This window comes from Hasllibacter sp. MH4015, from assembly GCF_020177575.1.
Lineage (GTDB): Bacteria > Pseudomonadota > Alphaproteobacteria > Rhodobacterales > Rhodobacteraceae > Gymnodinialimonas.
Window position 1 is genome coordinate 328198 of sequence record NZ_JAHTBK010000001.1, and the last position, 55680, is coordinate 383877.

Annotated in this window: 57 protein-coding genes and 1 pseudogene (2 of these 58 cut by a window edge); 36 read left to right on the plus strand and 22 right to left on the minus strand. The window is 64.5% G+C overall.

The annotated features are described in order from the left end of the window. From KUW62_RS01835 to KUW62_RS01860, 6 genes are all read right to left on the minus strand, one after another. A protein-coding gene (locus KUW62_RS01835; protein ID WP_224813809.1) for a xanthine dehydrogenase molybdopterin binding subunit crosses the window boundary here: on the minus strand, nt 1–1154 show its start. It extends 1285 nt beyond the left edge of the window; the window shows 1154 of its 2439 coding nt (coding positions 1–1154); the start codon lies at nt 1152–1154; its stop codon lies beyond the left edge, outside the window. Continuing rightward, nucleotides 1151–2593 carry a xanthine dehydrogenase small subunit gene (xdhA, locus tag KUW62_RS01840; RefSeq protein WP_224817021.1) on the minus strand — a complete coding sequence of 481 codons (1443 nt, stop codon included), beginning with the start codon at nt 2591–2593 and terminating at the stop codon, nt 1151–1153. The genes KUW62_RS01835 and xdhA overlap by 4 nt, the downstream gene beginning before the upstream one ends. A gap of 132 nt (nt 2594–2725) precedes the next feature. After that, on the minus strand, nt 2726–3670 hold the full coding sequence (locus KUW62_RS01845; protein WP_224813810.1) for a glycoside hydrolase family 5 protein: 945 nt from the start codon (nt 3668–3670) through the stop codon (nt 2726–2728). A gap of 65 nt (nt 3671–3735) precedes the next feature. Beyond that, nucleotides 3736–4191, minus strand: a complete 456-nt coding sequence (locus KUW62_RS01850) for a hypothetical protein (protein WP_224813811.1) — start codon at nt 4189–4191, stop codon at nt 3736–3738. Then, the gene (locus KUW62_RS01855) at nt 4188–4514 is read right to left on the minus strand and encodes a helix-turn-helix transcriptional regulator (protein WP_224813812.1); all 327 of its coding nucleotides are present in this window, start codon (nt 4512–4514) and stop codon (nt 4188–4190) included. The genes KUW62_RS01850 and KUW62_RS01855 overlap by 4 nt, the downstream gene beginning before the upstream one ends. A 106-nt stretch (nt 4515–4620) precedes the next feature. Beyond that, nucleotides 4621–5118, minus strand: a complete 498-nt coding sequence (locus KUW62_RS01860) for a J domain-containing protein (RefSeq protein WP_224813813.1) — start codon at nt 5116–5118, stop codon at nt 4621–4623. A 189-nt stretch (nt 5119–5307) separates the two neighbouring features. Between KUW62_RS01860 and dnaE the strand changes: the two genes are divergently transcribed. Next, nucleotides 5308–8865, plus strand: coding sequence for a DNA polymerase III subunit alpha (dnaE, locus tag KUW62_RS01865; RefSeq protein ID WP_224813814.1), 3558 nt, complete (start codon nt 5308–5310; stop codon nt 8863–8865). A gap of 107 nt (nt 8866–8972) precedes the next feature. On the opposite strand, the gene KUW62_RS01870 is transcribed toward dnaE, so the two are convergent. Continuing rightward, nucleotides 8973–9401 (minus strand): hypothetical protein, encoded by a 429-nt coding sequence (locus KUW62_RS01870; protein ID WP_224813815.1) that lies wholly within the window; start codon nt 9399–9401, stop codon nt 8973–8975. 127 nt (nt 9402–9528) lie between these two features. Here KUW62_RS01870 and KUW62_RS01875 point away from each other — a divergent pair, with 127 nt between their 5' ends. Then, nucleotides 9529–10761, plus strand: a complete 1233-nt coding sequence (locus tag KUW62_RS01875) for an MFS transporter (RefSeq protein ID WP_224813816.1) — start codon at nt 9529–9531, stop codon at nt 10759–10761. A gap of 10 nt (nt 10762–10771) precedes the next feature. Here the strand turns inward: KUW62_RS01875 and KUW62_RS01880 are convergent, their stop codons facing one another. Beyond that, on the minus strand, nt 10772–10972 hold the full coding sequence (locus KUW62_RS01880; protein ID WP_224813817.1) for a SlyX family protein: 201 nt from the start codon (nt 10970–10972) through the stop codon (nt 10772–10774). Nucleotides 10973–11045: 73 nt separating this feature from the next. Between KUW62_RS01880 and hisS the strand changes: the two genes are divergently transcribed. The 4 genes from hisS to KUW62_RS01900 all read left to right on the plus strand — a co-directional run bounded on the left by hisS (nt 11046) and on the right by KUW62_RS01900 (nt 15568). Continuing rightward, nucleotides 11046–12614 (plus strand): histidine--tRNA ligase, encoded by a 1569-nt coding sequence (hisS, locus tag KUW62_RS01885; protein ID WP_224813818.1) that lies wholly within the window; start codon nt 11046–11048, stop codon nt 12612–12614. Then, nucleotides 12611–13711: an ATP phosphoribosyltransferase regulatory subunit gene (locus KUW62_RS01890; protein WP_224813819.1), complete on the plus strand. Its 1101-nt coding sequence runs from the start codon at nt 12611–12613 to the stop codon at nt 13709–13711. Before hisS ends, KUW62_RS01890 begins: the two co-directional genes overlap by 4 nt. Then, a complete protein-coding gene (gene hisG / locus KUW62_RS01895; protein WP_224813820.1) occupies nt 13708–14406 on the plus strand; it encodes an ATP phosphoribosyltransferase in 699 nt (232 codons plus the stop codon). The genes KUW62_RS01890 and hisG overlap by 4 nt, the downstream gene beginning before the upstream one ends. A gap of 187 nt (nt 14407–14593) precedes the next feature. Next, the gene (locus KUW62_RS01900) at nt 14594–15568 is read left to right on the plus strand and encodes a porin (protein ID WP_224813821.1); all 975 of its coding nucleotides are present in this window, start codon (nt 14594–14596) and stop codon (nt 15566–15568) included. A gap of 62 nt (nt 15569–15630) precedes the next feature. Here the strand turns inward: KUW62_RS01900 and KUW62_RS01905 are convergent, their stop codons facing one another. Together KUW62_RS01905 and KUW62_RS01910 are read right to left on the minus strand one after the other, a co-directional pair. Beyond that, nucleotides 15631–16062 carry a DUF1489 domain-containing protein gene (locus KUW62_RS01905; RefSeq protein ID WP_224813822.1) on the minus strand — a complete coding sequence of 144 codons (432 nt, stop codon included), beginning with the start codon at nt 16060–16062 and terminating at the stop codon, nt 15631–15633. A gap of 60 nt (nt 16063–16122) precedes the next feature. Continuing rightward, nucleotides 16123–16815, minus strand: coding sequence for a phytanoyl-CoA dioxygenase family protein (locus tag KUW62_RS01910; RefSeq protein ID WP_224813823.1), 693 nt, complete (start codon nt 16813–16815; stop codon nt 16123–16125). Between the two features lie 127 nt (nt 16816–16942). Between KUW62_RS01910 and KUW62_RS01915 the strand changes: the two genes are divergently transcribed. The 5 genes from KUW62_RS01915 to rpsD all read left to right on the plus strand — a co-directional run bounded on the left by KUW62_RS01915 (nt 16943) and on the right by rpsD (nt 22494). Further along, the gene (locus KUW62_RS01915; protein WP_224813824.1) at nt 16943–19216 is read left to right on the plus strand and encodes an adenosylcobalamin-dependent ribonucleoside-diphosphate reductase; all 2274 of its coding nucleotides are present in this window, start codon (nt 16943–16945) and stop codon (nt 19214–19216) included. 4 nt (nt 19217–19220) lie between these two features. Beyond that, nucleotides 19221–19376 carry a hypothetical protein gene (locus KUW62_RS01920; protein ID WP_224813825.1) on the plus strand — a complete coding sequence of 52 codons (156 nt, stop codon included), beginning with the start codon at nt 19221–19223 and terminating at the stop codon, nt 19374–19376. A gap of 150 nt (nt 19377–19526) precedes the next feature. Then, entirely contained in the window at nt 19527–20456 is a 930-nt protein-coding gene (locus KUW62_RS01925) for a lipid A-modifier LpxR family protein (protein ID WP_224813826.1), read from the plus strand. A 224-nt stretch (nt 20457–20680) separates the two neighbouring features. Beyond that, entirely contained in the window at nt 20681–21667 is a 987-nt protein-coding gene (locus KUW62_RS01930; protein ID WP_224813827.1) for a Hint domain-containing protein, read from the plus strand. Nucleotides 21668–21873: 206 nt separating this feature from the next. Continuing rightward, a complete protein-coding gene (gene rpsD, locus KUW62_RS01935; protein WP_224813828.1) occupies nt 21874–22494 on the plus strand; it encodes a 30S ribosomal protein S4 in 621 nt (206 codons plus the stop codon). A 62-nt stretch (nt 22495–22556) separates the two neighbouring features. Here rpsD and KUW62_RS01940 read toward each other — a convergent pair whose 3' ends face one another. The 3 genes and pseudogenes from KUW62_RS01940 to KUW62_RS01950 all read right to left on the minus strand — a co-directional run bounded on the left by KUW62_RS01940 (nt 22557) and on the right by KUW62_RS01950 (nt 25364). Beyond that, a complete protein-coding gene (locus KUW62_RS01940; RefSeq protein ID WP_224813829.1) occupies nt 22557–23732 on the minus strand; it encodes a lipopolysaccharide assembly protein LapB in 1176 nt (391 codons plus the stop codon). Nucleotides 23733–23858: 126 nt separating this feature from the next. Then, a pseudogene (locus tag KUW62_RS01945) lies at nt 23859–24839 on the minus strand (sterol desaturase family protein). A gap of 84 nt (nt 24840–24923) precedes the next feature. Further along, complete coding sequence (locus tag KUW62_RS01950) at nt 24924–25364, minus strand: DUF4399 domain-containing protein (RefSeq protein ID WP_224813830.1); 441 nt, start codon at nt 25362–25364, stop codon at nt 24924–24926. A 180-nt stretch (nt 25365–25544) separates the two neighbouring features. Here KUW62_RS01950 and KUW62_RS01955 point away from each other — a divergent pair, with 180 nt between their 5' ends. Further along, nucleotides 25545–26966 carry a homospermidine synthase gene (locus KUW62_RS01955; RefSeq protein WP_224813831.1) on the plus strand — a complete coding sequence of 474 codons (1422 nt, stop codon included), beginning with the start codon at nt 25545–25547 and terminating at the stop codon, nt 26964–26966. Nucleotides 26967–27063: 97 nt separating this feature from the next. Here KUW62_RS01955 and KUW62_RS01960 read toward each other — a convergent pair whose 3' ends face one another. Next, the gene (locus KUW62_RS01960; protein WP_224813832.1) at nt 27064–27684 is read right to left on the minus strand and encodes a class I SAM-dependent methyltransferase; all 621 of its coding nucleotides are present in this window, start codon (nt 27682–27684) and stop codon (nt 27064–27066) included. 337 nt (nt 27685–28021) lie between these two features. Here KUW62_RS01960 and KUW62_RS01965 point away from each other — a divergent pair, with 337 nt between their 5' ends. Both KUW62_RS01965 and KUW62_RS01970 read left to right on the plus strand, forming a co-directional pair. Further along, complete coding sequence (locus tag KUW62_RS01965) at nt 28022–28435, plus strand: hypothetical protein (RefSeq protein ID WP_224813833.1); 414 nt, start codon at nt 28022–28024, stop codon at nt 28433–28435. 226 nt (nt 28436–28661) lie between these two features. Further along, nucleotides 28662–29909 (plus strand): MFS transporter, encoded by a 1248-nt coding sequence (locus tag KUW62_RS01970; protein WP_224813834.1) that lies wholly within the window; start codon nt 28662–28664, stop codon nt 29907–29909. A 12-nt stretch (nt 29910–29921) separates the two neighbouring features. Here the strand turns inward: KUW62_RS01970 and KUW62_RS01975 are convergent, their stop codons facing one another. Beyond that, entirely contained in the window at nt 29922–30341 is a 420-nt protein-coding gene (locus KUW62_RS01975) for a hypothetical protein (RefSeq protein ID WP_224813835.1), read from the minus strand. An 18-nt stretch (nt 30342–30359) separates the two neighbouring features. Further along, nucleotides 30360–30779, minus strand: coding sequence for a hypothetical protein (locus tag KUW62_RS01980; protein WP_224813836.1), 420 nt, complete (start codon nt 30777–30779; stop codon nt 30360–30362). Between the two features lie 151 nt (nt 30780–30930). Between KUW62_RS01980 and KUW62_RS01985 the strand changes: the two genes are divergently transcribed. Then, the gene (locus tag KUW62_RS01985) at nt 30931–31803 is read left to right on the plus strand and encodes a 50S ribosomal protein L11 methyltransferase (RefSeq protein ID WP_224813837.1); all 873 of its coding nucleotides are present in this window, start codon (nt 30931–30933) and stop codon (nt 31801–31803) included. 105 nt (nt 31804–31908) lie between these two features. Next, entirely contained in the window at nt 31909–32298 is a 390-nt protein-coding gene (locus KUW62_RS01990; RefSeq protein ID WP_224813838.1) for a hypothetical protein, read from the plus strand. Between the two features lie 132 nt (nt 32299–32430). On the opposite strand, the gene KUW62_RS01995 is transcribed toward KUW62_RS01990, so the two are convergent. Further along, on the minus strand, nt 32431–32634 hold the full coding sequence (locus KUW62_RS01995; RefSeq protein WP_224813839.1) for a DUF1127 domain-containing protein: 204 nt from the start codon (nt 32632–32634) through the stop codon (nt 32431–32433). 346 nt (nt 32635–32980) lie between these two features. Between KUW62_RS01995 and ruvC the strand changes: the two genes are divergently transcribed. From ruvC to ftsH, 16 genes are all read left to right on the plus strand, one after another. Further along, nucleotides 32981–33484: a crossover junction endodeoxyribonuclease RuvC gene (gene ruvC / locus KUW62_RS02000; RefSeq protein WP_224813840.1), complete on the plus strand. Its 504-nt coding sequence runs from the start codon at nt 32981–32983 to the stop codon at nt 33482–33484. Continuing rightward, a complete protein-coding gene (gene ruvA, locus KUW62_RS02005) occupies nt 33481–34131 on the plus strand; it encodes a Holliday junction branch migration protein RuvA (RefSeq protein WP_224813841.1) in 651 nt (216 codons plus the stop codon). Before ruvC ends, ruvA begins: the two co-directional genes overlap by 4 nt. 60 nt (nt 34132–34191) lie before the next feature. Further along, complete coding sequence (gene ruvB / locus KUW62_RS02010; protein WP_224813842.1) at nt 34192–35202, plus strand: Holliday junction branch migration DNA helicase RuvB; 1011 nt, start codon at nt 34192–34194, stop codon at nt 35200–35202. 58 nt (nt 35203–35260) lie between these two features. After that, nucleotides 35261–36088, plus strand: coding sequence for a hypothetical protein (locus KUW62_RS02015; protein ID WP_224813843.1), 828 nt, complete (start codon nt 35261–35263; stop codon nt 36086–36088). Further along, entirely contained in the window at nt 36085–36720 is a 636-nt protein-coding gene (locus KUW62_RS02020) for a hypothetical protein (RefSeq protein ID WP_224813844.1), read from the plus strand. The genes KUW62_RS02015 and KUW62_RS02020 overlap by 4 nt, the downstream gene beginning before the upstream one ends. 228 nt (nt 36721–36948) lie before the next feature. Further along, the gene (gene ybgC, locus KUW62_RS02025) at nt 36949–37359 is read left to right on the plus strand and encodes a tol-pal system-associated acyl-CoA thioesterase (protein ID WP_224813845.1); all 411 of its coding nucleotides are present in this window, start codon (nt 36949–36951) and stop codon (nt 37357–37359) included. A 122-nt stretch (nt 37360–37481) separates the two neighbouring features. Next, the gene (gene tolQ, locus KUW62_RS02030) at nt 37482–38174 is read left to right on the plus strand and encodes a protein TolQ (protein WP_224813846.1); all 693 of its coding nucleotides are present in this window, start codon (nt 37482–37484) and stop codon (nt 38172–38174) included. Continuing rightward, on the plus strand, nt 38174–38650 hold the full coding sequence (tolR, locus tag KUW62_RS02035; protein ID WP_224813847.1) for a protein TolR: 477 nt from the start codon (nt 38174–38176) through the stop codon (nt 38648–38650). Before tolQ ends, tolR begins: the two co-directional genes overlap by 1 nt. Nucleotides 38651–38657: 7 nt before the next feature. Then, nucleotides 38658–39809: a hypothetical protein gene (locus KUW62_RS02040; RefSeq protein WP_224813848.1), complete on the plus strand. Its 1152-nt coding sequence runs from the start codon at nt 38658–38660 to the stop codon at nt 39807–39809. Next, nucleotides 39806–41329 carry a hypothetical protein gene (locus KUW62_RS02045; protein ID WP_224813849.1) on the plus strand — a complete coding sequence of 508 codons (1524 nt, stop codon included), beginning with the start codon at nt 39806–39808 and terminating at the stop codon, nt 41327–41329. The genes KUW62_RS02040 and KUW62_RS02045 overlap by 4 nt, the downstream gene beginning before the upstream one ends. After that, the gene (locus KUW62_RS02050) at nt 41326–41820 is read left to right on the plus strand and encodes a hypothetical protein (RefSeq protein ID WP_224813850.1); all 495 of its coding nucleotides are present in this window, start codon (nt 41326–41328) and stop codon (nt 41818–41820) included. The genes KUW62_RS02045 and KUW62_RS02050 overlap by 4 nt, the downstream gene beginning before the upstream one ends. A gap of 85 nt (nt 41821–41905) precedes the next feature. After that, entirely contained in the window at nt 41906–43210 is a 1305-nt protein-coding gene (gene tolB, locus KUW62_RS02055) for a Tol-Pal system beta propeller repeat protein TolB (protein WP_224813851.1), read from the plus strand. 61 nt (nt 43211–43271) lie between these two features. Beyond that, on the plus strand, nt 43272–43796 hold the full coding sequence (gene pal / locus KUW62_RS02060) for a peptidoglycan-associated lipoprotein Pal (RefSeq protein WP_224813852.1): 525 nt from the start codon (nt 43272–43274) through the stop codon (nt 43794–43796). 1 nt (nt 43797) lies between these two features. Then, nucleotides 43798–44643, plus strand: a complete 846-nt coding sequence (gene ybgF / locus KUW62_RS02065; RefSeq protein WP_224813853.1) for a tol-pal system protein YbgF — start codon at nt 43798–43800, stop codon at nt 44641–44643. Between the two features lie 32 nt (nt 44644–44675). Further along, complete coding sequence (gene tilS, locus KUW62_RS02070) at nt 44676–45914, plus strand: tRNA lysidine(34) synthetase TilS (protein ID WP_224813854.1); 1239 nt, start codon at nt 44676–44678, stop codon at nt 45912–45914. 73 nt (nt 45915–45987) lie between these two features. Beyond that, nucleotides 45988–47898 carry an ATP-dependent zinc metalloprotease FtsH gene (gene ftsH / locus KUW62_RS02075; RefSeq protein ID WP_224813855.1) on the plus strand — a complete coding sequence of 637 codons (1911 nt, stop codon included), beginning with the start codon at nt 45988–45990 and terminating at the stop codon, nt 47896–47898. A 69-nt stretch (nt 47899–47967) separates the two neighbouring features. Here the strand turns inward: ftsH and KUW62_RS02080 are convergent, their stop codons facing one another. Both KUW62_RS02080 and KUW62_RS02085 read right to left on the minus strand, forming a co-directional pair. Then, nucleotides 47968–48522 carry a class I SAM-dependent methyltransferase gene (locus KUW62_RS02080; protein ID WP_224813856.1) on the minus strand — a complete coding sequence of 185 codons (555 nt, stop codon included), beginning with the start codon at nt 48520–48522 and terminating at the stop codon, nt 47968–47970. 90 nt (nt 48523–48612) lie between these two features. Beyond that, the gene (locus KUW62_RS02085) at nt 48613–48903 is read right to left on the minus strand and encodes a hypothetical protein (protein WP_224813857.1); all 291 of its coding nucleotides are present in this window, start codon (nt 48901–48903) and stop codon (nt 48613–48615) included. A 123-nt stretch (nt 48904–49026) separates the two neighbouring features. On the opposite strand from KUW62_RS02085, the gene KUW62_RS02090 reads away from it, so the two are divergent. From KUW62_RS02090 to folD, 3 genes are all read left to right on the plus strand, one after another. Further along, complete coding sequence (locus KUW62_RS02090; protein ID WP_224813858.1) at nt 49027–49626, plus strand: MOSC domain-containing protein; 600 nt, start codon at nt 49027–49029, stop codon at nt 49624–49626. Between the two features lie 312 nt (nt 49627–49938). Then, nucleotides 49939–51615 (plus strand): formate--tetrahydrofolate ligase, encoded by a 1677-nt coding sequence (locus tag KUW62_RS02095; RefSeq protein WP_224813859.1) that lies wholly within the window; start codon nt 49939–49941, stop codon nt 51613–51615. After that, the gene (gene folD / locus KUW62_RS02100; protein ID WP_224813860.1) at nt 51615–52514 is read left to right on the plus strand and encodes a bifunctional methylenetetrahydrofolate dehydrogenase/methenyltetrahydrofolate cyclohydrolase FolD; all 900 of its coding nucleotides are present in this window, start codon (nt 51615–51617) and stop codon (nt 52512–52514) included. The genes KUW62_RS02095 and folD overlap by 1 nt, the downstream gene beginning before the upstream one ends. Here the strand turns inward: folD and KUW62_RS02105 are convergent. Next, complete coding sequence (locus KUW62_RS02105) at nt 52511–52924, minus strand: PaaI family thioesterase (protein ID WP_224813861.1); 414 nt, start codon at nt 52922–52924, stop codon at nt 52511–52513. The two genes, folD and KUW62_RS02105, sit on opposite strands and share 4 nt — an antisense overlap. Nucleotides 52925–53027: 103 nt before the next feature. Here KUW62_RS02105 and KUW62_RS02110 point away from each other — a divergent pair, with 103 nt between their 5' ends. Then, a complete protein-coding gene (locus tag KUW62_RS02110) occupies nt 53028–53810 on the plus strand; it encodes a LytTR family DNA-binding domain-containing protein (protein ID WP_224813862.1) in 783 nt (260 codons plus the stop codon). On the opposite strand, the gene pdeM is transcribed toward KUW62_RS02110, so the two are convergent. Then, nucleotides 53807–54472 (minus strand): ligase-associated DNA damage response endonuclease PdeM, encoded by a 666-nt coding sequence (pdeM, locus tag KUW62_RS02115; protein ID WP_224813863.1) that lies wholly within the window; start codon nt 54470–54472, stop codon nt 53807–53809. The two genes, KUW62_RS02110 and pdeM, sit on opposite strands and share 4 nt — an antisense overlap. Nucleotides 54473–54512: 40 nt before the next feature. Next, nucleotides 54513–55680: the 3' end of a ligase-associated DNA damage response DEXH box helicase gene (locus KUW62_RS02120; protein WP_224813864.1), read on the minus strand. The gene runs 1271 nt beyond the window's last position; only the last 1168 of its 2439 coding nucleotides appear in the window; its start codon lies off the right edge, out of view — the gene reads right to left on this strand; its stop codon occupies nt 54513–54515.

Sequence of the window (55680 nt, forward strand, 5' to 3'; positions counted from 1 at the left end):
GTATCCCGCGCCGCCGCGCGGTAATAATTCCGGCGGCGAAGCTCCAGAGGATCGAGGCCCATCTGGTGGGCGGCATGGTCCATCACCCGCTCGATCCCCACCATGCCTTGCGGCCCGCCGAAGCCCCGGAAGGCCGTGGCAGATTGGGTGTTGGTCTTCCATCGATGCGACGTGATCCGCGCGGCCGGCAGAAGGTACGCGTTGTCGGCGTGGAGCATGGCGCGATCGGCCACGGGAAGGCTCAGGTCCATGGCCCACCCGCAGCGGATATGCTGGATGAAGTCTATCCCGAGCACCTTGCCGTCGCTGTCGAAATACCCGCGATAATCGATCCGCGCATCGTGGCGCTTACCGGTGACGATGAAGTCGTCGTCCCGGTCGTAGCGCATCTTGCAGGGCCGCCCGGTGCGCGCGGCCACGAGGGCGCAGGCGATGGCGAGGTGGTTGCCCTGGCTTTCCTTGCCGCCGAACCCGCCGCCCATGCGCCGCACTTCCACGCGGACGGAGTGCATCGGCTGGCCGAGGGCATCGGCGACCTTGTGCTGGATTTCCGTGGGATGCTGCGACGAGGAATGGACCACCATGTCCCCGCCCTCCTGGGGTAGGGCAAGGGCGGATTGCCCTTCCAGGTAGAAATGCTCCTGCCCGCCGATATCGAGGCTGCCGGTGACGGTATGGGCGGCCTTGGCGGCGGCGGCGTCGATCTCACCCTTGGCATAGATGCGCGGCCCGTCCTCGAACCGGCTGTTGGCGGCCTCGGCCTCCTCGATGGACAGGATCGGGGTGCCTTCCGTGAACTCGATCCGGGCCTTCGCGGCGGCGCGACGGGCGGCGAGGTGGCTGGAGGCCGCGACGAGGAAGATCGGCTGGCCTGCGTAGTGGATCGTGCGGTCGCTCAGCAGCGGTTCATCGTGGTTCGACGGGGAGCAATCGGGGATCTTGTCCAGATCGGCGCCCGCAATCACCGCGATCACGCCGTCGGATGCACGGACAGGGTCGAGGACCAGATTCGTGAGCGTGCCTTTCGCCACCGTGCTGAGGCCGAAGGCCAGGTGCAGGCAGTCGGGGGGCGTGGGGATATCGTCGATATATCGCGCGGCACCGGTGACATGGAGCGTTGCGGCGTCGTGGGGCAGGGGTTTGTATACGCTCATGCCCGGACCTCCAGCACCGAGGCGGGCTTGCCCGACATCTCCGCCACGTAGCGCAGGAGCGTGTTCTGCGCGGTGCGGAGCCGATAGTCGGCGCTGGCGCGCATGTCCGACATCGGGGTGTAGTCCTCGGCAAAAGCAGACAGCGCGGCCTGGGCCGAGTTCTCGGACAGGTCCTGGCCGATCAAGGCAGCCTCCACGCGGGCGGCGCGGGCCGGGATGCCCGCCATACCGCCGAACGCGATGCGGGCATCGGTGATTTTGCCGTCCGTGACAGTCAGGTTGAAGGCCCCACAAACGGCAGAGATATCCTGATCGAACCGTTTGGAGAGTTTGTAGACCCGCAGATTGTCCGCCTGAACGGGGAACGACACATTCTCCAAGAATTCGCCTTTGGCGCGGTCCTGCTGCCCGTAGGCGATGAAGAAATCCTCCAACGGCAGATCGCGGCGCGCGTTGCCCTTTCGCAGGTGCAACGTGGCACCGAGCGCGATGAGGGCGGGCGGCGTATCCCCGATGGGGGAGCCATTGGCGATATTGCCCCCGATCGTGGCGGCATTGCGAACCTGAACGGAGCCGTAACGGCGGATCATCTCGGCGAAGCTCGGGTGACGGGAGGCGAGGAAGTGGCGGACCTCGTTGAGGTTGGTCATGGCGCCGATGCGGATGGTCTGATCGTCGGAGGTGATGCCGCGCAGGTCGGCGCATTGGTTGAGAAACGCGACGTCGCCGAGCGCGCGGTGCTGTTTCGTGACCCAGAGGCCGACATCGGTGGCCCCGGCGATCAGGGTGGCGTCGGGGTGATCGAGATACCATGCGGCCAGTGCGTCGGCTGATTTGGGGATGAAGGCGGGATTGTCCTGCGAAGAAGGGGGGGCTGTCTGCCCCCCGTCGCCGGGGGCGACTCCCCCCGAGGATATTTCGGGCACATGGAAGGGGACGGAGAGCGCCTCTGCATCGGCGCGCATGTGGGCGGGGATAGGGGCCGAGGCCGCCGCCTCCGCCGCGCGCAGGATCGGAGCGTAGCCGGTGCAGCGGCACAGGTTGCCCGCGATCTGGTCGGCATGGTCCGTGGCCCCGTTGAGATGCGCGGTGGCCATCATGGCGATGAAGCCGGGCGTACAGAACCCGCATTGGGAGCCGTGAAGATCGACCATGGCCTGTTGGACCGGATGCAGGGTGCCATCGGGGGCGGCAATGCCTTCGACGGTGCGGACCGCGCGGCCGTCGAGTTGCGGCAAGAACAGGATACAGGCGTTCAGCGCGCGCGCCGTGCCATCGGGATCCGTCACCATGATGGTACAGGCGCCGCAATCGCCTTCGTTGCAGCCTTCCTTGGTGCCGGTCAGCCGCGCGCGTTCCCGTAGCCAGTCGAGCAGGGTCGTGGTCGGCGGTGCCGAAACCTCCTGCGGTTCTCCGTTGAGAAGAAACCGTATCGTCATCAGAGCCATGCCCGCCGCGTTACCAGTTCGAAGATGGGTGACGATCCCGCCCTCGATGCGGCGTAGAGGACGGCCCCGAACGTGTCAGTCGCCGTCGGGCAGCAGATAACGAATGCCCGATGAATTCAAGCGTCAGTCGAAAAGCGCGTCCAGCATCCCCGGCTCCCATTGGCCGGTGCTTGTGTCGAAGGCGGAAAAGCCGATCACGTCGCCTTGGGTGAACCCCCAATAGCACCACGGGATGCCGTTGGCCTCCGCCGCTTCGCGCACGGCCCGTATCCAGGCAAGGCGTGCGGCTTGGTCCGTTGCGGCGTAGACGCCGAATTCGCCCAGGAACACGGGCCCGGTCGCCGCGCCCGCCCGGGCCATGTCCGATCGCAGCACGGCGATGTCGGCGGTGGAGCCCCAATCGGACGGGGGCGGCGGATCGGGGAGGTAGGCGGCCTGTTGGTGGGTGAAGGACCACGGTCGGTAATAGTGGAAGGTCCGAACCTCCGCCCGGCGCGGATCGGGCAAGCGTAGCATTTCGTCCAGATCGTTCCAATCGCCTCCGCCGGTGATGATCCAGCGGTCGGGATGGGTCCGACGGATCATCGCGGTGATCTGGCGGAACAGCGGTCGCGCGCGTTCGGTGGTGAAGGCGCCGTGGGGTTCGTTGAAAAGCTCGAACATCAGCGCATCGGGCGCGTCGGAATAATGGCGGGCCAAGGCCGACCAGATCGCGATGAGGCGCGGGCCGTGGAAGGCCGGGTCGAACGCCATCTCGTTGAAATGGTGCAGGTCGAGGATCACGTGCAGGTCGGCGGCGAAGGCCCAATTAAGCACCTGATCCACCCGCGCGAGGAAATCGGGCGACAGGTATGTGCCGTTCCAATGGGCGGAGAAGCGGACGGGAAGGCGAATTGTGTCGAATCCGGCCTGCGCGATGGCCGCGATGTGCTGCGCCTCGATCACGTAGCCCCAATCGCCTTCCACCGGCGCCTCCATCGCTGCGCCGAGATTGATGCACCGTTCGACCGGAAAGGCGGCAGCTGGCGCAGTCAGAAACAGGAGCGGAAGGAGGAAGCGGCAGACCATGGCAGGAAGCCTGCCACGGGATTTTTCCCTTTGAAAGGACAGGTTTGCCGCACGGGGGCGTTTTGTCAGGTGAGGGTGCCGTCAAGGTAACGGGCGATGTTTTTCAGGGAAAACGTCCAGCCGCCTTCAACCTCCGGCAAGACCTCGGGCCCCGCGAAACTGGCCACGAGGATGGTGACGTCGAGGTCCGTACCTGCCTCCGTCGCGGCCATGTCGAAGACGGCGAGGCTGGTTGCAAAGGCCTCCCCTTCGGCGGAAAGGGTCTCGGCGTAGCTGACGCGCGCCTGGTCCAGCAAGATCCAATCGGTCTCGACGGTGACATACGGATTTTCCCGCGGTCCGCAGGTCGAGGTTTCGCGGATGCCCGGGGCGGGGTCCGGCTGTCCCTCGATCAGGACGACCATGTCGGCGTCGGGCGGGCCCCAGGTCATCCGGGCCTTGGCGTCGGTCAGGGCGTGAAGGACGCGGCCGGGCGGATGGCCGAGACGGCGCGAGAAGGTCAAGATTTTCGTGTCGGTCATTCCGGCACCTCCGTTTGGTCGAGATAGGTTTCAAGCCGATCCAGTCGCCCGGTCCAGATCCGCCGTTGGGCGGCGAGCCAGTCATCGACCGTATCCAACGCCTCCGGATGCAGGGTGCAGATCCGGGTGCGCCCGATCTTGCGGGACGTCACGAGGCCCGCGCGTTCCAACTGGCGAATATGCTTGAGGAAACTTGGCAAGGCCATGTCGTGGGGGCCGGCGAGGGCCTTGATCGGAGCCTCCCCCTGGCCCAATTGCGCGATGACCGCACGGCGGGTCGGGTCGGAGAGGGCGGTGAAGACGTGGTCAAGATTGTTAGCCATGAGGGTAAGTAACATGGCGCGGCGAGAATAGAAAGCCCTTTGGATAACTTTTTGCATCGACCGGATAATGAAGGATTTTCAGGTCGTTTGAGTAGAATTTTAGGGATCAGGCCGTAATCGACAATTCCGGGCTTGCGGCGGGGCCGAGGACGCGCAGGGCGTCGGAGAACACGCGGCGCGCCGCGCGGCTGGCAAGGCGATCCTTGGCGGAGGAAGGAGGAACAGGCCGTGTGGCGCGTTCGGCGGCTGCGGCCCGTGCCGCGCGCTTGGCGGCGTCGCGCGCCTCAAGGGTGGCGGCGCGGGCGCGGGCGGCGGCCTCGTCCTTGCGGCGTTGGGCCGACTGGGCCTGTTGACGCGCTTTGCGGCGTCGGGTCGGGCGGGGCGGGGCAGCGGGCTCCACCATGCTCGGGTCCCAGGTGGAGACGAGGTCGAAGGCCGCGTTCAGATCCGCAAGCCGCCGGTTCGCCGCCACCTTGTCGCCGCGCACCTGGTCAGGGTGGTAGGCGCGCACCAGCTTACGCCAGGCCTTGCGGATCGTGGCGCGGTCCGCACCGGGTGCGACATCGAGCAGGCGGAAGGCGCGGGTCATGTCGGGCGTCATCATCGGGCGCAATCCTTGGTTTTGCATCGGCGCATCGGACCCTGCCCCCGCTCGGGTCCGCTCAAATCTCTCTAAAATGCACGATAAGTCCTAATGGTCCGATCGGGCAGGGGGAGATTCAAGGATTGGTTAAGGCCGTTTCGGCTACCCTTTGGGGTTCCCGCCGGATCAGCCGCAAGATAGGCTTTCGCCATGGCTGATCCCCGATTCATTCACCTGCGCCTGCACACCGAGTATTCGTTGCTGGAAGGCGCGATGCGCGTGAAGAAATTGCCCGGTCTGGTGGCCGATGCGGGAATGCCCGCCGTGGCGGTGACCGACACGAACAACATGTTCTGCGCGCTTGAATTCTCGGAAATGGCGAAGAAGGCCGGGGTGCAGCCGATCATCGGGTGCCAGATCGACGTGGAATACGAACGCGCCGCCCCCGGTGAGAAGCCGCGCGCGCCCGCCGCGATCGTTTTGCTGGCGCAGAACCGCTCGGGCTACGAGAACCTGATGAAACTGAACTCCGCGCTTTACTTGCGCGGGGATGGGACCCTGCCCCACGTGACGCTGGCGGAGTTGGAGGGGCATTCGGACGGTCTGATCTGCCTGAGCGGGGGACCGGACGGGCCAGTGGGGCAGCATTTGCAGGCCGCGCAGCGTCCGAAGGCTGAGGCGTTGCTGAAAACGCTGTCCGCGATCTACCCCGATCGGCTCTATGTCGAATTGCAGCGCCACCCGGGCGAAAGCGGGCCAGCGGCCGCGGAACGGATGACGGAGCGCGGGCATGTGGAACTGGCCTACGCGCTGGACCTGCCGTTGGTGGCCACCAACGACGTCTATTTCCCCAAACCGGACATGTACGAGGCCCATGATGCGATGATCTGCATCGCCCAGGGCGCCTATGTGGACCAGTCCGAGCCGCGCCGCCGTCTGACGCCGCAACATTCCTTCAAGTCGCCGGAGGAGATGGCGGCCCTGTTCGCGGACCTGCCCGAGGCGTTGGAGAATACGGTCGAGATCGCCCGTCGCTGCGCGTTCCGGGCGAAGATGCATGACCCGATCCTGCCCAAATTCGCGGATAACGAGGTGGAGGAATTGCGCCGCCAGGCCAATGAAGGCTTGCAGGAACGCCTTGCCGTCATTCCCCATGCCGCGAGTGTAGAGGACTACCAGGCGCGGCTTGATTTCGAGCTCGGCATCATCGAGCGGATGGGGTTCCCCGGCTATTTCCTGATCGTGGCCGACTTCATCAAGTGGGGCAAGGATCAGGGAATCCCAGTGGGTCCCGGGCGCGGGTCGGGCGCGGGGTCGCTGGTGGCTTATGCGCTGACGATCACCGACCTTGATCCCTTGCGCTATTCGCTGCTGTTTGAGCGGTTCCTGAACCCGGAACGGGTGTCGATGCCCGACTTCGACATCGACTTCTGCATGGATCGCCGGGAAGAGGTGATCCGCTATGTGCAGGAAAAATACGGCCGCGACCGGGTTGGCCAGATCATCACCTTCGGCGCGCTTCTGTCCAAGGCCGCGGTGCGCGATGTGGGCCGCGTGTTGCAGATGCCGTTCGGGCAGGTGGATCGCCTGTCGAAGATGATCCCCGTGGAGGGGGTGAAGCCCGTCTCCATCGGGCAGGCGATCAAGGATGAGCCGCGGTTTCTGGAAGAAATGCGAGAATCGGAACAGGACAAGCGCGATGGCCGCGTGAACCCGACCCGACGCTTGATGGATTACGCGGAGAAGATCGAAGGGTTGTTGCGCAACGCCTCGACCCACGCCGCCGGTGTGGTGATCGGGGACAGGCCGCTGGACGAATTGGTGCCGCTGTACCGCGACCCGCGCTCCGACATGCCGGCCACGCAGTTCAACATGAAATGGGTGGAACCGGCGGGGCTGGTGAAGTTCGACTTCCTGGGCTTGAAGACCCTGACCGTCGTGGAAAACGCGATCGAGTTGATCCATGCCAGCGGTCGGCAATTGCACGAAGCCCCGGACGGATCGCTGATTTACGAGCCGCCCAAGGGGGCCGAGAACCAGATCAACGCGATCCCGCTCGACGACAAGGCCGCTTACGACCTCTACGCCAGCGCCAAGACAGTCGCCGTGTTCCAGGTGGAAAGCTCGGGCATGATGGATGCGCTTAGGCGCATGAAGCCCGATTGCATCGAGGACATCATCGCACTGGTCGCGCTCTACCGGCCCGGTCCGATGGAGAATATCCCGAAATTCTGCGAGGTGAAGAACGGCCTGTCGGAGCGGGAGCATCTGCACCCGACCATCGATCACATTCTGGATGAGACGCAGGGCATCATCGTCTATCAGGAACAGGTGATGCAGATCGCGCAGGAAATGGCGGGATATTCCCTCGGTGGCGCCGACCTTCTGCGCCGCGCGATGGGCAAGAAGATCCAGGAAGCGATGGATGCGGAGCGTCCGAAATTCCTCAAGGGCGCCGCCGAGAATGGCGTGGATGAAGCCAAGGCGCTGGAGGTCTGGAACCTCCTCGACAAGTTCGCCAATTACGGCTTCAACAAATCCCACGCCGCCGCCTATGCGGTCGTCAGCTACCAGACGGCGTGGCTGAAGGCGAACCACCCGGTCGAGTTCATGGCGGCCGTGATGAATTGCGACATCCACCTGACCGACAAGCTTGGCGTCTACAAGCAGGAGGTCGACCGGATGGGGATCGAGACCCTGCCGCCTTGCGTGAACCGGTCCGCGGCGACCTTCACGGTGCAGGACGGCAAGATCCTCTACGCCCTCGGCGCGCTCAAGAATGTGGGTGTCGAGGCGATGAAGATGATCGTCGAAGGGCGCCGCGCGCCGGAAGGGGCAAACGGCACATCGTCGGAGCAGGGGGAGAAACCCTATGCGACCCTTTTCGATCTGGCCCGCCGCGTGGACCTGAAACGCGTCGGTAAGCGGTCGATGGAGATGCTGGCCCGCGCCGGTGCGTTCGATGAATTGGACCGAAACCGCAGGCGCGTGATGGACAGCCTTGATGCGCTGACCGCCTATTCTGCAGCGGTCCACGATCAGGCGGCGTCGGATCAGGTCTCGCTGTTTGGCGATGCGGGCGATGATCTGCCGGAGCCGCGCCTGCCCAACCCGCCGGATTGGATGCCGAACGAGCGGCTGGCGGCGGAGCATCAGGCGGTGGGCTTCTATTTCTCCGGCCACCCCTTGGACGATTACCTGCCCGCGTTGAAGCGGCGGGGCGTGATGACCCTGGCCGAGGTGGAGAGCCGCGTGCAACAGGGTCCGTTCGTCGCCAAGATGGCCGGCGCGGTCAGCGTCAAGCAGGAACGGAAGTCGCAGCGGGGCAATCGGTTTGCCTTCGTCTCCCTCTCCGATCCCACGGGGCTTTACGAGATCACCGTATTCTCGGACACGTTGGAAGCGTCCCGCGAATTCCTTGAGACGGGCAGCAACGTGATCGTGCAGGCGGAGGCGACGCTGGAGGCCGACCAGCTCAAGCTGCTGGCCCGGGGTATTCAGCCCGTCGACAACGCCATCGCCGGAGAGGCCAATGGCCTGCGCGTCTTCGTCGAGGATGAGCTTGGGATCGTATCGGTGGAGAGCCTTCTGGAACGGAATGCGGGCGACGCCGCGCGGACCGCCAAAGGGCCGATCCACCTGTGCCTCATGGCCCCCGATCTGCCGGGTGAGGTCGAGGTGGTCCTGGGCGAGGATTTCCCCGTGTCACCCCAGATTAAGGGTGCCCTGCGGTCGCTCGAAGGGGTGGTGATGGTCGAAGAGGTTTGAGTGGGCGGGTCATGCCGCATATCCGCGACCAGTCGCGTGCAGCGACCCTATGAGACGAGAAAGCCCCGGCGGATACCGGGGCTTTCGATCTGGAACGATTGTCCGAATTACTGGAGCACGGGTGCCTGCGGCTGCCAATCCTCGAAGCGCAGGATCGAGTCTTCCGTGCCTGCGACAGCGGCGAACGCGACGGACACGGCTTCGGGCGTCTGGCACGAATACCATTCCACGCCCTGATCGTTGGTCAGCGACACGCAGATGCCGGGATAGTTGGTGTCCACCTCACCGGAGAACAGCGACCAGGTTGCAAAGAAATCCGCGCCTTCGGTCAGAAGATTGCACACTACGACCAGGCGACCGCCGCCATCCCAGGCATATTGCGTAGCGGTCTCGATCGAGCCGATGACATCTGCGGGCACGACAAGCGCGTCGGCGGCATAGCCACCACCGGAACAATCCGGCTCCGCCATGGCGGGGGCAGCGGCAAAAAGAGCGAAGGGCAGGGCGAGGGCGGGGGTAAGTCGTTTGATATCCATATGCGCAAATAGCGACAGATGCCGGGCGGGTGTCAATTGAACATTTCTTGACGATCCGTGACGCTCGAAAATTTGCCAATTGAAGCCGGGCTTTCCATCGGTGACGGGCGGTCCTACGGTCAGCCCCATGTCACCACCCCCCGCCACGCTGGACAGCCGCGCGTCCTGGTCACGCCTTGCCATGGCGTTGTGCCTGTCGCTGATCGGCAATGCGGGGATGTGGGCGATCATCTTGGTTCTGCCCGATGTGCAGGCGGAATTCGGGGCCAGCCGCGCGGCGGCGACCCTGCCCTACACCCTGACGATGGTGGGATTTGCCATCGGAAATTTCGTGATCGGCAAGGCGGTGGACCGCTTTGGGCTGGCCACATCGCTTGCGGCGTCGGCGGTGCTTATGGGGGTGGGGTACGGCGCGGCCTTCCTCGCGCCCAACATCGCCGTTCTGTCCATCGCGCAACTGGCCATCGGCTTCGGATCATCGGCCAGTTTCGGGCCCCTGATCGCGGACACGTCCCAGTGGTTCCTGAAGCGACGCGGGCTGGCTGTCGCGATTGCCGCATCGGGCAATTACCTGTCCGGCGCGCTCTGGCCGTTCATTCTGGCCGGGACGCTGGCGAGTGACGGCTGGCGGGCGGCATACCTGATCCTCGCGCTGGCCTGCATCGTCATCATGCTGCCGCTCACCGCAATCGTGCGCCGGTCCCTGCCGGAGGCCGCGATGCAAGCATCCGAGACTGCCGCGGCGGAGCGGGCGCGCACCACCGGGCTCAGCCCACGGGCGCTCACGATTTTGCTGGCAATGGCCGGGATCGGATGTTGCGTGGCCATGGCAATGCCGCAGGTCCACATCGTCGCTTATTGCGTCGATTTGGGCTACGGCCCGGCGGTGGGGGGCGAAATGCTCAGCCTGATGCTGTTGGGCGGTGTCGCGTCGCGCCTTGTGTCGGGCGTTCTGGCGGACAAGTTGGGCGGTGTCGTGACGCTGCTGATCGGGTCGACTCTGCAAATGCTGGCGCTGTTTCTGTACCTTCCCAGCACCGGGCTGATGTCGCTTTACATCGTGTCGATGGTCTTCGGCCTCAGCCAGGGCGGGATCGTGCCGTCCTATGCGGTGATCGTGCGCGAATACCTTCCGGCGCGGGAGGCAGGCGCACGCGTCGGCCTTGTGATGATGTCGACGATCTTCGGCATGGCCATCGGTGGCTGGTTGTCGGGGCTGATCTACGACCTGACCGGCTCCTACCAGATGGCGTTCCTCAACGGGATCGCTTTCAACGCCGTGAACGTGGCGCTGATGGTATTCATCTTGATGCGGTCACGGCCCCGGCCACCCAGCACGCAGCGCCCGCTCGCAGCCTGAAGTGTGGCCTCTACCAGTGCGGTGGTTTCTGATCGGCCAGCGGCAGGGTCCCGCTGGCATCCACCTCCCGCTCCGCCTCGCGCTGCATCAGCATCTCAACCCGCCGGGTCAGGACCGCGATCTCTGCGTCCTGCCGGGCCACAACCTCCGACAGGTCATCGACGGCGCGGGTCAGATGCGCCAGCTGCTCTTCCAATCGCTCATCGGCCATGGCCCACGCTCCTTGCCCCTTGGTGCGTGGCAAGCTAAGGCAGGCGCGACCAGAATTTAAGGCCCGTCCGCCCATGGCAAAGCAGAAAAAACAGCCCCGCCCCAAGGCCGAAACGCCGAAAGGGTTCCGCGATTATTTCGGCGCGGACGTGACACAGCGCACCGAGATGCTGCGCAAGATCGCGGAGGTCTATCACCGCTATGGCTTCGACCCGCTGGAGACGAGCGCGGTGGAGACGGTGGAGGCGCTTGGCAAGTTCCTGCCCGATGTGGATCGCCCCAATGAAGGCGTCTTCGCGTTCGAGGAGGATGATAAATGGCTGGCACTTCGCTATGACATGACGGCACCGCTGGCCCGCGTGGCCGCGCAATTCCGCAACGACCTGCCGTCGCCCTACCGCCGCTACACGATGGGGCCGGTCTGGCGGAACGAGAAGCCAGGGCCGGGGCGGTTCCGGCAGTTCTATCAATGCGACGCCGATACGGTCGGGTCGGGGTCTGTGGCCGCCGATGCAGAGATCTGCGCGATGCTGTCCGATTGCCTGGAGGCCGTTGGGATCGAGCGCGGCGATTACGTGATCCGGGTGAACAACCGCAAGGTGCTGAACGGCGTGATGGAGGTCGCGGGGCTGGCGGGCGACGACAAGGAAGCCGAGCGCGGGGTTGTCCTGCGCGCGATTGATAAGCTGGACCGGTTGGGCGAGCAGGGCGTGCGAGATCTTCTTGGAGAAGGGCGCAAGGATGAGAGCGGGGATTTCACGAAGGGTGCGGGGCTCTCTGAAGCGCAAGCTGACGTAATCATCTCGTTCCTTAGAGTTGGCATCGCTCAATTCGAGAACCATCAAGCAGTGCACAAGCTGCAGCACGAGCAAGTCGTGACCGATAATGTTGCGGTCGATACGTTCAGTGGCCAGAACCCCAACTACTCCGCAATTCAAACCTTAAACGGTCTCGTTGGGGATTCGACTATTGGCTTAGAGGGCGTCGCGGAATTGGAGGCGATAGCCAAACTTCTTTTTGCGCAAGGCTATTTCAGTGATCGCATTTTGGTCGACCCCTCGGTCGTGCGTGGGCTCGGCTATTACACCGGCCCGGTCTACGAGGCGGAGCTGACCTTCGACGTGCAGAACGAGAAGGGCCAGACGGTCCAGTTCGGCTCCGTCGCGGGCGGTGGGCGGTATGACGATCTGGTCAAGCGGTTCACCGGGCAGGAAGTGCCCGCCACCGGCGTCTCCATCGGGGTTGACCGCCTTCTGGCGGCCCTGCGCGCCACAGACAAACTTCCCGGAGACGATGCGGGCCCCGTGATCGTCACCGTGATGGATCGTGACCGGATGGCCGACTATCAGTCCATGGTCGCAACCCTGCGCAATGCGGGCATTCGGGCAGAGGTCTACCTCGGCAACCCGAAGAATTTCGGCAACCAGTTGAAATACGCCGATAAACGCCGCAGCCCCGTAGCAATCATCCAAGGCTCGGACGAGGCAGAGCGGGGTGTCGTGCAGCTCAAGGACCTGATCCTGGGCGCGAAGCTGGCAGAGGACGCCACGCTGGAGGAATGGAAATCCCAGCCCGCCCAGACCGAAGTGCCGGTCGCGGACCTCGTGCGCGAGGTTCAAGCCATCATCGCCCGCCACCAGTGAGCAGCAAAGCCGCCATACGGGCCGAGGCGGAGGCGCTTCAGGCCATGTTCACGGATGCGGGCGCGCTGCCGGTCGATGCGCCCGTTCTGGTGCGCGCCGATACGTTGCTGGACCTCTACGGCGAGGATATCCGCGCGCGTGCCTTCACCACCCACGACACGGATCGCGGGGAAATGATGCTGCGCCCGGATTTTACCGTGCCGGTTGTGGAGATGCATATGGCCGAAGGCGCGGAACCGGCGCGTTATACCTATCTGGGTGATGTGTTCCGGATGCAAAGCGCGGGCAGCGGGCGGCCCACGGAATACCTGCAAGTCGGCTATGAAGTCTTCGACCGCGCCGCCCCGATGGAGGCCGATGCGGAAGTGTTTGCCCTGATCCAGCGCGCCATGGGCGATTTGCCGGTGCGCGCGGTGACGGGCGATATCGGCGTTCTGCTGGCGGCGATTGCGGCGTTGGATACGACCGATGCCCGTAAGGCCGCGCTCCGCCGTCACGTCTGGCGGCCGCGCCGGTTCCGCGCGCTTCTGGACCGGTTTACGGGCCGTGCGAAGCCACCCAAGGGGCGCGCTGCGCTTTTGGACAATGCCCGCGAGAAAGGGCTGGCCGCGATGATCGCGGCGGCCGGCCCGCCCATCGGCCTGCGCACCACCGACGAGATCACCGCCCGCCTTGCGCGGTTGGAGGCGGAGGACGCGGCCCCGGCCATCTCGGCGGCGGAGGCGGAGGTGCTGACGGCGCTTCTGGCGCTGAAGCTGCCGCTAAGCGAGGCCAGCGATGCCTTGCGCAATTTCGTGGTGGACCTGCCCGGCCTGCGCCCGGCGGTGGAGCAATTCGAGACGAGGGTCGGGGCGCTTGGCTCGGCTGGCGTGCCGCTTGATGACGTGCCGTTCGAGGCCTCATTCGGACGCACGCAGATGGAATACTACGACGGCTTCGTCTTCGGTTTCTTGCCCCACGGCCCCGGCCTGCCGCTGGCCACTGGCGGGCGCTACGACGCACTTACCCGTCACTTGGGCGGCGGGCGCGAGATCCCGGCGGTCGGCGGCGTCATTCGCCCCGAACTGATCGTCCGCTTGCGGGAGGCACAGGCATGATAACGCTTGGCGTCCCGTCCAAGGGCCGGTTGATGGAAAAGACCTTCCAATGGTTCGCCGCGCGCGGGGTGGAGATGCGCCGCACCGGGTCGGACCGGGATTACGGCGCCGAAGTCGCGGACCTGCCGGTGGACTTGCGTCTGATGGCGGCGGGAGAAATCCCGCGCGAACTGGCCGCCGGGCGCATTCATCTGGGTGTCACGGGCAGCGACCTTGTTCAGGAACGCATCCCGGCCTGGGATCAGGCGGTGGAGATTCTCGCCGAAATGGGGTTCGGGCACGCCGATCTGGTCATTGCCGTGCCCGCATGGTGGGTCGATGTCACGACCATCGACGATCTGGACGCGGTCGCCGCCGATTTCCGCGCGGCGCACGGCCACCGCTTGCGGATCGCCACCAAGTATCACCGCCTTGTCCGCGATTTCCTGCGCGATGCGGGTGTCGCCGATTACCGGCTGGTTGACAGCCAGGGCGCGACGGAAGGCACGGTCGCCCACGGGACGGCGGAAGCGATTGCCGACATCACCTCCACCGGAGAGACGCTGCGCGCCAATCACCTCTCCATCCTCAGCGATGGGTTGATCCACCGGTCGGAGGCCACGTTGTTCCGCGCCCGCCGTGCCGATTGGCACCCCGAGGATCGTGCAGCCCTTCGGACGCTGATGGATCGGATGGGGCTCGACTCCGAAAGCTGAGCGGCGCGCATTCGTGGCGCGGATACAACAGCGCGCGGAATTCCACCCACCCACTGGGTCAGGTTTCCCGCCGGTTGCGGATCACGGCTTCGTTAACTTATCTTAATCCTATTGAAGACGACCCATCGGCAGTTTTTTCGCCGGTTCCACTTTTTCGAAGAACACCTTTTTTTGAAGGACATTTACCATGATGAAACCTGCCCTCCTGGCGGGTGCGCTTGTTGCGCTCCCTACCCTTGTGTCGGCCCAAGGCGTCGAATTCGATGGCGCGGTCACGCTGGGTTACGCGTTCAACTCCTCCTCCATCGGCGGCACGGATTTGAACCTCAACGGCTATTCCATTGATTTTGACGGCGACCTCTCGTTCAGCGAGGAATTCTCCGTCGGGCTTGGCTTCGGCTTCTCCTCCGGCGATCTGGAGATCGGCGGCCTTGGCACGGACCTGAACATCGACCTGATCTCGCTGGAAGTGGAGCCGCAATACAGCTTCTCCAACGGCGCTTATGTCGGTGCGTATTACCACATGAACGATCTGGATCTGGCCCTGCTGGCCCCGATCACGTTCGGCATCGACGCAAACAGCTACGGTGTGTTCGGCGGCTACGATTTTGGCCAAGGCCATGTGGAGGCGTTCTATGGCACCACGGATCTGGGGGACTCGCCGCTTCTTGCGGGCCTCAACCTCGATGTCGTGGATTACGGCGTGTCCGGCGCCTACCAGGTGATGCCGGAACTTGAGATTTACGGCGCGGTTCTGCGCACCGATATCTCCGTGGCGACCGTTGATCTGCATGCGACGGCCTATTCGATCGGGGCGTCCTATGACCTCGGCAATGGGTTTGACATCTACGGCGCCGTCGGCGGGGCCACGTTGGACCTGGGGGCGCTTTCCCCGCAAGACATCACGTCGACCGGCCTGACCCTCGGCGCGTCCTACGACCTGTCGCAAAGCGGTTCGATGCCAATTGTCCTGAGCGCGGAATACTCCCGCACATCTCTGGATCTGGGTCCGATCGCGGGTGTGGACCCCGACATCGACCGGTTCGCAGTCGGCTTGACGATCCCCATCGGCAACGGCTCCTCCGCGCCGCTGAACTCCAACACGCGCACGGCCCATGGCGATTACCGCTCGGCCCTTGGTGCTGTGCTGAACTCGTTCTGATCGCTTGAAAAAAGGGAAAAGCCGGGGCCGATCAAGGCGCCCGGCTTTTTCGTGTGCAATGCTCAGAGGACGCCGATTTCGGCCAGAGCGCTTTCCAGTTGCGGGGGCAGGGGGGCGTCGGCCTTCTGCCCCTGACGCAAGTCACGGGGCGCACCGCCCGCTTGCAGATAGCGCCAGCCCTGGAAGGGGCGCTTGGGCGTGGCGGCCACGCGCGTCACGTTGGGATCAAGAACGATGCCGCAGCGGTTGATGCCATCGCCCCGATCCACCGGATCGAAGCGGATGATCGGCTGGCGGCAGAGGATCAGCCCCTTGAATACCCAGTAAAGCGAACCTTCCCCCGCAATCTCATCGGCGCGCTTGGGCCACATGCGTGTGACGTGCCGCGGCAGGCCGTCCGGACCCTTGGCCCGCGCCGTCGCTTGCCACGCCAGCAGATCTTCCACCTTCTCCGCGCCGACGCAGAGCTTCAGAATATGTATTGTGGCGGCCACCCTTCATCCCCCAAGATGATGTGTCGCTCAACCTAACATCCTGGTGGGTGGCGGCAAGCGTCAGGACAGAGGTTTGGCGAAATTGCGCGGATTTCCTGTGGATGGATCAAGGATCGACCCGTCGGAATATTGCGCCAGATAGGCGCGGCGCGGCCTGTCGGTGATGTTCGCGCCGGATCGGTGCAGGGTCAGCGACGAGAAGATCACCATGGTTCCGGCGGGGCAGGGCAGGGCCTCCCCCCGATCCGGGCCGTCATAGCCGACCTTTTCCTTGCCGACATCGTCCCAGCGATGCGGGTCGATATGGGCCTGCGTGGTCAGGTCGCGGGGCAGGCAGCTCAGCGCGCCGTTATCGAGTGTCGTATCGTCCAGCGCGATCCAGACCGATAGATAGGGTGTATGGTCGAACGGGACGTAGGCGCCATCCTGATGCCACGCGAAGCTGGCCCCGGTGCGCGGGCCCTTGACCACGAATTGCTCGTTGAACAGGTGCGGGTCCTTCAGCACGATCCCGGTGACGGCACGCATCCGGTCGGAGAACAGGAAGCGGGCGACGTCGGGGAAATCCTCATGCCGCTTGTGGAGGAATTGCCGGTCAGCGCCCCGGTTGATGTCGTGGTTTCCGCCATCGGTCGCGGCGGGTTCCGCGATCAAGGTATCGGCGGCGTGGCGCAGCGCGGCAAGGTCGGTGTCGTCGATGCGCCCCGCCAGAACCGCGTAGCCCCGTTTCAGGAAATCCGTGTGCTTGGTCATGGTGAATGTCCTCCCGTGTCATGCCATTGCGGCACGATTCGTCCGCGAAAGCTGGTCTAGGGGCGACATTTGTGCCATATACCCTACCTTGTAGAATCCCGCAGAGCCCCACCAAGGAGTAGTGCCAGTGACCCGCTTCGCCGCCCCCATCGCCGAGCAGATCTGGGACATGAAATACCGCCTGAAAGACGCGGACGGCACACCCATCGACGGCTCGGTCGAGGATACGTGGCGGCGCATCGCCCGCGCTTTGGCTGAGGTTGAGGCGGAGCCGGAGACCTATGAGGAGCGCTTCTACACCGCGCTTGAGGATTTCAAATACCTCCCCGCAGGCCGCATCGTGGCCGGCGCGGGGACCGGGCGCAGCGTGACGCTCTTCAATTGCTTCGTCATGGGCACCGTACCGGACAGCATGGGCGGCATTTTCGACATGCTGAAAGAAGCCGCGCTGACGATGCAGCAGGGCGGTGGGATCGGCTATGACTTCTCCACTATCCGGCCGAAGGGTGCGGCGGTCAGCGGCGTGGCGGCGGATGCGTCCGGGCCGCTCAGCTTCATGGATGTGTGGGACGCGATGTGCCGCACGATCATGTCGGCCGGATCGCGGCGCGGCGCGATGATGGCCACAATGCGCTGCGATCACCCGGATATCGAGGATTTCATCGCCGCCAAGCAGGACCCGGCCCGCCTGCGGATGTTCAACATGAGCGTCTTGGCCACCGACCCGTTCATGGAAGCGGTGGAGTCGGACGGCCCGTGGGATCTGGTCTTTGGCGACAAGGTTTTCCGCACCGTGCAGGCCCGTGATTTGTGGAACCGCATCATGCGGGCCACCTACGATTACGCGGAGCCGGGGGTGATTTTCATCGACCGCATCAATGCCGAGAACAACCTCAATTACGCCGAGACGATCTGCGCCACCAACCCGTGCGGGGAACAACCGCTGCCGCCTTATGGGGCCTGCCTGCTCGGTTCGGTCAATCTGGCGCAACTGGTGGAGCATCCGTTTGACGACGCGGCCCGGATCTCCACCACCGCGCTGAACGACATCGTGGGCACCGCGATCCGCATGATGGACAATGTCGTCGATGCCTCCCGCTTTCCGTTGGAGGCGCAGCGGCAGGAGGCGCAGGCGAAGCGGCGCATCGGCCTTGGCGTGACGGGGCTGGCGGACGCGCTGGCGATGTGCGGATTGCGCTATGGGTCGGAGGAGGCGGCGGCCAAGACAGGCGACTGGATGGCGCTGATCGCCAATGCGTCCTACCGGGCATCGGCTGAAATCGCGGCTGAGAAAGGCGCGTTCCCCCTTTTCGATGCGGCGGAATATGCCAAGACGCCCATGGTGCAGCGGCTGGATGCAGATGTGCAGGCGCTGATTGCCAAACACGGCCTGCGAAATGCGCTTTTGACGTCGATCGCGCCCACCGGCACGATTTCGCTTTTCGCAGGCAATGTCTCCTCGGGGATCGAGCCGATCTTCGCCAATGCCTATACCCGCAAGGTCCTGCAACCCGATGGCACCCGCACCGAGGAAGAAGTGGTCGATTTCGCGGTCGCAAAATGGCGCGAGATAAAGGGTGACGTAGAATTGCCCGACCATTTCGTTAACGCGCAGACCTTGGCCCCGCTCGATCACGTGCGCATGCAGGCCGCCGCACAGCCTTGGATCGACTCCAGCATCTCCAAAACCATAAACGTGCCTGCCGATATCAGCTTCGAGGCGTTCAAGGACGTCTACGCGGAGGCCTATGCCACCGGCTGCAAAGGCTGCACCACGTACCGGCCCAACGACATAACGGGGTCGGTTTTGGCCGTGTCGGAAGCGGAAGAAAAGCCGCGCGCGCAGGAAGCGGTTGAGGCCGCTGGTGGCGAAGTCGTCTACATGTCCGATCCGCTGGACCGCCCGTCAGAGCTGGAGGGCAACACCTACAAGGTCAAATGGCCCGACAGCGAACATGCGCTCTACATCACGATCAACGACATCGTCCTGAACGGCCACCGCCGCCCTTTCGAGGTGTTCATAAACTCCAAGAACATGGAGCATTTCGCCTGGACCGTCGCACTCACCCGGATGATTTCCGCCGTGTTCCGGCGGGGTGGCGATGTGAGTTTCGTGGTAGAGGAGCTGAAGGCCGTCTTCGACCCGCGCGGCGGGGCATGGATGCAGGGCAAATACGTCCCCTCGATCCTGGCCGCGATCGGTGGCGTGATCGAAAAGCACATGATCGCCACGGGTTTTTTGGCGGGCGAAGGAATGGGTCTGAAGGCCGATCCCCATGCCCAGGTCGTCAATATCGGCAATCGCCCCGGCCCGGCCTGCCCGTCCTGCGGGCAATACGATCTGCGGATGGTCGAAGGCTGCCTGACCTGCGGGTCGTGCGGGCATTCGAAGTGCGGGTAGGCGGATGTACCGGTGGGTGGAAGATCATCTGATCTTCACGCCGTCGGGCAAGTTTGTCTGGCGGTGCGGCTTCTGGGCGCGCCTGCCGAAGCGATTGCCACGCGAAGAGGCTGCTTTGGGCGACCTGTTCGACGAGCGATTTCCCTCCTCTACGTCCTGACGAGGACCACAATAGGTGTCGCGGTCCTGCCTCACTTGGTGCGCGAAACGGGCCGAAACTCCGAATTCCCCGACCCAAATCGCCGTTTGGTGCTAATTTCGCCACAAATCACCGGCATCAGACCGGAAAACACACGTTGAGCAGGCAGCCATGACACAACAAACCCTCCGGGCGCTGGCCCTTGTCGCGACCGCTTTGGGCGCACCCGCTTTCGCGCAGGACAGCGCCGCGTTCGAGCGTCAGGGCTTCACGCAAGTCTTCACCAACGACTGGTTCGGCATGCCCATCGGCGACCGCTTCGACCGCTGGCGGACGGGCGCCTACCAGGTCAGCGGGTTCTTCGGCCAGGACTGGGACGGCGCCTTGCCGAGTGATCCCTTTGCGCTTGTCGAGTTGCGCTTCCGCGGGGAAATCATTGCGCCCGACAACCTTGCCGCCCCCGCACCGGGCGACCGGCGGTATGCCCCGGCGCTCTATTTCGGGGCATCGACGCATTTCGACTATCGCGGGTTGGAAGTGGCGGCGGGCGCGGACCTGGTGATGACGGGCGACCAGACCGGCCTGATGGACCTGCATGACGGCATCCACCGGACCTTCGGCGGCTCGGACGTGGATTTGTCGAATTTCATGATCGACGACGGCTACTACCTCAATGGGACGGTGGAAGGCGGGCGGACCTTTGCACTTGGCAACACCGCCGTGCGCCCCTTCGCGGAAGTGCAGGCGGGCGTTGAGACCCTGGCGCGTGTTGGGGTCGACCTTCGGTTCGGAAACTTCGATCCCGAGGCATTGTTGATCCGCGACCCGATCACCGGGCAACGCATCCTCGCGCTGCCGGGCGATGGCGGTGGAGGCTTCAGCTTCTCCGCCGGGGCGGATGTGGGATACGTCTGGGACTCGGTTCTTTTGCCGTCCAACGGGCCGGAGCACGAGGATATGCGCTATCGCCTGCGGGGCGGCGTGAATTACGGGATCGGGCCGGCCGATTTCTTTTACGGCGTCACCTATCTGTCGGAAGAATTCGTCGGGCAGGAGGAAGGGCAACTGGTCGGATCGCTCTCCCTCGTCTTGCGGTTCTGACAAATTCGACTCACCGATTCGGAAAAGCGAATCGGGAGGCTTCCCACGGCGAATCACCTCTGCTAGCGTCCTGACAAAGGCCGGGGATCAACCACCGGTCTACGTCGAAACTGACGAGGCGGGGCATGATGGGTACGAGCTTTCGGGGCGCGTTCGTGATCGTATGGGCGCAAACCTGCATTGAGGGATTTCCGGCAGAACCACAACAAGAACTGGCCGAAGGGATGAGCTGGAGCTGGCATGGCAAGCTTCTTCCACTGGAAGGGGATCCCGCCGCCCTCCTCCTGACGGTCAGCCGGGACCAGGATGAGCTTCGCGCCCGTGCGGCGCGCGTGGTGCGCAAGCTGTTGCAGCACTCCGCGCCGGGCCCCGCCGAATTTGCCGCCGCGGATGCCGATCCCCTGTTCCGCGGCGCATTCATCGTTAGCGACGGCGCGAAATTCTACACGATTGTCCCGATCTTGCTGGAAGACTGCACGCCGCCGCTATTGCTGTTCGCGGGCGATCCGCCGCCATCGGGGCGGGAATTGATGATCGTGCATCGCAACGAGGAAACCCTGAAGCCGACGCCAAGCGAGGAGCCGACGGTGATCTGCTTCACGCCCGGCACCCGCATCCGCACCGAAGACGGCGACAAGGCGATCGAGGAATTGGGCACCGGCGACCGTGTGCTGACCCGCGACAACGGCCCGCAAGAGGTTCTGTGGTCAGGCCACCGCCGTATGTCGGGCGCGCGCCTGTTCGCGATGCCGGACCAACGTCCGATCCGTATGCGGGCGGGGGCGCTGGGGGTCGAGCGCCCGGACGAGGATCTGATCGTCAGCCCCGAGCACCGCATCCTGGTGACCGGCCGCGCTGCGCAGGAATTGTGGGGGGAGGCCGAAGTGCTGGTCCGCGCCGCCGATCTGGTGGGCGACAGCCGCATCACCGTCGACCATTCCCTGCGCGAGACGTTTTACATTCACCTGATGCTGGACCGACACGAGGTCGTCTGGGCCAACGGGCTGGAGGTGGAGACGTTTCACCCCGGCTTCATGGGGTTGGAGCACCTCAACAACCTGCAACGCGAGAGCCTGCTGGAGATGCGCCCCGAACTGGCCGCCAATCCGCACGCCTACGGCGCGCCGGTGCGCCGGATGCTGACCCGCGCAGAGGCCGCGATCCTGATCGACGGCGCCCCCACCAAACCGCTGGCCGCCCGCGCCCATTGACGGGCGCATTGACACCCCCCTGAACCGGGCCTAAAAGCCCGCCAGATCCCGGTCGTAAGGCCGGGGTTTTTCATTGGTGTTGGTGGCCCTCGCAAGAGGAACCCTGTCATCCCGGCCAAATCCGGGAAGAGGACAACGCCCTTCACAACAACCGCGAGGCAAGCCACCGGCTTGAGGAGCGGTTTCGAACCTGAAGGAGATCAGCCGTGACCAAACGCACGTCTGCCAAGTACAAAATCGACCGCCGGATGGGCGAAAACATCTGGGGCCGCCCGAAATCCCCCGTCAATCGCCGCGAATACGGCCCCGGTCAGCATGGCCAGCGCCGCAAGGGCAAGATGTCCGATTTCGGCCTGCAGCTGCGCGCCAAGCAAAAGCTCAAGGGTTATTACGGCGACCTGACCGAGAAGCAATTCAAGCGCATCTACATCGAAGCGGCCCGTGTCAAAGGTGACACCGGTGAGAACCTGATCGGCTTGCTGGAGCGCCGCCTGGACGCCGTCGTCTACCGCGCCAAGTTCGTGCCGACCGTCTTCGCCGCCCGCCAGTTCGTGAACCACGGCCATGTCCTGGTGAACGGCCAGCGCGTCAACATCCCCTCCTACCGCGTGAAGGAAGGCGATGTCGTTGAGGTTCGGGAGAAGTCCAAGCAATTGGCCATCGTGCTGGAAGCCGTGCAATTGGCCGAGCGTGACGTGCCCGATTACATCGAGGCCGACCATTCCAAGATGACCGCCACCTTCGTGCGCACCCCCGGCCTGGGCGATGTGCCCTATCCGGTGATGATGGAACCGAACCTCGTGATCGAATACTACGCCCAGAACTAAGCTGGTTCTGAGCGAAGACATCGAAAGGCCGCCCCTCATCCGGGCGGCCTTTTTCGTTTGGGTCAGTCTTGCAGGTCGATGACGGCGCTGTCGTCGTCAAACAGCAATCGGCAGGCCGCGCCCATCGCCACGCATTCGGCCAGTCCGGCCATCAGCCCGTCTTCGCCTTCGGGGACGGTCAGGCCAAGCGCCTCCATCTCCCTGCGATACGTGTCGCGCCGCAATTGTGCGTACTCCTCGGTGTCGCGGGCCAGCGCGCCGGCAAATGCCTCCAACGCGCCCTCCGCATCCCCCGCAGCGGCGCGGATATGGGCCAGCGTATCGAGGGAGCCTGCAACGTTGTCGTTCGGCGAAGTGTCTTGCGGGTCGAACATCGCGTACCACCGATCAATGATGTCGGATGCCGCCTCCAACTCGCCCCTCAGGTACAGGTGCCAGGCCAGGTCATTACGAATGTTGTAGAGGTGGTCCCATTGGTCGATGACGGCGCTGTATTCCTGCTCCGCCGCGCGGGCGGCATCGAATTGCTCAAGGTAGATATTTGCCTGCACGAGGACGTAGACGTCGTCGATATGTGGATCGTCAAAGGCCAGAGCTTGGGTCGCTGCCTCCACGGCGCGGTCATCTTGTTCCAGCGAATAGAACGCCAACCGCGCCACGTCGCTGTAGAACCATTCCTCTGACAGGCCCACATAATCGGCGGCATTGTAGGCCTGCATCGCCTCTTCGTGGCGCTCTGCCCAATGCAGGCAATACCCGAGGTTGCCGAGGAGATACGGATCGGCGCTTGGGTCGAAGGCCCAGTCGACCGAAGGCCCAAGCCTGTCGATGATCTGGTCGGCCACCGCGCCGCAGCTTTCGGGATCGTCGCCGTCGGTCCGCGCGATCAGCAATTCAAGATAGGCGCGCGGATTGTCGGGTTCCGCATCAATGGCGGCCTGCGCCCACCGCATCTGGCCCTCGGCGTCGCCCATTTCAGCCGCGAGGGAGGAAGCATTTGCGTAACCGCGGAACCAATCGGGGCGGTATTCCCCGACGAGGATCTGGTCGAGAAATGCCGCGTCCATGTCGCCCAGAAATTCGTGGGCGATGCCACGGTGCAGGATGAACCGCCCCTGTTCGACCGGATCATCGGTTGCGGCCAGCGCCGTGTTGCAGGCCGACAGGGTCGCGGCCCAATCCCCTTCCCCGTAAAGGCAGGTCTCGACCGGGTCGGCCGCGGCAAAGGTTGCCGTCATCACAAAAAAAGCGGTGGACGAAAAAAGGGCGCGCATGGGTATCTCGCAAAATAATGTACGCGCAGGATGCCTTGGGCGGTTGCGATCTGGCAAGGCCGCCGGGGCGCGTGGATTCCCTACCTTCCCCTAACGCCCATGCATCCGTTTGCGCCGCTCGGTAATCCGGTCCTGCGCTGCCTGCGTGCCGTCGTGGAACGATCCGAACAGCTTGTCCCACGGAATTTCCAGACTGCCGTAATTGCACTCGAATTAGCGGTGATGCATCTGGTGGTGGAAGGTCCCCAGCTTCAGGCGGTTCCTGTCGCGGATCACCATGCCCTCGAACCCGGTATGGGTCGTGGCGGCGGTCAACGCGAAGTATTGCAGGTGAAACAGGATGTGGACCGGGTGCGCGGCCACGACGAAATGGATCAGCACCGAGCCGAGAAAGATGACGTGTTCGATCGGATGCATCGACAGGCCGGACCATGGCCCGACATTGATGTTGCGATGGTGCAGCGCGTGGACATGGCGGTAGAGCCACGGAATGTGCAGGGCGCGGTGAATCCAGTAGAAATAGAAGCTCTCCCAGATCGGGATGAGGAAGAACAGCGCGATGAACCAGACGGGGTTCATGGCCCAGGTCAGCATCGGCGCATATCCATTGGCCATCGCCCACAGCATCAGAATTTCGTAGGCGGTCCAGACTGTCACGCCGGAGGCGAGCGACCAGAACATGTTGTCCCGGACCTGACCGCCTAAGGTGAATTGCCGCCCGTTCACCATCAGCGGGCGCGGGTCGAATTTCAGGCGCTGGCCCTGCTTCGTGTAGGTGTAGAACCACAGGTGCAGAGCCCCCGCGACCAATGTCATCAGGATCAGGTTGCGCGCATAGATCGCAAGCACCGGGCCGGGCGACAGGGTCTGCATCGCCTCCAGCGGCGGTTGCAGCAACGTCCAGGAGATGATCGCGACCCCCACCAGGATCAGCCGCTCGGATATCAGGAACCAGGAATTCCAGAACCATTGCACGATTTCCAGCGGCCTGAGCGGCCATCGGAACAGCGGCGACACGCGAAGCGGGACATCCGGCGTGTGGTTCCAGCCTTTCAGCTTTCCGTTCGACATGGGGCGATCCCGATCCTGACGGCCAAGGCTAGCGTCCACGCGGGCGGGCGCGCAAACGAAAACCGGGGCCGGTCGCGCGGGGGTCTACTCCACAGTCACCGTGATCACGTCCGAGGCGACGGGCGGGACATGCGGCACGTGGTTCAGATCCCCCATGACCAGCTGCAGCGTGTGGTCGCCCGGTGGCAGGTCAAGGGTCACTTGCGTCTGCCCGCCGCCGAAATGCATGTGATTGTCATCGGCAGGGATGCCGTAAGTCAATTCCTCCGCGCCTTCCTCCCCCTCGCCCAGGGGCGGGCGGTTCAGCAGCAGGTGGTGATGGCCGGTATTCTCCCGCTCAGTGCCGGCCGGGGCCACGCCCATCCCGCTGAGCCCGAAGATGATCGTCACGGGCGCGGTGACGGTATCCCCGTCCTCAAGGTTCACGAAATAGACCATCGCGCCGTCGGGTGACGGGGTATCTTGCGCCCATCCAAGGGTCGGGGCAGCGATCAGCGCAGCGGCGGCAAGGTGTTTGAGTGACATGAATTTTCCTCCCAATTCTGCCGCGGGCGCGGGTGATCCCAAGCCCGGGCATTGCACGACATAGCGCGCCGGGCGGCAAAGCCGACCCTTTCGTGCGTGCCCGGACCACGGCGATCTTGCCCTTTGCATTTTCCCAAACAGACCGTATCAGGGCGCCGGTATCGACAGGGGGAGGGTTCCATGGCCGACGCATATCCGGTTTACGCCAAGATCGATGGCCCGATCGTGATGATCGGCTTCGGCTCCATCGGCAAAGGGACGTGGCCCCTGATCGAGCGGCATTTCGAATACGATGCCGACCGCTTTACCGTGATCGAACCGGATGCGCGTCAGCACAATTTCCTGCGCCAGCACCGGTTGAATTTCGTCGATACCGCGCTGACGCCCGAGACATATCGGGACGTTCTGGGCGGGCTGCTGGAACCCGGCAAGGGGTTTTGCGTGAACCTGTCCGTGGACACGGATTCCCTTGACCTGATGAAGTTCTGCCGCGAGATCGACGTCCCCTATATCGACACGGTGGTGGAGCCCTGGGCGGGGTATTATTTCGGGACGGACGACAACGCGGCGCGCACCAATTACGCCCTGCGCCAACGGGTGCGGGACGAGAAGGCGGCCAATCCCGGCGGGACGACGGCCGTGTCGTGCTGCGGGGCCAATCCCGGTATGGTCAGTTGGTTCGTGAAAGAAGGGTTGCTGACCCTGGCTGCGGATCTGGGTCGGGACGATGCCGCGCCGGAGCGTCGGGAGGATTGGGCCGCGCTGATGCGAGATCTGGGCGTCAAAGGCATCCATATCGCCGAAAGGGATACCCAGGCGCGCGCCGTGCCGCGCCCGCGCAATGTCTTCGTGAACACGTGGTCGGTGGAGGGGTTCATCGCCGAAGGCTTCCAGCCGGCGGAGCTTGGCTGGGGCACCCATGAGCCGTGGTTCCCCGAGAACGGTCATCGGCAGGAGACGGGCTGCAAGGCCGCGATCTGGATGGAGCGACCCGGTGCGATCACGCGAGTGCATACCTGGTGTCCGACGCCCGGCCCGCAATTCGGCTTCCTTGTCACCCATAACGAGGCCGTTTCGATCAGCGATTACTACACTGTGGGGAAGGGGCATGAGCCGGAATACCGCCCGACCTGCCATTACGCCTATCATCCATGTGACGACGCGGTGCTGAGCCTGCACGAGATGTTCGGCTCCGGCACCACGCAATCCAAGCATCACATCCTGAGCGAGGACGAGATCGTTGAGGGTATCGACGAGTTGGGGGTGCTCCTTTACGGCCACGAGAAGAACGCCCTGTGGTTCGGATCGCGCCTGTCGAACGCGGAGACGCGGGATCTGGCACCTTACCAGAACGCGACCGGGCTTCAGGTGACTTCTGCCGTTCTGGCGGGGATGGTCTGGGCGCTGGAGAACCCGGGCGCGGGGATCGTGGAGGCCGACGAGATGGACCACGCCCGATGCCTTGAAGTGCAGCGGCCTTACCTTGGCCCGGTCGAGGCGCATTACACCGACTGGACGCCGTTGCAAGACCGGTGGGAGATGTTCCCGGAGGATACCGACCCCGATGAGCCGTGGGCGTTTCGGAATGTCCTGGCGAGCTGAGAGGGCTGCTTATCACGCTTGATAAGATGGGTTAAATATCTGGTAAAAAAAGAAAAAACCGTTATAGTATAAGAATGAGAAAGCGCTGACAGGTCGCTCAGATTGCAGTCGCGAGAAACCCACGACTGGTGCGCGAGGGTGGGCCGGACGGAAAAGCATAGGTTTCATCCAGCCGCCACCCGGCCGCGCACAACAAGCTCTCGGCCTCCGACACGTCAAATGTGCGATGCCGCCACTGGAACCATATGATTGCGTTGCACCAATGGGGCTTGGAGAGCACCAGCCAGAGCTTTGCGCCGGGCTGGACCCAACCGCGCAGCGTTGCAAGAGCCGCGCCGGGGTCCGGGACATGCTCGATCACATGGGCCAGCAGCAGATGGTCGGGGAATGTATCGGGGAGGAAATCCTCGATCCCGGCCTGAACCTTGCGCGCAGTGCCGCCGCGCCGGAGCAGAGCGGCATGCGCGCGATCGAGCATGGGGGCAGAGGGCTCAACCAGCGTAATGTCCGCATCGGGGCCGTAAATCGCGCTCCAAGCCTCCGCGAAGGCGCCGGTGCCGCAGCCGATGTCGCAAACGCGGTCGGAGGGAGCGGCGCGCGAACCCGCCCCGGTCAGAAACCCGAGATAGGCGTCCGCGTAGCCAAGAAGGCGCATCTTGTCGCCCCAACGATCCGCGGCGCGGTCGTATTGCTGGGTGAGGGAGGCGGTATCGGTCATGTCGGGCGCAGTATCACACGGGTTGGCGGAATTTCCCAGAGAGGGCGTGGGCAGCGACCCTGATTGACGCGGCCCGAGTGTGGTCGACCGGGCTGGATACGGGGCCTGAAGGTGTCGCCGCAGGATCGGCGCGTGCCGACCCAAAACACTGTATCGCGCGCACGGGTGATGCGCTGCGCCCGTGCCTGTCACGACGTGGGCATGGCGGGGCGGTGGTTCCGGGCTGCGCAAGGGCACACAAAAGAATCCAAAAAGAGGTGAAACTTTTGGTTGGTCGCTTTCGTGACTTTGGCGATCCGGTGGGCATGACGCCCCCGGCGCCAGACTGGAGAGACACATGAAAATTCTTTACGCAGCCCTCGCCCTGAGCCTGTCCGCGACCGCCGCTTTCGCCGACGGCCATGCCGTTACCCCGATGGTCGAGGCGTCCGACCAATCCGTCGAAAACGGCGTCGTCAGTGCCGATATGGTAATGGCTGCCGAGAACGGCTGGCTTGTCGTGCATCGCACCGATGCCGAAATGACGCCCGGTCCCGTTGTGGGCCACGCGCCGCTGCGCATGGGTGAGAACGTGGATGTGGCCGCGATCCTGACGGAAGACGTGGCCCCCGGCGACATGCTGATGCTGATGGTCCATTCCGAAGAAGGCGGCACCATGACCGGCATCTTCGAATACACGCTGGGCGCCACGGAAGATGGCCCGATCCGCATGGACGGCGAACTTGTGATGCAGGTCGTCACCGCCCAGTAAATGCGGGCATAGAGGTATTTGGTCTTGGTCCGCGGGGCAGAGTACGCTCCACATTTGTGGATCAGGCCGACATGAGCGGATCGCCCGCAGGTCGCCATCGGCCTGCGGGCGGTTCTGGTCCCTACGCCGTGCAGGCGTGCCGACACAATGTCAGTGCGATTGTGCAGAGGCGATATGCGTGTGCCCCCCTCGCCAAGCCATCGCCAAAGGCGTATGGGCTTTGACCATGGCACTGGGTGACTCTTTCCGCACGTTGAGCTTGGCCGAAGGCCGGGCCTTGCCGTTCTGGCGGTCGCCGGTTGCCTTGCTGGCGGTCATGGCCTTTGCGATGCCGGTCGCGTTCGCCACGTGGTCGGCGCTTCTGAACAATTTCGTGGTGGAGGTTGCGGCCTTTGACGGGTCCGATATCGGGTGGCTGCACACGGTGCGGGAGATCCCCGGTTTCTTTGCCATCGGCGTGATTTTCCTGATCATTTTCATCCGCGAACAGGTGCTTGGCCTGATCTCTCTGATGTTGCTGGGGGTGGCGACGGCGTTGACGGCGCAATTCCCGTCGCTAGGCGGGCTCTTGTTCATCACGCTGCTCAGCTCCATCGGGTTCCATTATTACGAGACGGTCAACCAGAGCCTGCAATTGCAGTGGATCCGCAAGGATCGCGCGCCGCAAACACTTGGCTATTTGTTGAGCGTGGGGTCCGCCGCGACCCTACTGGCCTACGGTCTGATCGTCTTGACCTGGCGGGCCTTCGACCTGAGCTATGATCTTGTCTACTGGGTGGCCGGTGGCACGACCGCGGCCATCGCACTGGCCTGTTTCCTGATCTACCCGCAATTCGAAAGCCCCGACCCGCAGACCAAGAAGATGGTCCTGCGCCGCCGCTACTGGCTGTACTACGCGCTGCAGTTCATGTCCGGCGCACGGCGGCAGATCTTCGTGGTTTTCGCGGGCTTCATGATGGTGGAACGCTACGGGTTCGAGGTGCATCACATCACGCTCCTCTACATGGTGACGTTGTTGGCCAACATGGTGATCGCGCCGTTCCTGGGCCATGCGGTGTCCTATTTCGGGGAACGGGCGGCGCTGATCGTGGAATATGCGGGGCTGGGCATGATCTTCGTGCTCTATGCCGGGCTGTATATCTTCGACTGGGGCGCGGGGCTGGCCGCCGGGCTCTATATCGCCAACCACCTGTTTTTCGCGCTGGCGCTGGCCATCAAGACCTATTTCCAGAAGATCGCCGATCCGGGCGACATCGCGCCCACGGCCGCGGTGGCCTTCACGATCAATCACATCGCGGCGGTCTTCTTGCCCGCGGGGTTGGGGTACTTGTGGCTCAGCTCACCCACAACAGTGTTCGTATTGGCCGCCGGCATGGCGGTCGTGTCGCTGGGCCTGTCGTGCCTTGTGCCGCGCCATCCACAACCGGGGCGGGAGACGACTTTGGCCGAGGCAAGCGCGCAGCCCGCGGAATAGGGCGGCCCGCGCTCAGGCGTCCACCCCGATGGCGGGGCAGAGCGGCGTGACGTTGAACGCGTCCACCAGACCGTCGATCAGCACGATCACCAGATCGCTTTCACAGCCCGAGACGGCGTGGCCGGTGCCGTAGATCTCTGTCCTGCGGATGCCGTTGGAGGTGTTGGAGTTGCGCTGTGGGAAAGCCAGCCGGTCCCACGGTTCGATATCCCCGAATTCCGCGGCCATCCGCGTTGTGGGAAGCTGGACGGCCAGGGCCGGGGACATCAGCGCCCGCGCCTCCGCATGGTCGCCCGCTGCGACATGGGTCAGGAAGGCACGCGCCACGGAGACATCGTCACGCTGGGTGGCGAAGATGCTCCAAAAGAGCCAGGCAATACCCGCCAGGCTGAGCAGGCCGAGGGTGATGGGGATGAGGGGACTTTTCGACATGGCGCGCGCTCCCCGGGCTCAGGCGTCGGTCGCGCCGCCAAGGCAGAGCGGCGTGATGTCGAAGAACGTGATCTCTCCGTTCAAGAGGTGGAATTCGAGGTCGCTTTCGCATCCCGACGCTGTGGTGCCGGAGCCATTGAACTCCGTCGTCCGCCGCCCGTTCACGGTGGAAAAGCTGATCGAGGGGAAGCGGATTTCGGTAAACGGCTCCATTCCACGCAGAAGGGTCGCAAGCTCCCCCGCGCTGTGGCGCTCGGAGATTGTGGGGTGGAGGAGGTCGTGCGCCTCCGCCACTTCGCCCGCGGCCATATGGGTCAGGAACGCGCGGGAGATGTCGGCATCGCCCTTCTGCCCCTGAAAGCCGAAGACGATGGCACCGGCGATAACGAGCGCCGCGCCAAGAAGGGTGACGATGAGACCGCGGGGACCTTTGAGCATGGGCGTGTCCTTTCAGGGTGCCGGTTTGAGCGCCTGGGCCAAACCGTAACCGGTTTGCACGCGTATTTCGATCTGAGGTTTTCCCGCACCCGTTTGCAAGGGACGCGCAAGTGGCGTACCGGACCGGAACACAGCAAAAGACGAGAGCGCCATGCCCACCTGGACCGCATTGACCACCTTGAAAGACAAGCAGGCCGCCGAGGCACTGGGAGAGGCGCTGGAGGGGTTGGAGCCGGAACCGACGGGCGTGGGCGTCTTCGAGATGGAGGATGGATCGGGCCTGTGGGAAGTCGGCGGCTATTTCGTGGACGAACCCGACGACATCGCTCTCCGGCTGCTGGCGGCGGCCCATGGGGCGAAGGCCTTTGCGGTGTCGGAAGTGCCGGACCAGGATTGGGTGGCCCATGTGCGGCGCGAACTGCACCCCGTGGCGGCGGGGCGCTTCTTCCTCCATGGCAGCCACGACGCGGATAAGGTGCCCGAGGGGGCGATTCCACTTCTGATCGAGGCGGCGATGGCGTTCGGAACCGGGCATCACGGGACGACAAAAGGATGTCTCGAAGCCGTGGACAAACTGTTTACGGCAGGAGTAAGGCCGCGCGCGGTGGCCGATATCGGCTGCGGAACGGCGGTGCTGGCGATCGCGGCGGCGAAGGTTCTGGGGCACCTCGTGATCGCGTCGGACATCGACGAAGTGGCCGTGGATGTGGCCCGGTCGAACGCCGCCGCGAACGGTGTGGGGGCGCTTGTCCATTGCGTGGAGGCGGCGGGGTTCGACCATCCCGACCTACGCGCAAATGCGCCGTATGACCTTGTTTTCGCTAATATTTTGAAAGGTCCGCTGGTGGAGCTGGCCCCGGATATGGCCGCCCATACGGCACCGGGCGGGCACGTTATCCTTTCGGGTCTCCTCAACCAGCAGGCCGAGGACGTGATCGCGGCCTACGCCCCCCACGGCCTGTCCGTTCTGGACCGGTCCGAGATCGGGGATTGGACGACTTTGACGCTACGTCACGAAGGGTGATCGGCGGCGGCGGCCCGTGCTCAACTCGCCTAAAATGTGTCGCAATTTCGTCAGAGACTTGCTATCTAAATCCTCGGTGGGGGCAGTGAGTGTATGAGCTGCCCAATGTTTACGAAGACGAATTCTTTCGACGACCGTGTGAACCGGATCCAACGTCGTCGCCGCACACGGCGCGGCGGCATGGGTTTCGTTGTCCACGCCGACGGCGTCGTGACCGCGATTGGCCGCCCCTCGTCCCGGCTGCGGTTTGGTTTCCCCCTGAAAGGTCTGCTGATTGCCCTGACCCTTGCCGTCCTGGTGAAGGCTTATCTGATCTGGTTCCTGGGCGTTGATCTGTACGCGCTGGAAGTCACCAGCCTTATCGAAGGCGCCGGATACGAGCGGATTGCCGGTCAGATCATGCTGCCTGATCCGATCTCGCTCTGGATGGTGGACCGTTACGACGCGATCTATGCCTTCATCCAGGCCGGAATGGCCGCGGGCGACGCGGGCTGACGATCAGACCGTTTGCGCGGGTCCGGGATGTCCCGCGCAAACGCCACTTTCCGAAAATCAGCTTAAGACACGAAAAAAGCGGCACGGGATTCGTCCCGGCCGCTTCAGTCGTTTGCAGATGTGTCGCCCGGTTCAGCGATACACGCGACCGGCTGCGATATCGTCGATGTCGCCGCGGTTCAGACCGAGGTCATCGAGTTCCCGGTTGCTGAGCGAGCCGAGTGCCTTGCGGGTCACGCGGGCGTCGTTCCACGCGGCGATGCGGGCCACGAGAGTGGAGAGAGCGCGCGTGGCCGAGAGGCTGGAGGCGTGGGACAGATTGGTGATGGAGGCCATGGGTCTCATCCTTTCAAGTGGTTAGTGTTCTTCGATGCGCCCAGAGGGTTCCGGCGCTGTTTGATAGAGCGCAATTAGGGATGCAAAGCGACTCGCACAAGACGCTATTTTTGCATGGGTTTCATGTGCGCATTGCATAGCTCCGATCGCCGGTAACGGTTTGTTTACCAAGCGAAAATCACGGCCATGCGTCGTTTTCGGACGCGCGTTTGACGCATTTGGAATTCTCGGCTGCGATGGTGTCGATTGTGGATCGCGAAATGTCGAAAACGCGCGATTGTCTTTGCGATGTTCGCGTTTCGTGCTAACGCTTGCTTAACGCCGAAAACGGGCAGGGCAGGCACAGATGCGTATCATTGGAATCGATCCCGGGCTTCGGTGTCTCGGCTGGGGCGTGATCGACGCCGAAAACGGACGGTTGAGTCACGTCGCCAACGGACAATGCCGCAGCGAAGGGACCGAGCTGTCGGACAGGCTTCTGTCGCTTCACGTCCAGTTGAGCGCGGTTGTCGCGCAGTATCGCCCCGACAGTGCCGCAATCGAGCAGACATTCGTGAACCGCGACGGGGCGGGAACCCTTAAACTGGGCCAGGCCCGCGGTGTGGCGATGCTGGTCCCCGCGCAGGCCGGTTTGCGGGTAGGCGAATATGCCCCCAACGCGGTGAAGAAGGCCGTGGTCGGCGTGGGCCATGCGGACAAGCGCCAGATCGACCACATGGTGCGCCTGCAATTGCCCGGATGCGCCCCGGCGGGGCCGGATGCCGCCGACGCATTGGCCATCGCGATCTGCCATTCATTTCACGCCGCCAGTGCCGGCCGGTTGGCCGCCGCGATCGGAGCGGCGGGATGATCGGGAAGCTGACGGGCCGTTTGGATTACCGCGCGTCGGACCACGCGCTGATCGACGTGGGCGGTGTCGGATATGTCGTCCATTGCTCGGAGCGGACCCTCGCGGCCCTGCCCGGCGCGGGGGAGGCGGTGTCGCTTTATACCGAATTGCTGGTGCGCGAAGACCTGCTGCAATTGTTCGGGTTCCTGACGCCCTATGAGCGGGAATGGCATCGCTTGCTGATTTCCGTCCAGGGCGTTGGTGCGAAGGCGTCGATGGCGATCCTTGGCACGTTGGGGGCGGAGGGGGCCGCGCGCGCGGTGACGCTGGGGGATGCAGCCTCCATCAAGGCGGCGCCGGGGGTTGGGCCGAAACTGGCGCAGCGCGTGGTGATGGAGTTGAAGGGCAAGGCACCGGCGGCGATGGCACAGGGCGGAACGCTTGACGCGGCCATCGGTGGCGATGTGGCGGATGTGGTGGTGGATGCGCCCGTTGCTGCGTCCAAGCCCGCGGCCTCCAGCGCCCAGGCGGAGGCGTTGTCGGCCTTGCAGAACCTGGGCTATGCGCCCGCCGATGCCGCGCAGGCCGTGGCGCAGGCCGCCGAGGGTGTGGAGACCACGCCGGAGTTGATCCGCGCGGCCCTGCGCCTGTTGGCCCCCAAGGAGTGAGGTACGGCGTGCGCAACCGCCTCTGGCAGAACCGCGCACCCTACGCGATAACAGGCTGACATGAGCGAACCCGACCCCACCTTGCGCCCCGACCGATTGCCGGAGGATGACCGCGCGCTGCGCCCGCAATCGCTGGACGATTTCACGGGGCAGGAGGAGGCGCGGGCCAATCTGCGTGTCTTCATCGAAAGCGCCCGGCGAAGGGGGGAGGCGATGGACCACGTGCTGTTCCACGGGCCGCCCGGCCTGGGCAAGACGACGCTGGCGCAGATCATGGCGAAGGAGCTTGGCGTCGGCTTCCGCATGACCTCCGGCCCGGTCCTGGCCAAGGCGGGTGATCTGGCGGCGATCCTGACCAACCTGGAGGCGCAGGATGTCCTGTTCATCGACGAGATCCACCGCCTGAACCCGGCGGTTGAGGAAGTGCTCTACCCGGCGTTGGAGGATTTCGAGCTGGACCTCGTAATCGGCGAAGGCCCTGCCGCGCGGACGGTGCGGATCGAGTTGCAGCCCTTCACGCTGGTCGGTGCCACCACGCGGCTTGGGTTGCTGACCACGCCGCTGCGCGACCGGTTCGGCATTCCGACGCGGCTGAATTTCTACACGATCGAGGAACTGGATCAGATCGTCGCGCGCGGCGCGCGGCTGGCGCGGATCGAGGCCGATCCGGCGGGCACGGCGGAGATCGCCAAGCGCGCGCGCGGCACCCCGCGTATCGCGGGGCGGCTGCTCAGGCGCGTCATTGATTTTGCTGTCGTTGAGGGGGACGGACGCCTGACGCAGGCCATCGCCGACAGCGCGTTGACGCGGCTGGGGGTGGACGCGCTTGGACTTGACGGGGCGGACCGGCGCTACCTGACATTGATTGCGGAGAATTATCACGGCGGCCCGGTGGGGATCGAGACCATCGCTGCCGCCCTGGCCGAGCCGAGGGATGCTCTGGAAGAGGTGATAGAGCCCTTCTTGTTGCAACAGGGTTTGATCGCGCGCACGCCAAGGGGACGGATGCTGGCCCATAAGGGGTGGAGCCATCTGGGCCTCGACGCGCCGCGTGCCGACGGGTTCATCTGAGCCGGTTTTCCGTCCATAGTGATCCGCAACCGGACACAGACCCACGAGGGAGGCCCGATTGACCCGCTTTCTGCCCCTGATCCTTGCCAGTTTCCTTGTGCCCGCTACGGGCAATGCGGAGGTGGAGTTCCTGTATGCCGAGGTCTTTGAGACACGCTATGGCGATATCCGCGTGGGCGGCGAGCAGTTTCAACAGACCCTGTGGCACGACAGGACGCAGCTGCCCCTGCCTGAGGATGCGCGGTGGTGGGTGCAATGGGCCGAGCAGGGGGAGGGTGCCTATGATTGGGTGCTCGCCAGCCACCACCACGGCGGCAATTCCTGTGGTGGCGGCTTCTACATCTTGAGGCTTGACGAAAGCGGCGTGGCGCAGAGCCGTGAAATCTCGGATTGCGACGGACTGCTTCTGGATATTCGCACGGGCGCGGGATGGATCGAGATCGACCGCACCGATCTGGACATTGAAGTGCCGCTGGTCACCGTCAGGTGGAACGGCACCGATTACTCCGAAACCCACCATTTCGACCCGATCGCCCCGCCCGCGGGGGCCGGGGCGGATGTGACGCGGTGGGTCGGCGACAGCGGCTATTCCATCTTGCAAGACGCGGGCGAGCGGGCGCGTTTCGGCGCAGAGATGGAGATCTGGGACATGCAGGATCTTGCCACCCGCCTCAGCGTCGGCACGGGGGTGGAGCAGGCGGGCGATTGGATTTTCGCGACAGGCTGCCAACCCCATGCCTGCGGTCTTGAGATGGGGGCGATTGGCGTGCGGGTGAGTGACGGCGCTGTGGCGGCGATCATTCGGTCATCCGACCAAACGGACCGGGTGTTCGGGCTTGGCGATGATCCCGCGTTCCGCGCGCTGGTGGCCGAGGGGCTGGAATGATCGACGCAAAGGCGGTGGAGGCGCTCTTCACCCGCGCCGACGGCAGCTTCTTGTTCGCGCGGTGGGGGCGACCGATCGTGCCCGTCGTTTTCGGCGTGCAGGATGCCACGATGAGCATCTTGAAAGGCGCAATCGAGGCGGTCGTGGCGCTTGCCGATCACAAGATGGCGGAGACCGATCCGGAATTGGGCGCGAACCTGATGATCTTCTTCCTGCGCGATTGGGCGGAGTTGACGCAGACGCCGAACCTCGACCGGTTGATTCCTGACCTGGCCGAGACGGTCGCGCGGCTACAGGACGCCGAGGCCAACCAGTATCGCTCCTTCCGGTTCGATGCGGACGGGGGCATCAAGGCCGCGTTCGTCTTCGTGCGCATGGACGACGCGATGGCAGAGGCCCCGGCCGAGACGATTGCCCTGAGCCAGGTGGTGCAGACGATCCTGTTGTGGTCGGACAAAGCGTTTCTGGGCAGCTCTCCGCTGGCGGTGTTGGAGAACGGCGCGGCGGTGCTGAAGCCCGAGATCGCCGATGTGATCCGGGCGGCCTACGATCCGGTTTTGCCGGTTGCGGCGAAAGATGCGTCCATGGCGCTGCGGTTGAGCGCGCGGATGGCGGCGGGGCAGGGGCATTAAGTGCAGAGACCCGCATCGACGGGCCTGGGTGCGGCGATGCCACGGTCCTTCTTCGCGATTTATGGACGCAAAAAAGCGCGCTTCCCCGCTTCGGAGTGTCAAGATCGGCCAAATCGCCGGGCCCTGGGCAGGCCCGTCGATGCGGGGCGGCTTTGCCGCTGTTAACCCGCTTTGTGCATTCCCAGAGGTACCTTGACGCCCGTGGCCCTATCCCCGACCAAAGGCACCATGATCCATCACTGGCCCCTGCGCGTATATTACGAGGACGTCGACCTGGCGGCGATAGTCTACTACGCAAATTACCTCAAATACCTGGAGCGTGGACGTTCCGAGATGGTGCGCGCCGCGGGCATTAGCCAGTTGGACATGAAGGCGGCGGGTCTGGTCTTTGCCGTGCGCCGGGTAGAGGCCGATTACCTCAAGCCCGCCCGTTACGACGACGAATTGATCGTCGAGACCCGCGTTGACCGCTTGAAGGGGGCCAGCTTCGACATGCCGCAACGCATCTTGCGGGGCGACGAAGTGCTGATGGATGCGCGGATCAGGGTTGTCGTCCTCAACTCACAAGGCCGTGCGGCGCGGCTTCCGGCGGATATTCGCGCAAAAGTCACAGCGATCACGGCAAGTGACAGCCCGTGACAGAGAAGTGTTCGCTTTAACCCTTTTAAGCTGATAAACTCTCACTCAAATGAGGCGCATCATAAACCGCGCACGTTCGTAGAAATACGGTTTGAGGCCGGGTAGAGGACAGCAAAAGACACATGGAAACCGAGACGCTCGCTCTGGCGCAGGAGGCGGACTTTACCCTCGTTGCGCTGTTCTTTCGTGCAAGCCTGATCGTTCAATTGGTGATGATCGCGCTGATCGTCGCCTCGATCTGGGTTTGGGCAATCGCCTTCACGAAATTCACCATGTTCCGCCGTGCGCGGACCAATGCGGCCGCCTTCGACGCGGCCTTCTGGTCCGGGGAGCCGCTGGATGAATTATACGACCAGGTGGCCAACGCGCCCAGTTCCGCGTCCGAGCGGGTGTTCGTGGCGGGCATGACCGAGTGGCGGCGCAGCCTGCGTGATGACGGGGCGCTGATCCCCGGCGTGCAGCAGCGTGTGGACCGGTCGATGGACGTGGCGATTGCGCGCGAGAGCTCCCGCCTGACCAACGGGTTGAATTTCCTTGCGACGACGGGCGCGACGGCGCCGTTCGTGGGTCTTTTCGGCACGGTCTGGGGCATCATGCGGTCGTTCCAGGAGATCGCGATTTCCGGCCAGACCTCGCTTGCCGTTGTGGCACCGGGTATCGCGGAGGCGCTTCTGGCCACGGGCCTTGGCCTTCTGGCGGCCATCCCGGCAGTGATTCTCTACAACAAGCTCAGCAGCGATGCTGACGAGGTTGTCGGCACGTTCGAGAGCTTTGCCGACGAATTCTCCACCCTTCTCAGCCGGCAGTTGGACTGATGGGGGCCGCGGTCGCACAAGGGGGCGGCAATCGCCGTCGCAGGGGCAGGGGCCGGCGCGGTGGCGCGAAGCCGATTTCCGAGATCAACGTCACGCCTTTTGTGGACGTGATGCTGTGCCTTCTCATCATCTTCATGGTGGCCGCACCGCTGATGACCGTGGGCGTGCCGATTGACCTGCCCGATACCTCTGCCGAGGCGCTGCCGAGTGAGGAAGAGGAGCCGCTGACCGTCACGCTGGCCGCCGATGGCCGCGTCATGTTGCAGACCACGGAAGTGGCCCGCGCGGAGATCATCCCCCGCCTGCAAGCCATCGCTGCCGAACGCGACAGCCCGCGCATCTTCGTGCGCGCCGATGGCGGCATTCCCTATGCCCAGGTGATGGAAGTCATGGGCGCGCTGAATGCGGCGGGGTTCCGGGAAATCGGGTTGGTGACGGATGCGGGTGGTCCGCGCCTGGATGGGGCGGGGGAGTGATCTGTCCATGCGCCGGTCTCTCTATGCCTCCTCAGCGATCCATGTGGGCCTTCTGGCCTGGGTGGCGTTTGGCGGGCTTTTGTTCGACCGGTCGCCGGAGGTGGAGTTCGAGGTTACAGGCGTGACCCTGATGTCGGTGCAGGATTTCGAGGCGCTGACCAGTTCCACCGGAACGGCGGAGCCCGCGGTTGTGGAACAGCCGGTCGCCCCGGACTTGCCGCAGATCACCGACGCGCCCGAAGCTCCGGCGGCAGAGACACCGCCGCCCGCCACCGAGCAGCCGGTGGAAACCGCGGCCCCGCCACCCGAAAGCGATCCGGTGCCCGTCGATCCGGTGCCCGATACGGTGGTGACGGATGATGTGGCCACCCTGGCCCCGCCGCCCGGCGCGCCCGATGCGGACGTCTCCGTGACGCCCACGCCGGAGGCCGCCCCGCGCGTGGCCCCCGTGGCCGCGCCGCTGCCGGAGCCGGACGTGGAAATCGCGCCCGACGTACTCGAGCAGCCGTCCGACCCGGAAATTTCCGAAGAGACCCCGGTTGAGGACACGCCGGAGACCGCCCCCGAAGAGGCGACCACGGAGATCGTGACAGAGGCGGAAGAGCCCGCCGCGGCCCCCTTGGGCCCGACCGCTTCCGTGCGCCCCACGCCGCGCCCCGCGCGCCCCGCCCCGGTCGAGGAGCCGGTGGAACAGGCAGAGGTGGAAACCCCGGTGGAGCCCGCCACAGAGGCCCCGGCAGAGGAAGATCCGTTGGCCGCCGCCATTGCCGGCGCGGTTGCCGAAGCCGTGGAGGCCCCCGTGGCCGAGACGCCCGCGCCCGCCGCCCCCTCCGGCCCGCCGTTGAGCCAAGGGGTGCAGGACGGGTTCCGCGTGGCCGTCGGCAATTGCTGGAATGTCGGCACGACCTCCTCCGACGCGCTGCGCACGACGGTGGTGGTGGCCTTCGATATGGAGCGGGACGGCCGCCCGATCGTCGGCACGATGCGGCTTCTGGAATATGATGGCCCGTCCCAGGCGGCGGCGGACGTGATGTACGAGGCCGCACGCCGCGCGATCATCCGCTGTACCGGGGACGGTTATGACCTGCCCGAGGAAAGCTATGGCCGCTGGCAACAGGTGGAACTCGTGTTCAACCCCGAAGGGATGCGGATGCGATGATCGTGCGCTTTGCCCTTCTTCTGTGCATCTTCGCAGCACCCGCCGCGGCCCAGACCGCCGTTGGGGACCGCCCCGGCCGTTGGATCACGGTGCCAAGGGTCGTCCCGGAATTCGTGGAACCTGCGCCAGCGGCGACGGCGGCGGCGGACGCGACGGAGGCCGGCAACGCCACCGCGCAGCCGGAGCGGTTGTCGGTGATCCCGTCACGCGAGGCACCGCAAGCCGCCCTGCCGGAGACGCGCCCGGTGCCCCGGCCCCGCGTGGCGGTGATCGAAGTGCCGCCCGATGTGGCGCTTGAGCTTGCCGCCCCAACGGACATCGCGGTGGAGCCGTCGACCCCTGTGGACGACCCGGTGATCGCCACAATTCTGGCCCCTCCACCCGATGCCGCCCGCCCGGATCCGCGCCCGGAATGGGTGGAAATTGCTGCCTTGGCGGAGGCGCTGGCCGCGCAACTGGCGCAGGAGGCCCGCGACATCACGTCAAGCACGCCCGCGCCGGTCGCGGCACAGGTCGTCCCCTCGGGTCTAGAGGCGCTGCGCCCCGTCGCGACGATGCCGGCCATCCCGGTTTTGGCAAGGATCGAACCGGTCGAACCCGAGCCCGCGCCCGAGCCCGCGATTGCGGCGGCACCCCAAACGCCGCTGCCGCCGGCACCGGCGCCGCAACCGCTCAGCCCCCGAACGCCATTCGCGCGCAGTGCCGCGCCGAGCATCCCGCAAGTCGCAACGCCTGCCGGTCTTTCGGCGGTCCTGTTGCCGAATATCAGCGACCGGATCGGCGCGATGGCGCGGCCCGTTGCGGTTGCGATGCCCCGGGTCGATCCCGGCCCGGTCCTGTCACGCCCGCGCCCGCAGGGGCCTGACGTGATGGAGCGCGCATCCGCACCCGTCATTGGCGCGACCGTGCGTCTGTCTGCCGTCCTCCTTCCTGGCCCGTCCGACCGCCCGGTGACTGTGCCGCGCCTGGCCCGCGCGGCGGCACCCGCCCTTGATCCCTTCCCGCTTTCCGCATTGCCGCCTTCTGCCTTTCCCGAGGGGCCGGAGGCGCTGGACCGGATGCCGATGCCGACACCCCCGCGCGGGGAACCGATGGCGAGCGTGCTCGTCACGCCGGAACGCGCCGCGCCCGGTCGTGTGCCGCTGTTCGATGCTCCGGCGCAGCCGGGATATGACGCGCCGCCCGATGACCCGGACCAAGGTGTTGAATTGCCCGCGCCGGACCCGTTGGCCCTGTCGCGCATGGTCGATGACGCCTTGATCTGCTGGGGGCACGCCGACCTTTCGCCCGAGGCCGGGTGGGCGGTGCTGGCGGTTGACGTTGCGTTGGATGAAACAAATATGCCGTCTGCGGCGTCTATTCGGTTACGGGGGTTCGGTCGCGTGATGTCGGGCGCGGCTGAGGAAGCCTATCGCGCCGCCCATGCGGCCCTAATCGGCTGCGCGGCGGCCACGGGGGCGGAGCCTGTGACACGCGCGGCGACGCTTGTTTTTGACCGTTACGGAGTGCAGGTGCGATGATCCGCTTTGCCTTGATCCTTATGGCTTGCGTGACCGGTGTGCCGGCGATGGCGCAAACCGTAGTTCCGGTCCCGCGCCCGACACCGGAAGAGCGCGCGGAGACCGCAGCCGCCGCAGCCGCCCGCGCGGAGACCGCCTCACAAGCCGTCCTTGCCGAAGCGACGCGCCCCCTCACGGATGCCGAGCAGCAGGCCTTCAGCCAGCAGATCCGCACATGCTGGAACGTGGCGGAGGCCGAACCGGTCCGCGTCACCGTTCAGTTCGAGATGGATGACAATGCCCATCCGATCCCGCATTCCTTCGCCCTGATTTCCGCCGATGAGGCGGCGCGGGAAACGGCCGATCTGGCCTTTGCCGCCGCACGCCGCGCCGTCTTGCGCTGCGCCGGAGAGACGGGATACGACCTGCCATCCGTGGCCATGCCCTATTGGCAGCGCGTGCAGATTACCTTTGATCCCACCGACATTGCGGTGGATGGGGAGACGAATTGATATGCGACCCGAGCGCAAAATCCTTCAGTTGAGACACGAGGTGGTCCCGATGCTGACACGCCGATGCTTTATGAAAAGGACGTCCATGCTGGCCGCGTCCACGGCCTTGCCCGGCCTCGCGCTGGCCCAGGACGGACCCTTGCGCCTTGAGATCACCGAAGGTGTGATCGAACCGCTGCCATTTGCCCTTCCGACCTTCATCGCGGAGAGCACCGGGGCAAGCGACGTGGCCGCCGATATCAGCCGCGTCATCACCGCCGATTTGCGCGGTTCCGGCCTGTTCCGGCCTATCCCGGCAGAGGCCCATATCGCGCAGGTCACAAGCTTCAATGCGCCGGTCAGCTATCCCGATTGGCAGGCGATCAACGCTCAGGCCCTGATCACGGGCGCGGTGGAGCAGCGCAGCGATGGTCAGCTTGTCGTCCGTTTCCGTCTGTTCGACGTGTTCAGCCAGGCCCCGTTGGGCGAGGGGTTGCAATTCGTGGGCCCCGCCGACAGCTGGCGCCGCATGGCCCACACGGTGGCCGATCAGGTCTATTCCCGGATCACCGGCGAGACGGGGTATTTCGACACCCGCGTCGCCTTCATCGCCGAAGAAGGGCCGAAGAATGCCCGTCTCAAGCGGTTGGCGATCATGGATTACGACGGCGCGAACGTGCAGTACCTGACCGATTCCCGCGCGTTGGTCCTGGCCCCGCGGTTCAGCCCGAGCGGGGATCAGATCCTTTATACAAGCTACGAATCCGGCTTCCCGCAGGTCTACCTGATGGATGTGGCCACGGTGCAGCGCCGCCCGCTGGAGGCGATCCCCGGCGGCAACATGACCTTCTCGCCACGCTTCTCCCCCACCGGTCAGACGGTGGTGTTCAGCCTGGAGGAAGGCGGGAACACGGACATCTATGCCCTTGATCTGGCCAGCGGGACGCGCACGCGCCTGACCCAGGCCCCGTCGATCGAAACCGCGCCGTCCTTCAGCCCCGAAGGCGATCAGATCGTCTTCGAGAGTGACCGGTCGGGCGATCAGCAGATCTACATCATGCCCGCATCGGGTGGGGAGGCGCGGCGGATCAGTGCCGGGTCGGGCCGCTACGGCACCCCGGTCTGGAGCCCGCGCGGCGACTACATCGCGTTCACCAAGCAAGAAAACGGGCGCTTCCATATCGGTGTGATGCGCACCGACGGCTCGGAAGAGCGGCTTCTGACCTCCTCATTCCTGGATGAGGGGCCGACCTGGGCCCCCAATGGCCGGGTCATCATGTTTACCCGCGAGACGCCGGGCGACGATGGCGCGCCCGCGGTCTACTCCGTCGACATATCGGGCCGGAACCTGCAACGGGTGGCGACACCCGGCATGGCATCGGACCCGGCATGGTCCCCGCTTCAAGGGTAGTTGGCGTGATCGCCCCTCCCATGGTAGTACTCAGTAAAACAAGATCCGAGGATCCGAGCTTATGACATTTTCCTTCCTTCGCCCCGTCCACGCGGCGCTTCTGATCGGCACATTGGCGCTGGCCGCCTGTTCCCAAGGGGGCCTGAATGGCGGTGACAGTGCCGCCGGAGTGGCCGGTGGTGCGACAGCCGGTGGGGCCGGCGGCGTGGGCGATCCGTCCAGCCCCGTCTACTTCAACGAGGTCGTGGGCGACCGCGTGCTGTTCGCCGTGGACCAATCCACCCTGTCGCCGGAGGCGCAGCGAATCCTTGCCGGGCAAGCGCAATGGCTGCTGTCCAACCCCGAATTCACCGCCCTGATCGAAGGCCACGCCGATGAACAGGGGACACGGGAATACAACCTTGCCCTTGGCGCACGCCGTGCGGCGTCCGTGCGGGAATACCTGGTCAGTCAGGGAGTTCCGGATGCACGCCTGCGCACGATCTCCTACGGGAAGGAACGCCCGATCCAGATCTGCTCGGACGAGGCGTGCTATTCCCAGAACCGCCGCGCCGTGACCGTGATCTCCGCCGGATTGGGTGCCTGACATGCGGCTGGCCGTTGCCCTTTGCGCGCTGCTGGTGAGCGGCCCGGCGCTGGCACAGGACCAGACGCTGGCCGACATCCGGCAGGAATTGTCGCTCGTCTACGTGGAAATCCAGCGCCTGCGCGCGGAATTGAACACGACCGGCAGCGCGTCGGGGTCCGGCGCGTCGGGGACCACACTGGACCGCGTCAACGCAATTGAGGCGGAGGTGCAGCGCCTGACCGCCGCGACCGAGCGTCTGCAACTGGACGTTGATAATGTCGTGCGCGACGGGACGAACCGGATCGGTGACCTTGAATTCCGCCTGTGCGAATTGGAGACGTCTTGCGATATTTCCAGCTTGGGTGAAACGCCGTCCCTGGGCGGTGTCACGCCGTCATCCGCCGGCAGCACGCCCGCCGCGCCGACGGCTGGGGGGGAGGTCACGGCCACGCCCCTGCCGCAGGCCGGGACAGGCAACCTTGCCGTGGCGGAGCAGAGCGATTTTGACAGGGCGCGCGCCGCATTCGATGCGGGCAACTTCGCCGATGCCGTCACCCTGTTCGAGACCTTCACGGAGACTTATCCGGGCGGCCCCCTTTCGGCGGAGGCGCATTTCCTGCGCGGCCAGGCGGAGGTGAACCAGGGCCGCTGGAACCAGGCCGCGCGCGCGTTCCTGGCCAGTTTCACGGCGCAGCCCGAGGGACAGAGGGCCCCGGCGGCCCTGACCTCCCTTGGCGTGGCCCTGGCGCAGATCGGGCAGACGGATGAGGCGTGCCTGACGCTGGCGGAGGTTGCGGTGCGTTATCCCGGCACCGCGGCTGTGGCCGAAGCACAGGCCGAACGCGGGCGCCTGGGCTGCCAGTGACCGAAACGCTGGCCGCGCATTTCGCGGGCCAGATGGGCCAGCTCCTTGGTCCGCATTTTCCCGAACTTATTGGCCTTGCCGTGTCGGGCGGCGGGGACAGCATGGCGATGCTGACGCTTGCCCATGATTGGGCGCGCAGGTTTGGTGTCGGCCTGCACGTCGTCAGCGTCGACCACGGGCTGCGGCCCGAAAGCGCTGCCGAGGCTGCATTGGTGGCAAGGGAATGCGCGAGCCTGGGCCATTCCCACGACATCCTGCGCTGGACATGGGATGGGGAGGGGAACCTGCAAGACGCGGCGCGGCGCGCGCGGCTTTCGCTGATCGACGGCTGGCGGGGGGACATTCGACACGTACTGTTCGCCCACACGCAGGACGATGTGGCGGAAACCTTCCTGATGCGGCTTGCGCGCGGGTCGGGCGTGGACGGGCTGTCTGCGATGGCCGCGCAGCGGCACGTGCGGTTGAATGCGACCGATGCGGGGTTCACGGTAATCCGCCCGCTCCTTACCGTGTCGCGCGCGGCGTTGCGGCACCATATCGACGTCCTGAAGGTGCCTTACGTGGACGATCCGTCGAACGACGATCCCCGCTTCGACCGTGTAAAAGCGCGCGCCGTTCTATCTGAACTGGGGATCGACACCGGGACGCTGGCCGATACCGCGCGCCGGATGGAACGGGCGGGCACCGCATTGCGCGCCCGCGCCGCCGAGGTCGCGCGCCACGCGGTCCGCCCCGAATTGGTGAATGGATGCCCCACGGGCAGCCTTCTGATCGAGCGCGGCGCCTTGGGCGAATGTGATCGCGAAACGCAGATGCGGCTTCTGTCCGGCGCGTTGCGATGGGTGGCGTCCGCTCCGTACCGGCCCCGCGCGCAAGGGTTGGAGGGCTTGCTCGACCGGGTGCTTGGCGGCGGCGGCGGCACGCTTCACGGGGCGCAAGTTTCGCTCAACGCGCAGGACATCCGCGTCTTCCGGGAATACGAGGCGGTCAAGGACTTGCGTGGCGCGGTCGGCACGCTTTGGGATCGCCGATGGGTCCTGGACGCATCCGACATCGCGGCGTTGGAGGTCGCGGCTTTGGGCCCGGAGGGATGGCGACAGATCGCGGAAAAACCGGCTGACACCCCGCCCCATGCCGCCGCGCTGGCGCTTCCGGCGGTATTCGACGGCACGCGGCTGGTCGCCTGCCCCGCGCTCGGCTTCGGCTCACGGGTCGAAGCGAGGTTCCGCCCGATTGCGGACACTTTCACCCGTTTGCTGGAATCGCGTTGAACTTGGGGGTGTAGGGCTTATCTTAGTCAGAACGCGCGGTGATCCGCGCCCTACTCTTTTTAGGAGACCTCCCTTGGGCAATGCGAGAAATGTCGCCTTCTGGGTCATTCTGTTCCTGTTGATCCTGGCCTTGTTCAACCTCTTTTCCGGGGGCCAAAGCCAAGTGAACAGCCGCACGGTGCCCTATTCCGATTTCGTGGAACAGGTTGAAAACGGGGCGGTTTCTTCGGCCACACTCGATGGCGAAAGCGTTCAGTTCACGACGTCTGAGGGTGTCTTCACCACCGTGGCCCCCGGCGATGCGGAGCCGACGAATACGCTTTTGACCAACGACGTCCGGATCGAGGCGCGCCCGCAGGAGCAGTCGGGCTTCCTGAGCGTGCTGTCGCTGTGGCTGCCGGTGCTGGTCCTGATCGGCATCTGGATTTTCTTCATGAACCGGATGCAGGGCGGTGGCCGGGGTGGCGCGATGGGCTTTGGCAAATCCAAAGCCAAACTGCTGACCGAAAAGCATGGCCGCGTGACCTTCGATGACGTGGCGGGCATCGACGAGGCCAAGGAAGAGCTGGAGGAGATCGTCGAATTCCTGCGCAATCCGCAGAAGTTCTCGCGCCTTGGCGGCAAAATCCCCAAGGGCGCGCTTCTGGTGGGCCCCCCGGGTACCGGTAAGACGCTTCTGGCCCGCGCCATCGCGGGGGAGGCGGGCGTGCCGTTCTTCACCATCTCGGGCTCCGACTTCGTGGAGATGTTCGTGGGTGTGGGTGCATCCCGTGTGCGCGACATGTTCGAGCAAGCCAAGAAGAACGCGCCTTGTATCGTCTTCATCGACGAGATCGACGCTGTGGGCCGGTCCCGTGGCGTGGGCTACGGCGGCGGTAATGACGAGCGCGAACAGACGCTGAACCAGCTGCTGGTGGAGATGGACGGGTTCGAGGCCAATGAAGGCATCATCATCGTGGCCGCCACCAACCGCCCCGATGTTCTGGACCCCGCATTGCTGCGGCCCGGTCGTTTCGACCGCCAGGTGCAGGTGCCGAACCCTGACATCAAGGGCCGCGAGCGCATTCTGGGCGTCCATGCCCGCAAGGTGCCGCTTGGCCCTGACGTGGACCTGCGCATCATCGCGCGCGGCACCCCCGGTTTCTCGGGCGCTGACCTTGCAAACCTCGTGAACGAGGCGGCGCTGACGGCGGCCCGCATCTCTCGCCGGTTCGTGACGATGGAGGATTTCGAAAGCGCCAAGGACAAGGTCATGATGGGGGCGGAGCGCCGGTCCATGGTCATGACCGAGGACGAGAAGAAGCTGACCGCCTATCACGAGGCGGGCCACGCCATCGTTGGCCTGAATGTCCCGGACCATGATCCGATCCACAAGGCGACGATCATCCCGCGGGGCCGCGCGCTTGGTTTGGTGCTGAGCCTGCCCGAACGCGATCAATTGAGTGTCTCGTACCGGAAATACACGTCCAAGATCGCCATGGCGATGGGCGGCCGCGTGGCGGAGGAACTGGTTTTCGGCAAGGAGAACATCACCTCGGGTGCTGCGTCCGACATCCAGCAGGTGACACGGATCGCCCGTGCGATGGTGACGCAATTCGGCTATGCCGAGGAGCTTGGCTATATCGACTATGCCAACGAGCAGCAGTCGCATCTGGGATCATACGGGGGTGGCACCTCGCACTCCGCCGCGACCCAGAAGGTGATCGACGACAAGGTCAAGGAACTGGTCGACGAAGGCTATGAGACCGCCAAGCGCATCCTGACCGAAAAGCGCGACGATCTGGAGCGGCTTGCCCAGGGTTTGCTGGAATACGAAACGCTGACAGGTAAGGAGATCGGCAAGGTCATCGCCGGGGAGCCGCTGAACCGTGGCGACGACGATGATGAGGCTCCGTCCTCGGGCGGAACGCCGTCCATCACGGCGATCCCGAAGCTGAAGCCCAAAGCCAAGCCTTCGGGCGACATGGAGCCGGAACCGTCCTAACCCGCACCTGATAGATCGCAAAAGCCCCGACCGACTGGCCGGGGCTTTTTCTTGCGTGGCGATGCGCGGCTATTTCGTGGCAAGCGCCCAGGCGACAATCGGGAAATTGGGATCATTCGTCAGGTCGTCGATTTCGGGGTCGTATTTCGCCCACTTCTTCTGACAATCCCGTTGGGCCGATGGCAGGTTGCCCCACTGCTCTGCCATGATCTTGTCCGCGTCAAAGCCGCATTCGATCAGCAGGTTCGTCAATCCGCGCGCGGTCCAGCGGCTGCAATCGACCGGGAAGGCATGGTAGCGCACATAGAACGGGGTGCAGACATAGAAGATGCCCCCCTTGTTGAGCATTTTCAGCACATTCTTCGTCGCGGCGTAGGGTCGGTCCAGATGTTCCCAAACCTGGTCCGCGATCACCATGTCGAACTTGCGCAATTTGCCGGACCCATCCCGAAACGCGTCCTTGCAGATGTCGTAATCGGGGTAGTGGAATTCTTCGAACGTCTTGAAGTCAAAGCCCTTCCCGAACGCGCCGGAAATCTCCGCGCAGTTGCGCGAGGGCGGGTCAAGCTCGGCGATTAATTCGGTCGCCCGTCGCTTGTAAGCAACGCGATTGAGGAAAGCCATTGCGTGTCCCTACTGCTCTGCCGGGCCGCGTGGGCGCGGCGTTCTGGTTGTTGGGGTCCGTGAACCATCCGCCACGGACCCGGGCGTTCATCAGCCCATGAACTTCTTGCGGGCCTCGGACATGGATTTCTCCATCTCATTCCACGCCTTCTGCATGGAGGCCTGGATGTCCTGTGCGGCGTCCATGTTGGCTTTGCCAAGCTCTTCCATATGCTTCTCGGCGTGTTTGCGTTGTTCGTTCAACGCTTCCATCTGCTTGACCATCTGAGCCTGTCCCGCCGCGCCGGCATCGGCCATCTTGGCCTGCATCTTGGACATCTCCTCGGCCCATTTGTCCATCTGCGCCTTGGCTTGCGCCATGAAATCCTTGGGGTCTTGCATCGTGTCCGTCCTCCGTCTTGGGTCGTGCGTAGCCTAGCACGCTTTGGTGCCGATGCGGCAATGCCTCTTGAACGTTCGCGCGCGCTGTCGTCACTTGTGCCACGCTCAATGGGGGAATGCAGGATGCCAGCACTCAAGCCGACCGATTTCCAGGCGACGGTGGCATGGCTCGGGGTGAACCGGGACCGGACCGCCGCGCTGGAGACGGACATGCTGGACGCTATGTCGCTGAGCTTCGCGGGGCTGGCGGAGGAAAGCCGCGGGGGCCTGACGCGCCCGTCCTGTAGCCGCGTTACGTCGCAACATCCACGCGGGACGGAAATACGCAATACGCGACAGATCTGTATCGTGTCGGAAGAAGAGGTGGCGGCCATCGCCGCCGATATGGGGTTGCCCGATCTTCATCCGTCGCTGATCGGCGCGTCGATCATGGTGGCGGGTCTGCCGGACTTCACGCATCTTCCGCCGTCGTCCCGACTTCAGGACGTGGATAGCGGTGCGACTTTGGTGGTGGATATGGAGAACCGCCCCTGCGTACTGCCGGGAAAGCCGATCGAGGCGGCCCATCCGGGATATGGGAAACGGTTCAAGCCAGCCGCGATGGGGCGGCGCGGCGTGACGGCATGGGTTGAACGGGAGGGCACGATCCGCGTTGGATCAACACTGCGCCTGCACGTTCCCGACCAGCCGGTCTGGACGCATCTGGACGAGGTCCGGGGTTAAGCGACGGCAAGCACCGCGATCCCTGCACTCATGCCAAGTGCGAGGCCGGAATAGAGAATAAAGCTGACTGCATGAAAGCGCATGGTCTTCCCCCTTAGGTGTTGGTCTTCACCCGCAATATCCCGCGGTCTGCCTAATAAACGGTTACCAGAACCCGTTGGTTCCGATTCTTCTTCGATTTTCCTTTTGGAAACCCGCGCCCGGGCACATGGCGGGATGCTTTGAGAAAATGTCGGAATTGACCCTGTCCAAGGCAGCCACGCCCGCTATAGGCGAGTAAGACAAAGACAAATGCGACCGGGAGAGCGCGCCATGGGCTACAAATCCGACATCGAAATCGCCCGCGAGGCGCAGAAGAAACCGATCCAGGACATCGGAGCGAAGATCGGTATCGAGAGTGCCGATCTGCTGCCCTATGGCCACGACAAGGCGAAAGTCAGCCAGGCGTTCATCAACTCCGTCCAGGATCGTGAGAACGGCAAGCTGATCCTGGTGACCGCGATCAACCCGACCCCTGCGGGGGAAGGCAAGACGACGACGACCGTGGGGTTGGGCGACGGCCTGAACCGCATCGGCAAGAACGCGATGGTGTGTATCCGCGAGGCGTCCCTTGGCCCGAACTTCGGGATGAAGGGCGGGGCGGCCGGCGGCGGCTATGCGCAAGTGGTGCCGATGGAGGAGATGAACCTCCATTTCACCGGCGACTTCCACGCCATCACTTCGGCCCATTCGCTCCTGTCGGCGATGATCGACAACCACATCTATTGGGGCAATGAGCTTGAGATTGACGTGCGCCGGGTTGTCTGGCGCCGCGTCGTCGACATGAACGACCGCGCGCTGCGGCAGATCACGGCGTCCCTCGGCGGCGTGGCGAACGGCTTCCCGCGTGAGGCGGGCTTTGACATTACCGTGGCCTCCGAGGTCATGGCGATCCTGTGCCTCGCCAAGGATTTGAAGGATTTGCAGGAACGTCTGGGCGCCATGATCGTGGCCTACCGCCGCGACCGGTCGCCGGTCTATGCGCGTGACATCAAGGCCGACGGCGCGATGACGGTGCTCCTGAAGGACGCGATGCAGCCGAACCTGGTGCAGACGCTGGAAAACAATCCGGCCTTTGTCCATGGCGGGCCGTTTGCCAACATCGCCCATGGCTGCAATTCCGTCATAGCGACGACGACGGCCCTGAAACTGGCCGATTACGTGGTGACGGAAGCGGGCTTCGGGGCCGATCTGGGTGCCGAGAAGTTCATGAACATCAAGTGCCGCAAGGCGGGGCTCGCGCCGTCGGTCGTGGTCTGTGTCGCGACCGTGCGTGCGATGAAGATGAATGGTGGCGTCGCCAAGGCCGATCTGGGTGCGGAGAACGTGGACGCGGTGAAGGCGGGCTGCCCGAACCTTGGCCGCCATATCGAGAATCTCAAGGGCTTCGGCGTTCCGGTCGTGGTGGCCATCAACCATTTCGTCACCGACACCGATGCGGAAGTGCAGGCGGTGAAGGATTACGTCGCCGAACAGGGCGCCGAGGCCGTGCTGTCCCGCCATTGGGAGCTTGGGTCCGAAGGCTCCGCGCCGCTGGCCGAGAAGGTTGTGGAGGTGATCGACCGGGGGGAGGCGGCTTTCGAGACGCTCTACGCCGACGACATGCCGCTCGCCGAGAAAATCCAGACCGTCTGCCGGAAAATCTACCGCGCGGATGAGGCGGTGATGGACAAGAAGATCCTCGACCAGCTGAAGCTGTGGGAGGAGCAGGGCTATGGCAACTTGCCGGTCTGCATGGCGAAGACGCAATATTCCTTCACCACCGACCCGAACGAGCGCGGCGCCCCCACGGGCTTCACCATCCCCGTGCGGGAGGTTCGGCTGTCGGCTGGTGCGGGCTTCATCGTCGCGGTCTGCGGAGAGATCATGACCATGCCCGGCCTGCCGCGCAAACCTTCGGCCGAGGCGATCCACCTCAACGATGACGGCCAGATCGAGGGCCTGTTCTGATGACAGCGACGAAGATCGACGGCACAGCCTTTGCGGCGGATGTGCGGGCGCAGGTGGCGGAGCATGTCGCGCGCCTGACGTCGGATCACGGGATTACGCCGGGCCTGGCGGTGATCCTCGTGGGCGCGGACCCGGCAAGCGAGGTCTATGTCGCCGCCAAGCACAAGCAGACGGTGGAGGTCGGAATGGCCTCCTTCGAGCATCGGTTGCCCGCCGATACCTCCGAAGACGACCTCTTCGCGTTGATCGACACATTGAATTCCGATGCGTCGGTTCATGGCATCCTGTGCCAGTTCCCGGTCCCCGATCACCTGGATGAGCGGCGCGTCGTGGCGCGGATCGACCCGGCCAAGGACGTAGATGGGTTGAGCGTCGTGAATGCGGGGTTGCTGGCCAGTGGCGAGAAGGGGCTCGTGTCCTGTACGCCGCTGGGATGCCTGATGCTGCTGCGGGATCAGGTCGGCGACATGACCGGCAAAGAGGCGGTGGTGATTGGCCGGTCGAACCTGTTCGGCAAGCCCATGGGCCAGCTTCTGTTGCAGGAGAATTGCACGGTCACGATCGCCCATTCCCGCACGAAGGATCTGGCGGAGGTGTGCCGCAGGGCCGACATCCTCGTCGCTGCCGTTGGACGGGCGGAGATGGTCCGCGGGGATTGGGTGAAACCCGGTGCGACCGTGATCGACGTGGGCATCACGCGCATTCCGCATCCCGACAAGCCGGGGAAGACCAAGCTTCTGGGGGATGTGCATTTCGCCGAGGCCGCGGAGGTCGCCGCGGCGATCACGCCGGTGCCCGGCGGTGTCGGACCCATGACGATCGCGTGCCTTCTGGCCAATACGCTGACCGCGTGCTGCCGCGCGCACGGGCTGGACGAGCCGGAGGGGCTGACGGCCTAAACCGGGATCATCGTACCCTGCAACAGGGCCACGTCGCGGAGGATACCATCCTCCGCCTCCGCCTGAACGGTGCATCGGGTGATCATCAGCCGACGGCCAGGTTTGACAACCTCCCCCGTCGCGATCAGGCGGCGTCCGGCGGCGGGTGCGATCAGGTTGATCTTCATCTCAACGGTCATGACCTCGGCGCCCGGCTCCATCAGGGTAAGCGCCGCGTAGCCCGAGGCGCTGTCGCCCAGGGCGAAGCTCGCGCCGGCATGGGCCACGCCATGCTGCTGCCCGATGGCGGGGCTGATCGGCATCGACAGGACGACACGGCCGCTTGCAATCTCCTCGATCCCCGCCTTGAAGCTGCGCATGAGACCCTGTTTGGCGAAGCTCGCCTCGATTGCTGCTTTTGCCGGTGTCATCATGTCGCCTTTGCCTGATCCAATGGGTTGCCGGGGTTGAACCTAATTGTGCCAGCCTCATATGGTTTCGGCCAGCGACCCAAGACCAAAAGCCAAAACACTCATGACGATCAAGACCGCAGGCGTGCCCCAGCTGACATACCAGGATTGGGGCATTCGGATCGCAATCGCAGCCATTGCCAGCCTTCTCTCTGCCCTTGTCGGGCCATTCACGACGTATGAGCAGTTCAGCTTTGTCCAACGGCTCCTGTATTGGGGCGGGCTGATCATGGGGCTGATCGTTCCCGCCTGCTATATCCGCAAGGCCGTGTTTGCCCTGGTGCCGGGGCAGATGGTTTGGGTCGACTCGCTGGCGGCGTTTGCGATTGCCCTTTGCCTTGGTCCACCGGTCTGGGCGTTCAATGCGTTCTTCATGGAATTCGATGTCGCAACGCCGATCGCGCTGATCGAGCATGTCGTGATTGTCTGGGTCATCTGCCTGATGCCGGTTCTGGTTCGGATCTACATGCGGCGCGGTGCCGAGCGGGTGGAGGGGCATGGCGCCCCCGATGACACGACAGAGCGTCCCTTGCCCACGTTCCTGCGCCGACTGGACCCGGAGATCCGCGGCGACGTGCAATCGGTGTCCGCGAACGACCGGCAATTGACGGTCACGACCGACAAGGGCACGGGCATTCTTCGGATGCGGTTCGCCGACGCGCTTGAGGAATTGTCAGAACTGGCGGGCGCTCGCATTCACAGATCCCACTGGGTCGCGCTGGCGGCCATTCAATCGGTGGAGCCGGTGGGACGCCGCCACGCCGTGACTTTGAAGACGGGAACCGTCCTTCCCGTCAGCCAGAATGGTCTGGCCCCGTTGCGAGAGGCCGGTTGGGTCGAGGATTAGCGCGGCATCGGTAAGGCGACGGGGCTGGGTCCCAGCAAGATGGCCTGCGCGTTTTCCGCCATGAGCGCGGACAACTCCGGCTGATGACAGAACAATCCGCCGGTATAGGTGCCATAAGCGGGAAGGATGATGCGTTGCGCGTCCACCAAGAGGCAGCGCCGCGTAATCGCGCCACCGCGCACCGGCACGCGCGCCTTTGGATGGTAATGCCCCGACACTTCCCCCGCTGCCCCGGAAGGCGTCGCGATGTGGCGGAAGACAAGCGGTCCCAGTGCAAGCTCTGCCAGATGCTCTCCGCCGATATCGACCGGTCCGGGATCGTGGTTGCCTTCGATCCAGATCCAACGGCGTCCGGCCATCGCGGGGGCGAGCCGCTCCGCGACAGCGGACCCGGTCGCGCGGGCGGCGGCCAGATCATCGAAGCTGTCGCCAAGGCAGATCACGGTGCGCGGGGTTGTGCGCGCAACGTCCGCCAGCAGGCGGTCCAGCGTTTCCACCACCTCATAGGGGGGCAACATCGGACCACCGCGCCGCGCCATGCGTTCCGACTTGCCCATATGCAGATCGCTGACAATCAGCACACCTTCGTCGCGCCAGTGGAGCGCACCCGACGGGAGTGCCGCAAGCGCCGCGCCGCGGAAAGTGAAGGGAAGGTCGTTCATGTTTCGTTCATAGTCCCGCAAGGCGGCGCGGCGCAAGGCATCACGCAGGCTGCGCGCCAAATTCCAGACCTGCGGTTGTCATCAGGCGCTCCGCCTCCTCCGCCAGCAGGCGCTCGTTGGCAAGGCCCTTGATCGGCACCCGGCTGGGTTCAAGGAAAAGCGGCGCGGCAAGCGGCGTGACGCGGGTCAGGATGCGGTGGTCGATCCGGTCGCCGATGCGGGCCAACATGCCCTCGATCCTGCCGAAATCCACCATGCCGCGCATCGCCTCGTTCCGGGTGATTTCCAGCATCACGTGGTTCGGGTCGTATTTGCGCAAGGTGTCATAGAGGATGTCGGTGGAAAATGTCGCCTGTCGCCCGGTCTTGCGCTTTCCGCCGGGCAGCGAGCGGTCCACAAGGCCCGCAATGATCGCGCTACCTTTGAAGGTCTTCTTCATCACGGCGTTGTCGGCCAGCCATCTCTCCATCGTTTCCAACAGGTTGTCGCGGGAAAACAGCGGGCGGACGTCGTCCACCTGGTCCAGCCCCCAGATTAGGGTGGCATAATCCGTCGCAACGAAGCCCATCGGGTTCAGCTTCTGCTCCTCCATCCGCTGCGTCAGCAACAGGCCAAGGGTCTGCTGCGCGTTACGCCCGGCAAACCCGTAGGCGACCAGGTGTTCGCGCCCGTCATGGGGGAAGCTTTCCACGAGAAGACGGTCCTTTTCCGGCAATTGCGACACGTCCCGTTGCAGCTTCAGCCAATCGCGGGTGTGCTGGGGAAGCTCGGGCCAATCGTCTTGCCGGAACATGGTCAGGATGCGGTCGCTCAGCTGGGTGGACGTAGCGAACTTGGTGCCCATGAAAGTGGCGATCTTGGGCTTTTCGTAGGGGGTTCGGCTGACCTCCACAGTCATTTCGCGCATCCCCTCGTAGCGCACGATCTGGCCGCCGATCAGGAACGTGTCCCCCTTGCGCAGGGTGGAGGCGAAGTATTCCTCCACCTCGCCCAAGGGTTTGCCGCCCCGGTTTCGTTGGTAGCGGACGGCCATCTTGTCGGCATCGACGATGGTGCCGATATTCATGCGGATGCGCGCCGTGGCACGGGGGTCGCGCAGGCGATACACGCCCCCGTGCTCGATCAGCCGCTGCCATCGGTCATAGGCGCGGAGCGCGTAGCCGCCAGTTGCCGCGAAATCGAGGCAACGGTCGAAGGTGGCGCGCGGC

Coding starts and splice junctions, on each gene's coding strand:
- xdhA (WP_224817021.1), bottom strand. CDS start 2,593: ATGACGATACGGTTTCTTCTCAACGGAGAACCGCAGGAGGTTTCGGCA.
- KUW62_RS01845 (WP_224813810.1), bottom strand. CDS start 3,670: ATGGTCTGCCGCTTCCTCCTTCCGCTCCTGTTTCTGACTGCGCCAGCT.
- KUW62_RS01850 (WP_224813811.1), bottom strand. CDS start 4,191: ATGACCGACACGAAAATCTTGACCTTCTCGCGCCGTCTCGGCCATCCG.
- KUW62_RS01855 (WP_224813812.1), bottom strand. CDS start 4,514: ATGGCTAACAATCTTGACCACGTCTTCACCGCCCTCTCCGACCCGACC.
- KUW62_RS01860 (WP_224813813.1), bottom strand. CDS start 5,118: ATGATGACGCCCGACATGACCCGCGCCTTCCGCCTGCTCGATGTCGCA.
- dnaE (WP_224813814.1), top strand. CDS start 5,308: ATGGCTGATCCCCGATTCATTCACCTGCGCCTGCACACCGAGTATTCG.
- KUW62_RS01870 (WP_224813815.1), bottom strand. CDS start 9,401: ATGGATATCAAACGACTTACCCCCGCCCTCGCCCTGCCCTTCGCTCTT.
- KUW62_RS01875 (WP_224813816.1), top strand. CDS start 9,529: ATGTCACCACCCCCCGCCACGCTGGACAGCCGCGCGTCCTGGTCACGC.
- KUW62_RS01880 (WP_224813817.1), bottom strand. CDS start 10,972: ATGGCCGATGAGCGATTGGAAGAGCAGCTGGCGCATCTGACCCGCGCC.
- hisS (WP_224813818.1), top strand. CDS start 11,046: ATGGCAAAGCAGAAAAAACAGCCCCGCCCCAAGGCCGAAACGCCGAAA.
- hisG (WP_224813820.1), top strand. CDS start 13,708: ATGATAACGCTTGGCGTCCCGTCCAAGGGCCGGTTGATGGAAAAGACC.
- KUW62_RS01900 (WP_224813821.1), top strand. CDS start 14,594: ATGATGAAACCTGCCCTCCTGGCGGGTGCGCTTGTTGCGCTCCCTACC.
- KUW62_RS01910 (WP_224813823.1), bottom strand. CDS start 16,815: ATGACCAAGCACACGGATTTCCTGAAACGGGGCTACGCGGTTCTGGCG.
- KUW62_RS01920 (WP_224813825.1), top strand. CDS start 19,221: ATGTACCGGTGGGTGGAAGATCATCTGATCTTCACGCCGTCGGGCAAG.
- KUW62_RS01925 (WP_224813826.1), top strand. CDS start 19,527: ATGACACAACAAACCCTCCGGGCGCTGGCCCTTGTCGCGACCGCTTTG.
- KUW62_RS01930 (WP_224813827.1), top strand. CDS start 20,681: ATGAGCTGGAGCTGGCATGGCAAGCTTCTTCCACTGGAAGGGGATCCC.
- KUW62_RS01940 (WP_224813829.1), bottom strand. CDS start 23,732: ATGACGGCAACCTTTGCCGCGGCCGACCCGGTCGAGACCTGCCTTTAC.
- KUW62_RS01950 (WP_224813830.1), bottom strand. CDS start 25,364: ATGTCACTCAAACACCTTGCCGCCGCTGCGCTGATCGCTGCCCCGACC.
- KUW62_RS01955 (WP_224813831.1), top strand. CDS start 25,545: ATGGCCGACGCATATCCGGTTTACGCCAAGATCGATGGCCCGATCGTG.
- KUW62_RS01960 (WP_224813832.1), bottom strand. CDS start 27,684: ATGACCGATACCGCCTCCCTCACCCAGCAATACGACCGCGCCGCGGAT.
- KUW62_RS01965 (WP_224813833.1), top strand. CDS start 28,022: ATGAAAATTCTTTACGCAGCCCTCGCCCTGAGCCTGTCCGCGACCGCC.
- KUW62_RS01970 (WP_224813834.1), top strand. CDS start 28,662: ATGGCACTGGGTGACTCTTTCCGCACGTTGAGCTTGGCCGAAGGCCGG.
- KUW62_RS01975 (WP_224813835.1), bottom strand. CDS start 30,341: ATGTCGAAAAGTCCCCTCATCCCCATCACCCTCGGCCTGCTCAGCCTG.
- KUW62_RS01980 (WP_224813836.1), bottom strand. CDS start 30,779: ATGCTCAAAGGTCCCCGCGGTCTCATCGTCACCCTTCTTGGCGCGGCG.
- KUW62_RS01985 (WP_224813837.1), top strand. CDS start 30,931: ATGCCCACCTGGACCGCATTGACCACCTTGAAAGACAAGCAGGCCGCC.
- KUW62_RS01990 (WP_224813838.1), top strand. CDS start 31,909: ATGTTTACGAAGACGAATTCTTTCGACGACCGTGTGAACCGGATCCAA.
- KUW62_RS01995 (WP_224813839.1), bottom strand. CDS start 32,634: ATGGCCTCCATCACCAATCTGTCCCACGCCTCCAGCCTCTCGGCCACG.
- ruvC (WP_224813840.1), top strand. CDS start 32,981: ATGCGTATCATTGGAATCGATCCCGGGCTTCGGTGTCTCGGCTGGGGC.
- ruvA (WP_224813841.1), top strand. CDS start 33,481: ATGATCGGGAAGCTGACGGGCCGTTTGGATTACCGCGCGTCGGACCAC.
- ruvB (WP_224813842.1), top strand. CDS start 34,192: ATGAGCGAACCCGACCCCACCTTGCGCCCCGACCGATTGCCGGAGGAT.
- KUW62_RS02020 (WP_224813844.1), top strand. CDS start 36,085: ATGATCGACGCAAAGGCGGTGGAGGCGCTCTTCACCCGCGCCGACGGC.
- ybgC (WP_224813845.1), top strand. CDS start 36,949: ATGATCCATCACTGGCCCCTGCGCGTATATTACGAGGACGTCGACCTG.
- tolQ (WP_224813846.1), top strand. CDS start 37,482: ATGGAAACCGAGACGCTCGCTCTGGCGCAGGAGGCGGACTTTACCCTC.
- tolR (WP_224813847.1), top strand. CDS start 38,174: ATGGGGGCCGCGGTCGCACAAGGGGGCGGCAATCGCCGTCGCAGGGGC.
- KUW62_RS02040 (WP_224813848.1), top strand. CDS start 38,658: ATGCGCCGGTCTCTCTATGCCTCCTCAGCGATCCATGTGGGCCTTCTG.
- KUW62_RS02045 (WP_224813849.1), top strand. CDS start 39,806: ATGATCGTGCGCTTTGCCCTTCTTCTGTGCATCTTCGCAGCACCCGCC.
- KUW62_RS02050 (WP_224813850.1), top strand. CDS start 41,326: ATGATCCGCTTTGCCTTGATCCTTATGGCTTGCGTGACCGGTGTGCCG.
- tolB (WP_224813851.1), top strand. CDS start 41,906: ATGCTGGCCGCGTCCACGGCCTTGCCCGGCCTCGCGCTGGCCCAGGAC.
- pal (WP_224813852.1), top strand. CDS start 43,272: ATGACATTTTCCTTCCTTCGCCCCGTCCACGCGGCGCTTCTGATCGGC.
- ybgF (WP_224813853.1), top strand. CDS start 43,798: ATGCGGCTGGCCGTTGCCCTTTGCGCGCTGCTGGTGAGCGGCCCGGCG.
- tilS (WP_224813854.1), top strand. CDS start 44,676: ATGGGCCAGCTCCTTGGTCCGCATTTTCCCGAACTTATTGGCCTTGCC.
- KUW62_RS02080 (WP_224813856.1), bottom strand. CDS start 48,522: ATGGCTTTCCTCAATCGCGTTGCTTACAAGCGACGGGCGACCGAATTA.
- KUW62_RS02085 (WP_224813857.1), bottom strand. CDS start 48,903: ATGCAAGACCCCAAGGATTTCATGGCGCAAGCCAAGGCGCAGATGGAC.
- KUW62_RS02090 (WP_224813858.1), top strand. CDS start 49,027: ATGCCAGCACTCAAGCCGACCGATTTCCAGGCGACGGTGGCATGGCTC.
- KUW62_RS02095 (WP_224813859.1), top strand. CDS start 49,939: ATGGGCTACAAATCCGACATCGAAATCGCCCGCGAGGCGCAGAAGAAA.
- folD (WP_224813860.1), top strand. CDS start 51,615: ATGACAGCGACGAAGATCGACGGCACAGCCTTTGCGGCGGATGTGCGG.
- KUW62_RS02105 (WP_224813861.1), bottom strand. CDS start 52,924: ATGACACCGGCAAAAGCAGCAATCGAGGCGAGCTTCGCCAAACAGGGT.
- KUW62_RS02110 (WP_224813862.1), top strand. CDS start 53,028: ATGACGATCAAGACCGCAGGCGTGCCCCAGCTGACATACCAGGATTGG.
- pdeM (WP_224813863.1), bottom strand. CDS start 54,472: ATGAACGACCTTCCCTTCACTTTCCGCGGCGCGGCGCTTGCGGCACTC.